Consider the following 56235-nt stretch of genomic DNA (forward strand, 5'->3'; position numbering starts at 1 on the left):
CGCTGGACGGCGGCTTGGGTACAGATACACTGAACATCGGTGCTATCGGTGCTAACTTGAATATCTCTGCTCTGGTAACTGGCGTTGAAACAGTGAACGTAACTGGCTCTGCTGCAACTGGCTGGACATTCACTAACGAAAACGGTGCTGGTGTAACTTTGAACTATGCTAAAGGCGCAACAGGCGACGTAGTTGTTCTGGGTACAGGCGGCCAAACAGTTAATCTGTTGGGTACAGCAGCGACAGCAGTAACAGTAACCGGCGGTACAGGTGCTGATACGATCAACCTGTCTACAACTGCAACTGGTGCTGAAACTATCACTGCTGGTTCTGTCATCGCTAATATCGATACAGTAGCAAACTTCAAAGTTGCTGGCGCTGACGTGTTCAAAACTGGCACAGCAGCAACAACATTGAACCTGTTGTCTATCGCTACTGCTGACGTATCTACTCTGGCAGCAGCAATCGCTACAGCAGCAACTGCAGCTGGCGCGGCTCTGGCAGCGAATACTCAGGCTTACGTGATCACTGTAGCCGCAGGTACAGCAGCTGGTACTTATGCTTTCCAAAACATCGGTGGCACTGTAGGTACTGTTGATGCAACTGACTTTATCGTTAAAATCACTGGCGCAGGTTCCATCGTCGCTGGCGACTTTATCGCTTAATTCAGTAAGCAATGCAGGAAAATGGGTAGCTTGCTACCCATGCAGCAGGGAGAGAATATCCTCCCTGCTGTCAAAAAATAAAAACCCACCTCTGTAAAGCGGTGGGTTTTTTTATCGCTCTCATCCGTTCATATTGGATGAATGTCTAGGCGCAAAGATTTGCTGCTAAAGTCCGCAATTCGCTGCAAGTATCTACAATTGATGGCAACTTATTGTTAACATGTGCACCAATTGATTTTGATCCTCTTTGCAGACCAGCTAGCCTGATGACAATGAAAAAATTGAGCCGTAATGATCCCTGTTCATGTGGCAGTGGGAAAAAATACAAACAATGCTGTATGGCTGCGGATGAGGCAATGCATGCGCAAGCAAACCAGCAAATATTGCAAACGCAACAAATACAAGAGCAGCTCAAGGTCATGCTGGATCAGGGCATGGCCGCACACCGCAGCGGTCAAATTGACGCTGCCAGGAAAATCTATCAGCACATTCTGGAGCTTAAACCTGACCATGCCGATACATTGCATTTATACGGAGTGACTGCTCACCAGCTGGGAGATTATGCGCAGTCGGCGCAACTTATCCGGTAATCGTTGCAGATCAATCCTCAAAATTTCTATGCACTGAATAACTTAGGGTTAGCATTGCGCGAATCTGCTCAGCCAGATCAGGCCCTCGCATGCTTTCAGCAAGCCTGCAAGCTCAAGCCCGATTATGCCGAGGCGCACAGCAATATAGGCAATGTGTATAAAGATATCGGTCAGCAGGATGACGCTATCCTGGCGTACAGACAAGCAATCCGTTTGAATGCGGCATTGGCAGAGCCCTGGAATAATCTGGCACTGATTTACCAAAAACGTAAAGAGCTGGAGCTCGCCATACAATGTGCAGAGCGCGCTGTTACCCTGCAGCCAAACCTGGCTGAGATTCACAATACCCTGGGCAATATTTACAAGGATGCTGGCCAGCCTGCCCAGGCCATCAACAGCTATCAACGTGCCGTCGCCTTGGACCCTGAGCACGGCAATGCCCTGCATTTCATTCACGTACTCAGTGGCCAGGCCAGCACCCAGGCGCCAGTAAGTTATGTCAGCAAGGTATTTGATGATTACGCCGAACGCTTCGATCAGCATCTGCAAGAAGTGCTGGCATACCAGATTCCAGTTGTCATTGGCAAAGAACTGAGACAATTGCGCATCGCTGACGCCAATGCAGATGCAAAGGCATGGCGCATACTGGATTTGGGGTGCGGCACTGGCCTGGTAGCAAAGGAACTCGCCTCTATGGCAGCGCAATTGGTCGGCGTTGATCTGTCTGAAAAAATGCTGTTAAAAGCGCAGGCCAGGCAGATTTATCACAGATTGATCCAAGCTGATTTACTGACGATGACCCGGCAAGAGACCGCTGCAAGCTACGAGGTGGTCACCGCTGCTGACGTATTTGTGTATCTGGGGCAGCTTGACCATATCGTTGCTGACATCAGCCGCTTGCTGGTCGCGGATGGCATCTTTGCATTTTCTGTCGAAGCCGCAGACGAAAGGTTGACGCAAGAAAATGATGTCGCGGGGTATACGCTACGTAGCAGCGGCCGCTATGCGCATCAATTAAGCTATTTGGGCAAACTGGCATCTGCATATGAATTTACGCTTTTGCAATGCCTGCCACAGACCATCAGGATGGAAAATCTGCAAGCGATTCCCGGTTATCTGCTGATCTGGCGTAAAGAAAACCCGGTCGTAATATGAGTCAAGTGCTGAAAAAAGCGCCATCGCTTTATCCTGCTGATACAATACTGCACTTGATTTTGGCCAAAACGTCTTCATTTCACGATAAGTAATCGTGTTTTGCGTGTTGTGCGTGTTGTGATCAAAATAAACATTGATTTGCGATTTAATGCCATCTAAGCCTTGCGCTTAACCCATGCCATCAATGGAAATGGGCTTTTTATAGTTATTGGAGTTTTATTATGTTTCAAAATGCTCAAACCCTGGACAAGAACCTGCATAGCTCTTTGCGCTTTCAACCAGCTGCAGACTTTGCGTTTGCCCGTGGCCTGACTACTGCCCCCCTGGCACCAACAGAAATTCCTGAGGCAGCACAGTTCTATCCTGTTTTGTTCTCACAATCCGGCTTGCTCAATCCGATTGCCGTATTGGGATTGAGAGAGCGAAACGTATTCTTGAATGAAAAAAATCAATGGACTGAAGCCTATGTGCCCGTCCATGTACGCCGTTACCCATTCATCCTTGGCCGTATTGGCGACACAGATGACTACGTGCTGGCTGCTGATATGGATGCGCCACAATTCAATACAACAGAAGGCGAACTGGTCTTTACTGAGAAAGCAGAATTCAATCCTAGCTTTGGTAAAGTATTGGAGTTGCTGAACAGCTACGAAAAAAATCTGCGTGAAGGCCGCGTGGTTCTGAATGAATTGGAAACCACGGGCGTACTGGTTGCTAAAGACCTCAACTTCCACGAAGGCAATGAAATACATCTGATCGGTGGTTTCCGCATTGTTGACCGCGAAAAAGTCCTGGCACTGGACGATGCCACACTGGCACGCTGGGTCCGCAGTGGCCTGATGTCGCTGCTGGAATTGCATTGGGCATCTTTCCATCATCTGCCTAAAGTTGCACTGGCATCTTCACGTCCAGATCAGGTTCAATAATCTGTATTTGACTTGATATAGAATGTGAATGGAAAATGGGGCCTGTGCCCCATTTTCTTTGGGATCAAACGACAAGGTGAATGCTTTGAAATTATTACACGTAGGCTGCGGCCCTCAAAACAAGTCAGGCACCACGCCTTTTTTTCAGTCAGATGATTGGCAGGAAATACGCTTTGATATTGACCCTACCGTCAATCCTGACATACAAGGCACGTTGACGGATATGAGTGCCGTTGAAACAGCCTCTATCGATGCGGTATATTCTTCACATAATATTGAACATTTGTATCCGCATGAAGTACCACTGGCTCTCAAGGAGATCTTGCGTGTCTTGAAAGACGATGGGATATTTGTGGTGACCTGCCCCGACTTGATTTCTGTCTGTAAGTTGGTCGTCGAAGATAAATTGATTGAACCAGCCTATGTATCACCAGCAGGTCCGATTTCTCCTCTGGATATCTTGTATGGTCATCGTGCTTCCATGGAAAGAGGCAATCTGTTTATGGCGCACCGATGTGGCTTTACCCAAAAAGTACTGATGAATACGCTGGCAGGGTCCGGTTTCAAGACGGTTGTAGCAGCAGCCAGGCCATCTGCTTTTGATTTATGGGCGGTGGGGACAAAAAATGCCAGAACTGAGGAAGAAGTCAGGGGTCTGGTAATGGCGCAGCTGAAATAATACTTGCTGTACTAAATGTATAAAAAGAAAACGCCAGGTAATTCACGACAGGTGAAATCTGTGGCAGGAAGTACTGCGGCAGAAGCCGAAGCGGCACAATTAATGCAAAAGGCCTTGGTGCTGCATCAGACTGGAAAACTCGCTGATGCTGCGGTCTTATATCAACAGATACTTCAGATTAACGCCAGGCATTTCGACGCTTTGCAATTTCTGGGCATGATCAAACGCAGCACAGGTGAGTTACTGCAAGCGCTTGATCTGCTCTCTCTGGCTGTATCCATCAATCCGGCGCATACCATCATTCATGCCTCGCTCGGCAATGTCTTGCTGGATCTGGAGCGCCATGCAGATGCCATCGCCAGCTATGACCGTTTCTTATTAGCAAAACCTGACTTTGCCGAAGTCCTGAACAACAAGGCAAATGCACTCAGCGCTCTGGGACGCGAAGCAGAAGCGATGGTTTGTTATGCGCAGGCGCTAAGTCAACAGCCAGATTTTCCTGATGCTTATTTTAACCGCGGCAATCTTTACATGGACATGCGTCAGTATGCGCTGGCGCTGAACGACTATGAGAAAGTGCTGCGCGTGAATGCGACGCATTTTCAATCCTGGAACAATCGCGGCAATGCGCTTTTGAAGCTGGAAAGATTACCGGAGGCCAGCCAAAGTTACCAGCAAGGGTTAAATATTGCCCCAGACAATCCAGAGCTACATGGCTGCCTGGCAAATGTCTATAAAATCACGGGTCAGTTAAATGAGGCCGTTGAGCACTATGCCAAAGTACTGCAACTGACGACTACTGGCTTCCCCAGGCAAAATGCCGCGCTACAACTGGCAATTTTGCACTATGTCTTTGGCAATCCAGCCAATGTTGACGCTTTGTTACAGGTGGCGAAAGACATGCTCGGCAATGCATTGATCAAAGACAAGGGTTCTTTGATCTACTGTGTCTTTATGCTAAAGATACAGGCGTGGTGGCAATCTTTCAGGCAACAGGCATCATTGCCACAAGCGCAAGGCATCTTGTACGTCATTGGTGAAAGTCACATGTTGTCAACGCATAATCTGATCCTTGGTTATCGCGGCCAGCATCTGCAATGCAAGGGACTTTGGATAGAGGGATGTACGCAATGGCAAATCGGTCAATCTGAAACCAATCATTACCAGCAATTGATGACGCAATATCTGCAGGCGATACCTGTCGCCTCCTGCGTTTTAATCACAATAGGCGAAATTGATTGCCGCATTGATAGCGGCATCTTGAAAGCCAGCAAGAAATCCATTGAATCTACCGAAGCTGCTACAGTTAGCCTGTCACAGCGCGTGCACGATACGGTAGTCGCATTTCTGGACTTTATTGAGATTCAGGCGCAGCAGCGCCAATTCAAGCTCATCATCAGTGGTGTACCCGCCTATCATATGAATGAAACTGGCCACACTGATGGCGAGTTGCAGGAGTTTGGCCAATTTCTCGTCTTGTTCAATGCCAGCCTGAGACAGCAAGTGATAGCGAGAGGTATGGATTTCCTGGATGTGTTTGCCTTGACCGATAGCGGCACGGGCAAAGCCAGCCAGCAATGGCATATTGATGACCATCATCTGCGTCCCGATGGCATTCTTGAGGCATTTTCCCGCCATTTAATTGCATCATGAGAGGTGCTGAGGATTTTGCCAGCAGCAAGGGTATTTGCATGTCTCGCCAGAGGCGAATAGCGTTTATACTGTAGCAATTTCCAAAGTTCGTATTCCTACTCAATTTGTGCTATGAAAATCCTGTTTGTTCACCAAAATTTTCCAGGTCAGTTTGTGCATCTCGCGCCCGTGCTGGCAGCAGATCCGGCGAATGAAGTCGTTGCACTGACCATGCAAAAGGCAGCACCCGCGTTGTGGAATGGGGTAAAGGTATTTTCATATCAGGTCACCCGCGGTACCAGTGCTGAAACCCATCCCTGGCTGGCGGACAGTGAACCCAAGGTCATCCGCGGTGAAGCTGCCATGCGTGCCGCCCTGCAATTGCGGGGGCAGGGCTTTGTCCCGGACGTCATCATTGCCCACCCTGGATGGGGAGAAAGTCTGTTCTTGAAAAAAGTCTGGCCCACAGCCAAGCTTGGCATCTATGCTGAATTCTTTTATCACGCGCAAGGTGCTGATGTTGGCTTTGACCCTGAGTTTTCTTCCAATGACATAGAACAAGCCTGCAAGATACAACTCAAGAACATCAATAATCTATTGCATATAGAAATAGCCGATGCGGCCATTTCCCCTACGCATTGGCAGGCCAGTACTTTCCCTAATGCCTTCCGTGAGCGCATCAGCGTTATTCACGACGGTATCAACACCGACATGATCGCCCCCAATCCCGACGTCGCCTTGACCCTGGGTGGCGGGCTGAAGCTGACGCGGGATGATGAAGTCATTACCTTTGTGAACCGCAATCTGGAGCCATACCGCGGCTACCACATTTTCATGCGTGCCTTGCCGCAAATACTGGCACAGCGCCCCAATGCCCACGTTTTGATGGTGGGTGGTGATGATGTCAGTTATGGTGCCAAGTCTGACAGTGGAAAATCGTGGAAAGAGATTTTCCTCAACGAAGTGAGTCCTCAATTACCGGAGAGTGCACGCCAGCGTATCCATTTCCTGGGTAATATTCCTTATCAGCACTTCATCCCCTTGCTGCAATTGTCACGCGTACATGTGTACCTGACTTACCCCTTCGTATTGTCATGGAGCTTGCTCGAAGCCATGAGCGCAGGTTGTGCCATCGTCGCCTCGAATACCCAGCCATTGCGTGAAGCAATACGCCACAACGAAACCGGCAGGCTGGTAGATTTCTTTGATGTAGAGGCTTTAAGCCAAGAGGTCTGCACCTTGCTGGATCAGCCGGAAGAACGACAACGTTTAGGTGAAAACGCCCGCCGTTTTGCCTGTGAATTTTATGACTTGCAAAGAGTGTGTTTGCCTGCTCAGCTTGAATGGATATACACATTGGGAAATGAAACAAAAGTTAACATTGAAAATGATATATCTGCACAGCCGCTTGTAAACACAGTCGTAATTGAGTTAAAATAAAGCGGTAGCCAGCAAGACCATTAAGAACTCGGCGCCCCGCAACGGATATTGCGGGGCGTTTTTTTTGCTTCAGTTCTTTTTCATTCCTTATCTTTTAGCCTCGTTGTGCCCTTGGCGCCCTTTTTTACGCAATATCTCACTCGTCACAAAGCCACTAATGTCGCCCAGCATATTCCCCGGGCAAATCACCTGACCTATGCATGGTTTATGTGACGGATATCACTTTGCTTCACAACGACGATGCTTTTTAATATTGAAATGGCATGTCAAATTAATAAAGTCAGAATTTTTCAAAAATTCTTGCTTCGCATTGATATGGGGAGTATGCAGAAAATACCAATAGCTTCAGGGCTGAGATAGCGTGATTTTCTTTATACAGGGGGGGGTATGTGAAATATGCATGCTTCGATACACGAAACACGTTTTAAAAGCGTAAAACTTGTGTTACGCTTTCGAAAAATGTGATGTACGTCACATTTAATTGGGTTGTGAACAGGGATAATGCCGCCTTGCCTTAAACATGTAGATGACATGTGGATGAATTTGTTCTAGTCAAACTTTATTCACCAAGCGGCCACCTTTTATATTGCGATGTTTTTAGCACTTCAGTGTGCAAAGAATACAAATGATCTCGAAATTAAAACTTCCACAAACTGAAATTGCACAGGTCCTGATGACCTTTAAAAGTGCTTTCAGAACCGTTGGCATTTTCAGTGCCATCATCAATCTGTTGATGTTAGCACCTTCCCTGTACATGTTGCAGGTTTACGATCGTGTTTTGCAAAGCCGCAACGAAATCACCTTGTTGATGTTGACATTGCTGATGTTGGGTGCCTACGCCTTGATGAGTGCGCTTGAATATATCCGTAGCTTCGTATTGATACGCCTCGGTGCCAAGCTCGACATGCAAATGAACAAACGCATCTACACGGCTGCGTTTGAACAAAACCTGAAGCGTGGCGGCGGTAATGCCGGCCAGGCTTTGCAGGATCTGACGCAGATTCGCCAGTTCCTCACGGGTGCTGGCTTGTTTGCTTTCTTTGACGCGCCATGGTTCCCGTTCTATCTGGCCGTGATCTTCATGTTCGACACTTACCTCGGCTTGTTTGCGCTGGCTGCGGTGATCGTCATGGTGATCCTGGCGTATGCCAATGAAGTGGTATCCAAAAAGCCTTTGACCGAAGCCAATACCATGGCCATTGTCTCCAGTAATCTGGCGACAAATAACCTGCGTAATGCCGAAGTCATTGAAGCCATGGGCATGTTGCCGAACCTGATGTCACGCTGGTTCAAGTTGCATGGCCGTTTCCTGCAATTGCAGGCAGAAGCCAGCGAGAAGTCCGGCATTATCACGGCCTTGAGTAAATTTGTCCGAGTTTCGGTTCAATCCCTGGTACTGGGTTTTGGTGCTTTGCTGGTGATTGAAGGCAAGATGTCGCCAGGCATGATGATTGCCGGCTCCATCCTGTTGGGTAAAGCGACTGGCCCTATCGATCAATTGATCGGTGTATGGAAACAATGGAGCACAGTCAAAGGTGCCTACGGCCGTTTGAATGAATTGCTGGCATCCAATCCACCGCGCCAGGCTGGTATGGACCTGCCTAAACCACTGGGTGCATTGTCTGTTGAAGGCGTGACTGCAGCGCCTCCAGGTTCTACCGTTGTTGTTGTCAAAGGCTTGTCCATGGCCTTGCAACCAGGTGACGTGCTTGGCGTGATCGGCCCATCAGGTTCCGGTAAATCCACGCTCGCACGTTTGCTGGTAGGCGTCTGGCCAGCTGCGGTTGGTAAGGTGCGTCTCGATGGTGCTGATATCTACCAATGGAATAAAGATCAACTCGGACCAAATATTGGTTACCTGCCACAAGACATAGAATTGTTCGGCGGCACAGTAGCAGAAAACATCGCACGCTTTGGTGAAGTTGATTCTGAAAAAGTCATTATGGCTGCCAAGCGCGCCGGTGTGCATGAAATGATTTTGCATTTCCCGCAAGGTTACGATACACGTTTGGGTGATGGCGGTGCCGGTTTGTCTGGTGGCCAAAAGCAGCGTATTGGTCTGGCGCGTGCCATGTATGACGATCCATCCCTGCTGGTACTTGATGAACCAAATTCAAATCTGGATGATATTGGCGAACAGGCTCTGGTTGTTGCTGTGAATGATTTGCGTCAACGCGGCAAAACGATTGTGTTGATCACGCACCGTACGACGATTCTGGGTGCTACTACCAAGCTCTTGTTGTTACGTGATGGTGTGGCCCAGGCCTTTGGACCGCGTGACCAGGTACTGGCCGCGCTGAATCAGGCAAATCAACAACAGGCACAACAGGCCCAGCAAGCCCAGCAAGCTGCTGCGGCACAACAGGCTGCCCAGCAAGCTCAGGCTCAGGGCGCTCTGCAATCAGCAGCTACAGAGCCACCAGCAGATACGCAGGCAAGAATTAATGCCACAGCTGCAGAAGAGGAATAATCATGAAAAATGCATTAGTCAAAAAAGGTGATGTCACGGACGTGACAACTCACAACGTAGAAATACTTGAAGTTAATACAGATGCACGCGGCTATTCCCGCCTGGGCTGGATCATCATCCTGATCGGCGTAGTTGGTTTCTTGCTGTGGGCATTCACGGCAAAGCTCGATAAGGGTGTACCGATGAGCGGTAACGTTGCTGTCGCGTCCAGTCGTAAAGTCATACAGCATCAGACTGGCGGTACTGTTGACGAAATTCTGGTCAAGGATGGTGATGTCGTTAAAGCAGGTCAAACCTTGTTGAAGATGAATTCTGTCAGTGCGAAGTCAAATGCAGAAATCACCAGGGTGCAATTGTTTACAGCCCAGGCCGTAGAAGCAAGATTGCTGGCTGAACGCGTGGGTGCAAAGTCCATCAGTTTCCCCAAGGAACTGGATGAGGCAAAAAATGATCCCCGCGTTGCTAACGTCATTTCGCTGCAACAGCAACTATTCACTACGCGCCAGATTTCCATACAAAGTGAGCTGGGTGCTCTAGATGAAAACATCGCTGGCTTGAAATCGCAACACAAAGGCTTGGAGGAATCCATGGTCAGCAAGAAGCAACAGCAGCAATTCCTCAAGGAACAGCTCGATGGTATGCGCGACCTGGCCAAGGAAGGCTATATCGCCCGCAATCGTCTGCTGGATCTGGAACGTACTTATGCGCAGGTCAATGGCAGTATCTCTGAAGACCTGGGTAATATGGGCCGTGTCTCACGCCAGATCATGGAAATGGGCTTGCGTAAATCTCAGCGTCAGCAAGACTATCAAAAAGAAATCCGCACACAATTGTCCGATATCCAGAAAGAAGCAGAAGCCTTGCAAAACCGCCTGACTGCACTGGATTTTGATCTGAACAATGTCGCAGTGAAAGCACCAGTATCAGGCACCGTTGTAGGCCTGAATGTCTTCACCAAAGGTGCTGTTGTGCCTAGCGGTTTCAAATTGATGGAACTGGTTCCACAGGATGATGCGCTGATCGTGGAAGCCAGTTTGCCAGTCAACCTGGTAGACAAGGTGCATGCCGGTCTGAAAACAGAGTTGATTTTCTCTGCCTTCAATACTAATACGACGCCACATATTCCGGGCATCATTACCCAGGTATCGGCTGACCGTACTGTCGATGAAAGAACAGGTCAGGCCTTCTATAAAGTCCGTGCAGAAGTAGCACCTGAAGGCAAGAAAATGATTGCCAACCTGAACATCCGTCCTGGTATGCCTGTTGAGATGTTTGTCAGCACCGGTGGCCGCACCATGATGAACTACTTGCTCAAACCAGTGATCGACCGTGCCCATTCTGCAATGACTGAGGATTAATGATGAAAAAATCATGGAAGCGCCTTAATCTGATCGCAGCTGCCTGCGGCATCCTGGTGATGTCGGCAGGCCAGGCTCAGGCCATGGGCCTGGTGCAGGCCTATGAAGCTGCGTTGGTCAATGATCCGACTTACCGTGCTGCCGTTTCTGAAAACGTTGCTGGTAAGGAGTACCGTAATATCGGCCGCGCCGGTTTGCTGCCGACGATACAGTACGCTTACGGAACAAGTAAAAACCGTGCAGAAATCACTTCGCCTTCAGTGAACTTTCTGGGCCAGCCAACCGGTGGCGTGACTGTCAGTAATTACGATTACACCAGTATCACCAATTCTGTTTCGCTGCGTCAGATATTGTTCAGCCTGGATACGGCTGCGCGTTACAAGCAAGGTATAGCGCAGACCAACTATAGCGATGCCATATTTTCTGCGCGTAGCAAGGACTTGATCATCCGTCTGACGACTGCTTATGCAGACGTCAAATTCGCGGAAGATCAGCAAGACTTGTTCCGCGCCCAACGAGATGCCTACGCTGAACAAAAACGCATCAATGAACGCATGTTTGAAAAAGGTGAAGGCACCAAGACCGACATGCTGGAGACCCAGGCAAAGCTTGATGTTGCCGAGGCTCAGGTGATTGAAGCGCAAGACAGTTTGCTGAATGCAAGAAATGCTTTTTCTGCCATCGTTGGTAGTGAAGTAGTTCAACTTGATGGCTTGCGTCCAGAGTTCACTGTGATGCCCGTTGCCATGTCCAGTTTTGAAGAGTGGATGGCGATTGCAACAGAAAACAATCCTGAAATTGCGGCTGCTAAATATTCAGTAGAAGCAGCCGAGCTGGAAATCAGCAAAAGCAAAGCCGGGCATACACCAAGGCTGGAACTCAACGCCGGTTATAATCGCGGTTTGTCTGACAGCATCACAACACGTACGCAAGATCAGACAATCAAAAGCGTTGGCGTGCAATTAGTCATCCCGATTTATTCTGGTGGTTATGTGACGGCGATCAGTAACCAGGCCATCGCCAATCGCGACAAAGCCAAGGCTGATCTGGATTCAACCAAGAATAGAATCTCGATAGAATTGCGCAAGCAATTTAATGCGATACAAACCAGCTTGACGAAAATCAATGCTTTGCAAAAGTCGGTCAACTCATCGACTTTGCTGGTTGAAGCAACCAAGCAAAGTGTCAAGGGCGGTGTCCGTATCAATCTTGACGTGCTCGGTTCCGAGCAACAACTGGTCGCTGCCAAACGTGACTTGGCTCAGGCCAAATACAATTACCTGATCAGCTACCTCAAGCTGCGCGTGACCGCTGGCAATATCACTGCGGATGACGTGCAGACTGTTGCGGCTTACTTCACGCCCAACTGATATTGACTAAGACTGTTGCAAGGGCTTAAATCTGGAACTCAGTCAGGACTATATGAGAAGGCAAAAAAACGGCACATCCGCAAAGAGGTGCCGTTTTTTATTTGCTGGCAGAAATCAGCCAGCCAGTTTCTTCTTCAGCAATTCATTGACCTGTGCAGGGTTACCCTTGCCCCTGGTCGCTTTCATTGCCTGACCCACCAGGGAGTTGAAAGCCTTTTCTTTGCCAGCGCGGTATTCATCGACAGATTGCTGATTCGCGGCCATGACTTCGTCGATAATTTTTTCGAGCGCACCAACGTCAGAAATTTGTTTCAGACCTTTGGCATCAATCACCTGATCTGCCAGATTCACATCCGCAGATGGTGCCTGCCACATTGCTGCAAATACTTCCTTGGCAATCTTGTTGGAGATCGTGCCATCAGCAATACGTTGCAACAACACTGCCAATTGTGCAGACGTTACCGGAATAGCGCTGATATCCAGGCCTTCACGGTTCAAGGTTGCTGACACGTCACCCATCATCCAGTTGGCCGCAGGCTTGGCTTGTGCTGCACCAGCAGCAGTCACCACCGCTTCAAAATAAGTAGCCATGCCTTTGGATTGCGTCAGGATAGTCGCATCATATTCAGTCAAGCCCAATTGCTCGATGAAACGCTGGCGCATCGCAGATGGCAACTCAGGCATGGTGGCGCGTATTTGCTCTACCCATTCACGGCTGATTTTCAGAGGTGGCAAATCGGGGTCGGGGAAGTAACGATAATCCATCGAATCTTCTTTGCTACGCATCGAGCGGGTTTCTTTTTTGTCCGGATCATACAGGCGGGTTTCCTGGATGACTTTACCGCCATCTTCGATCAATTCGATTTGACGACGTACTTCAATATTGATTGCTTCTTCCAGGAAACGGAAAGAGTTCAAGTTCTTGATTTCGCAACGTGTGCCAAATTCTTTTTGTCCTACCGGACGCACAGAAACGTTGGCGTCGCAACGGAAAGAACCTTCCTGCATATTGCCATCACAGATGTCCAGCCAGGTTACCAGTGAATGCAGGGCTTTTGCATAACCTACCGCTTCAGCAGCACTGCGCATCACAGGTTCCGTCACGATTTCTAGCAAGGGTGTACCCGCACGGTTCAGGTCTATACCTGTCATACGGTCAGCAGCACCATGCATGGATTTGCCGGCATCTTCTTCCAGATGGGCGCGTGTCAGTTGTATATTCCTGAATTCGGTCTTGCCATCTTTTTCAAACACGCAGGGCACGAAACCACCCTGTACTACCGGGATTTCAAACTGGCTGATCTGATAGCCTTTAGGCAGGTCAGGGTAGAAATAATTTTTGCGGGCGAAGATGGATTCAGGCGCGACCAGCGCACCTACTGCCAGGCCAAACTGTATGGCCTTTTCTACTGCACCTTTATTCATGACCGGCAACACGCCAGGCAGGGCCAGATCGACCGGGCTGGCCTGGGTATTTGGTTCAGCACCAAATTGTATTGAAGAGCCGCTGAAAATTTTTGAGTTGGTCTTGAGTTGCGCATGCGTCTCAAAACCGATAACGACTTCCCATTGCATAATATTCCTCGTTATATCTTTGTTTATTGCCTCTGCCTCTTTACATAAAGCAGCACATCAATTCCATGTCCATGATCTCTCATTCCCTGTCAGAGGGAAGAGGCTCATGCCGGTGTGCGTGTATGCCAGTCTGTCGCTTGCTGGAACTGGTGAGCCACATTCAGCAATTTCGCTTCATCATAATAATTGCCGATGATTTGCAAACCTACCGGGCGCTTCGCATTTTTATCACCCTGACCAAAACCACAAGGGATAGACATGCCAGGCAAGCCGGCCAGACTGGTAGAGAGGGTGAAAATATCAGCCAGATAGTTGGCTACCGGATCATCTGCCTTAGAACCAAGGTCCCAAGCCACGGTCGGTGCCACCGGCCCCATGATGACATCGCATTTCTCGAACGCTGCAGCGAAATCTTGCGCGATCAGGCGGCGTATTTTCTGTGCCTGCAAATAATAGGCGTCATAGTAACCGTGCGACAGTACGTAGGCACCGACCAGGATGCGGCGCTTGACTTCAGCACCAAAACCTTCAGCACGCGACTTCTTGTACATGTCTTCAAGGTCAGTATAATCTGCTGCGCGATGACCATAACGTACACCGTCAAAACGGCTCAGATTCGAAGAAGCCTCTGCTGGCGCAATCACATAATAGACAGGGATGGACAACTCGGTTTTTGGCAAGGAAATATCTACCAGTGTCGCGCCCAGCTTTTCATATTCCGCCAGCGCAGCACGAACAGCCTGTTCCACATCTGCAGCCAAGCCATCAGAGAAAAATTCTTTCGGTACACCGACGCGCAAACCTTGCAGTGATTTGTTCAGGTCACGGTTGAAATCTTCTTTTTTGCGTTCGAGAGAAGTGGAATCTTTCTCATCAAAACCTGTCATCGCATTCAGCAAAATGCCGCAATCTTCAGCAGTCTGGGCAATAGGACCACCCTGGTCCAGTGAAGAGGCAAAAGCGATCATGCCGTAGCGCGATACACTGCCGTAAGTTGGCTTGATACCAGTGACGCCGCAAAACGATGCTGGTTGACGGATAGAGCCACCAGTGTCAGTAGCTGTTACAGCCGGTGCCAGACGCGCGGCAATCGCCGCAGCTGAACCGCCAGAAGAGCCGCCAGGTACGGCAGTCTTGTCCCAAGGGTTTTTCACCGCACCAAAATAAGAATTTTCATTCGATGAACCCATGGCGAATTCATCGCAATTCAATTTGCCCAGTGTGACGGTGCCAGCTTTATTGAACAGTTTAACCACGGTTGCATCGAAGGGACTGACATAATTTTCCAGCATGTGTGAGCCGGCAGTCGAACGCCAGTCGCGTGTCACGAAAATATCTTTATGGGCGATAGGCACGCCCGTCAATACACCTGCATCACCACTGGCCAGACGTGCATCTGCTGCTGCAGCCTGTTGCAAGGTCCATTCAGGATTCACATGCAAAAAAGCATTCAGGTCACTGGCAGCGATCCGGTTCAGATAATGCTGGGCAAGTTCGGTGGCAGATACCTGTTTGCTTTGTAGCAGGGCGGATAATTGCGAAATTGTTTTGGTATGCATGAGGACTCTATTGCTTAATCAATAACCTGAGGCACGAGATACAAGCCATCCTGGGTCGCTGGCGCTGGCTTTTGATAATCTTCGCGATGATTGCTTTCAGTAACCACGTCTTCTCGCAGGCGCAAAGCCATTTCCGGCAGCAAAGCGGCGATAGGGTGGCTCAGAGGTGCTACACCCGTGGTATCGACAGCTTTTAACTGCTCGACCAGCGAGAAAATACCGTTCAGTTTCTCCAGTGTGGAAATTTCTTCTTCGGTCGAGGTTTTTAATTTTGCCAAATTGGCAATTCTTTTCACATCTTCAAGTGTCAGGGACATAGTTCAGTAGCGCATTTTTACGCGAAAAAGAGTGTCAAAAAATACATGATCCGATGTGCCACCAAAAGCGTAATTTAGGTGTTGGTATCGAATAAATTTAAACAGATTATAAGGTAGAATGGCGGGTTAATGCCCTAAATGGCTTGCTAAATCCCCTAACATGCTTGGATTGCGAGATGGCTGCTCAGTTTTTACTGGAATCAGTCAGGGTTAAAAATTCGGTAGCGCAGCCCGGCAGAGCGGGTTGAGCCCACAATCAGTTAAATACAGGACAATATACATGTTTGGTTTTTTACGTAGTTATTTTTCAAATGATCTGGCGATCGATCTGGGAACAGCCAATACGCTGATTTATGTTCGTGGACAGGGTATCGTGCTTGATGAACCATCCGTAGTCGCGATCCGTCAAGAAGGCGGCCCCAACGGTAAGAAAACAATTCAGGCAGTAGGTAAAGAAGCCAAGCAAATGCTGGGCAAGGTACCAGGTAATATTGAGGCTATTCGCCCGATGAAAGATGGTGTGATTGCTGATTTTACCGTCACCGAGCAAATGCTCAAGCAATTCATCCGCATGGTGCATGACACCAAGTTCTTCAAACCATCCCCACGTATCATCATTTGTGTCCCTTGTGGCTCTACCCAGGTAGAACGCCGTGCGATCCGTGAATCTGCTTTGGGCGCCGGCGCTTCTCAAGTGTATTTGATTGAAGAACCGATGGCTGCTGCGATAGGTGCTGGCTTGCCAGTCTCTGAAGCAACCGGCTCCATGGTGGTTGATATCGGCGGTGGTACGACGGAAGTCGGTATCATTTCCCTCGGTGGCATGGTCTATAAGGGTTCTGTCCGCGTAGGTGGTGACAAGTTTGACGAAGCGATTGTCAACTACATCCGCCGCAACTACGGCATGCTGATCGGTGAGCAAACTGCTGAAGCCATCAAAAAAGCCATCGGTTCTGCTTTTCCGGGTTCTGAAGTCAAGGAAATGGAAGTCAAGGGCCGTAACCTGTCCGAAGGCATTCCACGCTCCTTCACGATTTCCAGCAATGAAATCCTGGAAGCGCTGACAGATCCGCTGAACAACATCGTTTCTGCCGTTAAGAACGCGCTGGAACAAACGCCGCCAGAACTGGGTGCCGACATTGCTGAAAAAGGCATGATGCTGACCGGTGGTGGCGCACTCCTGCGTGACCTTGACCGTTTGCTGATGGAAGAAACCGGTTTGCCAGTCATCGTTGCAGAAGACCCGCTGACTTGCGTAGTCCGTGGCTCTGGCATGGCGCTGGAGCGCATGGATAAGCTGGGCTCGATTTTCTCTTACGAATAATAAGAGTACACCGGACCATCGTGGGAAGACAGCCAGCACCGATGTTGGCTGTTCATCCCGTATTTGATGAGGCATGCATCAGTGCTTACTACTGACGCAAAGCTGATTTGATTGCACATTAAAATGCTTGTTGCGCTGTTCATTGAGAAACACCGGTAAAGTATGGATTACAGCCCACCACCACTCTTCAAGCAAGGCGCATCTGCGCGTGTGAGGGTGGTTTTCTTTGCCGTCCTGGCGATCTTTCTGTTAGTTGTTGATTCCCGTCTGAAGTCCCTGACCCTGGTCAGGCAAATCCTTGGCAGTGTGCTGTATCCGGTGCAAATGGTCGCCGTGATGCCACGCGACACCATCAAGCGTGCCTCTGATTATTTTGTCTCGGTGACTGCGCTGGAAAAAGAAAACACGCAATTAAAAATTCAGCAAACCCAGAATGCCAATACCCTGCAACAGACAGGGCAATTGTCGGCAGAAAATGCCCATTTGCGCAAATTGCTGGATGCGCGTGAGCGTTTGCAAGTCAAGTCCGTCATGGCAGAAATCATTTACGATGCGCGTGACCCGGCCAGCCGCAAGGTCATCATAGACCGTGGCATCAAGCATGGCATTGCAATTTCCCAGCCTGTGATTGACGATCTTGGTGTAGTCGGCCAGGTGACCCGGGTATTCCCATTGACTGCCGAAGTGACCTTGCTAACCGATAAAAACCAGGCTATTCCTGTACAAATCCTGCGTAATGGTTTGCGCAGCGTGGCGTATGGACGCGGCCAGTCCAGCTATCTGGACATGCGCCTGACCACCAATGCCGACATCCAGAATGGTGACCAACTGGTGACCTCGGGCATAGACGGTATCTATCCCCCCGGCCTGGCAGTTGCCAAGGTAGTGCAGGTAGAAAACAAGGCCAACACCACCTTTGAAAGCATCTTGTGCGTACCAGCCGCAGGTATCGACCGCAACAAGCAGTTGCTGGTCTTGCTGGTGTCTGCGGATAATTTGTCACGTCCGGATACCGAGGACGTGCGTGCCAAGAAAGAAAAAATCAATCGCAAGGTGACCCGTGATGCAGCGGCGCCGGCATCCGACACCAGGCCAGTGGACCAGCCCATGAAAGATTTGCCGGTTAAAGAGGGCGCAGCGAAAGAAACTCCGCCCAAAGATGCACCAGCGAAAGATGCAGCGGCCAAGGATGCGCCTGCAAATGCCAGGGAGCCCAAGACATGAATAGTCCGCACTACATTTTGCTGCCAGTCAACCCGCTATTTATCGCTATCAGCTTTGCGGTCGCTTTTTTCCTGAATTTCTTGCCTTGGGGGGGCTGGATAGGTGTACCTGATTTTGTTGCCCTGGTATTGGTATTCTGGACCATACACCAGCCGCGCAAGGTAGGCATAGGTGTGGCATTTGCCATGGGCCTGCTGATGGATGTGCATGATTCTATCTACATGGGTGAAAACGCCTTGGCTTATACCCTGTTATCGTATTTTGCCATCATGATACACAGGCGTGTGCTGTGGTTTCATCCACTGACACAAACCTTGCATGTATTCCCTTTATTCCTGTTTGCCCAACTGGTGCAGCTTGCCGTACGCATGCTGGTGGCACCAGATGCGCATTTCCCGGGTTGGACCTATTTTACTGTCAGTCTGGTGACGACCGTATTGTGGCCGATTGCAACCTTGCTCCTGCTGGCACCACAAAGACGGGCTAAAGATAAAGACCACACACGTCCTATCTGAGTCTGCAGTATTTCTGATTGCTGTCTGTAGTTTGACCTGCTTTATCTGCTTCACCTGCTTCATCTGCTTCACTTTTTTCACTATGACAGAACTTAAAAACACGGAACGCGAACTGCATTATTTCCGCATGCGCCTGATTTTCATCGGCGTATTCGTATTCCTGTGTTTTGCCGCACTCGTTACGCGCTTCGTCTGGCTGCAAATCATCAAGCATAATGATTATGCCTTGCTGGCAGATGAAAACCGCATTGACATCGTCCCCGTCGTTCCCAACCGTGGGCTGATCACGGACAGGAATGGCGTCATCCTGGCGCGTAATTACTCCGCCTATACGCTGGAAATCACACCCTCAAAAATCAACAAGGACATGGATGTCCTGATTGATGAACTGGCGATACTGGTGGACATACAGCCCAAGCACCGCAAGCGTTTTCGCAAGTTGCTGGAAGACTCCAAAAGTTTTGAAAGCCTGCCGATACGTACGCGACTCACAGATGATGAGGTTGCCAGATTCACAGCCCAGCGCTTTCGCTTTCCCGGTGTCGATATCCAGGCCCGCCTGTTCCGTCAATATCCACAAGGCGATTCGGCTTCTCATGTGATTGGCTACATAGGGCGTATCAGCCCCAAGGATGCCGAGATCATTGATGAAATGGACGATGCCGCCAACTACAACGGCACCGACTACATAGGCAAGGAAGGTCTGGAAAAAAGCTACGAAAAGATCTTGCACGGCAGTACTGGCTTTGAGGAGGTGGAAGTAGCAGCAGGTGGCAGGGCTGTGCGTGTGCTGTCCCGCACGCCGCCGACTTCAGGCAAGAACCTGATTTTGTCGGTCGATATAGAGCTGCAAAAAGTCATAGAAGAAGCCTTTGGCGACAGGCGTGGTGCGTTGGTTGCCATCGAACCTGAGACCGGTGACGTGCTGGCCTTTGTCTCCAAGCCTACGTATGATCCTAACCTGTTTGTTGAGGGCATAGACCAGCAAAGCTGGAACGAGCTCAATACGTCTGAAGACAAGCCCTTGCTGAACCGTCCATTGACAGGTGCCTATCCACCAGGCTCCACTTACAAGCCTTTCATGGCATTGGCCGCACTGGAGCTGGGCAAGCGCACCACCTCGCAGGCAATTGCCGACCCTGGCTACTTTACTTTTGGCAACCATACCTTCAAGGACGATAAAGCGGGCGGGCATGGCATGGTCGACATGTACCGCTCCATCGTGCAATCCTGCGATACCTATTACTACATGCTGGCCAATGACCTGACCGTAGATGTCATGCATGATTTCATGAAACCCTTTGGTTTTGGCCAAATTACCGGCATTGACCTGGAGCATGAACGGTCTGGCTTGTTACCCTCGACTGCCTGGAAGCGGGAAGCCTTCAAGAAAAAACCGGCACAACAGCGCTGGGTACTGGGTGACACGATTTCTCTGGGGATTGGTCAGGGACAAAATACTTTCACCCCTTTGCAAATGGCACACGCCATGGCGACACTGGCAAATAACGGCATCATCATGAAACCGCATCTGGTCAAGATGACAGAAGATCCGCAAACCAGACAAAGAGTGCTGACCGTTCCCAAAGAGACTGCCCGCATTCCTCTTAAACAGGAAAATATAGATTTCATCAAAAATGCCATGGTTGGTGTGACCAAAGAAGGTACATCGGCCAGAGTGTTTCAGGGAACTGAATATGTTTCCGGTGGCAAGACAGGTACAGCACAGGTGGTGGGCATCAAAAAGGGCGAGAAATATAATGCCAAGAGCATGGCTGCACGCCATCTCGATCACTCCCTTTATACCGCCTTCGCACCTGCGGACCATCCAAAAATTGCCATTGCCATTATTGTAGAAAATGGTGGCTTTGGTGCCGAGGCCGCTGCCCCTATCGTGCGTAAGGCGCTCGATTATTACTTGCTGGGCAAACGTCCAAAGGACAAGGATAGCAAGGACGTCCCGCCACAGCCCAAGCCACAAAGCGATATGACCTTGTACCGTTCTGATGCTGAAGTCAAGACACCGGCTGAGCCTGATCCGGCTCCCAAGGCTGGCGGTGAAACCTTAGGCAATAAGGATTGAAAATGCAAAAAAATAGTATTAACTGGCATTTCATCCGTTCGCATATTTTTGTATTTGACGCGACTTTGGCGATACTGGTGTTCCTGATCATGTCGATAGGCATCATGACCCTGTATTCTGCGGGCATGGATTTTCCTGGACGGGTTGAAGGCCAGATCAGGAATATCATGGTGTCTCTTTTCATCATGTGGGTGATGGCGAATATCCCGCCCCAGACACTGATGCGCTTTGCCATACCTATTTACACCTTCGGGGTGGCCTTGCTGATTGCCGTGGCCGTCTTTGGCCTGGTCAAAAAAGGTTCACGGCGCTGGTTGCATGTCGGCATAGACATGCAACCATCAGAGATGATGAAGATTGCCACGCCGCTCATGCTGGCCTGGTATTTCCAGAAGCGTGAAGGAGCCTTGCGCTGGCGCGATTTTGTGATAGGTGCCGTGATTCTCGGCATACCTGCGGCACTGATCGTCAAACAGCCTGACCTGGGCACGGCCATGCTGGTCACCGCAGCTGGTTTTACCGTCGTTTTCCTGGCTGGTTTGTCCTGGAAATTTCTGATTTCATTGATCACAGCGGCGGCTATTATTATTCCCACCGTAGTCTGGCCGTACATGCTGCATGACTACCAGCGTGACAGGGTATTGACCATGCTGGACCCTAACCGCGATCCTCTGGGCAAGGGTTTCCATATCATACAGTCGACCATTGCTGTTGGTTCTGGTGGTCTGCATGGAAAGGGTTATATGAAAGGGACGCAAGCCCATCTGGAATTCATTCCTGAACATACTACGGATTTTATCTTTGCCGTATTCTCTGAAGAATTTGGTTTTGTCGGCAATGTTGTCCTGGTCACCCTGTACTTTTTATTGATCCTGCGCTGTCTGGTGATTGCTGCCAACGCGCCTACACTATTTTCCCGTTTGATGGCCGGTGCTGTGACTATGATATTCTTTACCTATGCCTTTGTGAACATGGGCATGGTCATAGGCATCGTCCCCGTGGTGGGGGTTCCTTTGCCTTTCATGAGTTATGGCGGCACTGCTCTGGTGACGCTGGGTATGGGATTAGGGATAATGATGAGCGTACAACGTAACCGTAAACTGGTGCAGACATGAGATTGCGCATGTCTGCCATGCGTGTTCCTGACTGCCGCTTACCCCTGCTGGCAGCCAGCGCAGTATTACTGGTGGCATGTGGCAGTGCTCCTAAGAATAACGTTATTACTCCCGATAGCCCGCGCCCTGCAAGCGGCACAAAATCCAGCCCTTCTCAGACCGCAGCATTGCCCAAGGCAAATTCTGGCAAAGGTGCTTATTACAAGGATGACGGCCCCGGTGACAACATGCCCGAAGGCCTGGAAAATACAGTAGATCCCATTCCCACGCTGGAGAATTATTCACGCTCAGGTAACAAGCCTTATGTGGTGTTTGGTAAAACCTATACGCCTATCGCTGACAGCACTACCCCTTTCGTGCAACGTGGCGTCGGCAGTTGGTATGGCAAAAAATTCCATGGGCAAAAGACTTCATCCGGTGAACTGTATGACATGTACAAAGTCACCGCAGCCCATCCTACCTTGCCGATACCATCGTATGCAAGGGTGACAAATCTGACGAATGGCAAGCAAATCATCGTGCGTATCAATGACCGTGGGCCTTTCCATGCCAGCCGTATCATCGATTTGTCTTATACCGCAGCGCTGAAGCTCGATGTCATAGGCAAGGGTAGCAGCCAGATTGAAGTAGAACGCTTATTACCTGCTGATATAGAAAGAATGGCAGAGAACCGCAAAAACCAGCCGGCACAGCCTATGCAGACTGTGCGCCAGGAAACGGCGGCCGCGATCACGACCCCGGTACCTGCCAGAGAAATGCCAGTTGTACGCAGTAATCCCGTTGCGACCATGAGCATGGAAGAATTGTTGGCAGCCCAGGAAAACAAGCCGGTAGAAAAATTTACCCAGCCAGTTACCAGCGTAGCAAATTCGGTAACAAGCACGGCTGGAACCAACACAACTTCGTCAGCCATCCCAGGCTACTACATACAATTCGGTGCCTACGCGATACGGGCAAATGCTGAAGCCATCATGAATCATCTCAAGGGCAGGGCAAGCAGCAAGCTGCCTGGCTTTGATATCGTGCAGCAAGGCAGCCTGTATCGCCTCGTCAGTGGGCCATTTGCCAACCGGAATGAAGCAACAGCAGCAATTGTCCAGGCCAGTGATCTTGGTGTGGGTAAACCCCTGGTCGTGCAGCGTTAGGCTTTATTTCTCGCGAGGCTTATTGTTCATCATCCTGTTTCATTTCCAGCGCCATCTGATACAGGGCATTTTTCTTTTGCCCTGTCAGTTGCGCTGCCAGCCCTGCTGCCTGCTTGACTGAACATTCTCCCAGCAAAATCTGCAAGACTCTGCGGGCTTCGAGCTCTTGTTCATCTGCAGCAGCAGGTGCAGCTTCGATGAGTATCACATATTCGCCTTTTTCCCTGTGACTGTCGGCTGCCAGCCAGCTTTCTGCTTCTGCCAGGCTACAGCGGTGGATTTCTTCAAACAGTTTGCTGACTTCGCGCGCCAGTACGATACGGCGTGTGTCGCCAAAGATAGCGCGCATGGCGGCCACAGCTTCGATGATGCGGTGCGGCGCTTCGTAAAAAATCAGGCTGGCGGGTATGGCCTGCACTTCCCGTAAGATACTGTCGCGCTGTCCGGCCTTGGCTGGCAAGAAGCCAACAAAATAAAAACGGTCATGGATCAGGCCACTGGCTGACAAGGCACTAATGGCGGCAGATGCGCCCGGCAAGGGTGTGACTGGCAAGCCCGCCAGTTTGACCGCATCCACGATCTTGGCACCGGGGTCGGATACGCCGGGCGTACCAGCGTCAGACACCAGCGCAATACGCTCACCAGCCTGCAGGCGAGTCACTATTTTTTCTGCCACTTCACGCTCATTATGCTGATGGGCAGCGATCAGGGGTTTGCTGATACCATAGCGTGATAGCAATTGGGCAGTATTGCGGGTATCTTCGCAAGCAATGGCATCTGCCAGTGACAGCAGGTGCAAGGCGCGCAGGGAAATATCGGCAACATTACCAATCGGCGTAGCGACTACATATAATGTCGCTGCCGGATAATTTTGTCGTGTGACTGCCTCAATCACCGTGGCACTCGTGAACAGTACGTTGTCGGTGGTGCTCATGCCTGTTCCTTTATTTAGTAAGCAAATTAAGCAAATGAATTAGCCGAGATTGTACGCCAATGAGACTCGCAAAGACTTCAGAAACGCCAGATAGCAAATCAGGAGCCGATCAGCGCACCAGCCGTCGCCGTACCGGGGACGAAGCAGAAAGCCTGGCGCTGGTGTATTTGCAAACAGCAGGCTTAAAACTGATACAACATAATTTTTTATGCAAAGGTGGCGAAATCGACCTCATCATGCAAGATGGGGCCGTGCTGGTCTTCGTGGAAGTCAGAAAGCGTAGCTCCATGCAGTTTGGTGGAGCCATAGCCAGCGTCACTCCTGCCAAGCAAAGGCGCATGGTGCACGCTGCACAAGTCTATCTATTAGCAAAAAAGACCCAGCCAGCCTGTCGTTTTGACCTGGTCGCCATAGATGGTGAAGAGATCAACTGGCTAAAGAATATTATCGTCGCTTGAGGAAATGTCAGGATAGGGGGACTGGAATAGTGAAAGCTGAAGTGAAAGACGCCTGCCAGGGTGGGCAGGGGGCCAAGGCAAGACAAGGACAGAAGCATGCGCAGCGATAGTGGGACTATCGCGAGCATTTGCAACGCAGCCATGGTAGGCGCGCACATGTCAGGCACTCTGCTTTCACTGTTACAGTCCACTAATGCCGTGCCTGCCGTATAATCTGACGCAATCAGACTAAGTAAGCATTATGACAAATCAACGCATATTGGCGCACTTCCAGGAAAGTGCAGAATTAAAGATGCTGGCTGGCGCAGAGCTGGCCCAGCCTATTTCAGACGCTGTGGAACTCATGTTCTCGGCGCTGTCTAACGGTAACAAGATACTCGCCTGCGGGAATGGCGGTTCTGCAGCCGATTGCCAGCATTTCGCGGCCGAGCTGGTAGGACGCTTCGAGCGTGAACGCCTGCCTTTGCCGGCAATGGCGCTGACGACAGATACCTCGATTCTGACTGCAATAGCAAATGACTACAGTTTTAACGAAGTGTTTTCCAAGCAGGTACAGGCGTTTGGGCAATCTGGCGATATCTTGCTGGCTTTGTCCACGTCCGGCAATTCGCTGAGTGTGGTGAATGCCATCAATGCTGCACTTGAGCGGGATATGCGTGTCGTGGCGCTGACTGGCAAGGGCGGCGGAGAAATTACGACGATCCTGACTGAAGCCGACGTCCATATCTGCGTACCGCATGACAGGACCGCACGCATACAGGAAGTTCATTTATTGACCATACATTGTATATGTGACGGCATTGATGCCGCTCTATTCGGAGGTGATGCTGATGATTAAAAAATCCTGGAGCAAGCTGGGCAAGTCTGTTGCCGTAATAAGTTTGAGCTGTGCTGCTGCCCTGAGCCTGCAAGGTTGTGTGGAGATGGTGGTCGGTAGTGCAGTCATCGGTACATTTGCAGCAACTGATCGCCGTACTTTTGGGGCCCAAACGGACGATAAGGGTATTGTCATCAAGGGTGAATCGCGCCTGTCTGGCATCATGGGCAAGTATTCCCATGTAGATGTCAATTCCTTTAACCGCCGCGTCTTGCTGACTGGTGAAGTCGCAGATGACAATGCCAAGGCTGCTGCGGAGCGCGAAATGCGCGCGATTGACGGCGTGGTCTCGGTCGCCAATGAACTGATCATTGGCCCTGTTTCCAATTACACTTCGCGTTCCAACGATGCCCTTATCACTACCAAGGTCAAGGCAACCTTTGTCGATGCCAAAGATGTTTCTGCGACTGCTTTTAAAGTGGTGACTGAAGCGGGTGTTGTCTACTTGATGGGCCGAGTAACGCAAGGCGAAGGTGCCCGTGCCGCCGACCTGGCTGCCAGCATCAACGGTGTGCGCAAAGTCGTCAAAGTATTCGAGTACATCAGCGAAGAAGAATTAAAGACTTTCCAGACTACGCCAAACAAAAATCCTCCCAGCGACAATTAAACCAGCATGACTGGCACTAGTGTGCCGGTCATGTTTTTTCTGGAGACATCATGATTGCAATGATCGTGTTGGCGGTCATCTTCGCAATACTGGCATTCTGGGTGCTGGGCATACAAAAACGCCTGCTCAATTCACGCAGGCGCATCAAATATGCATTTTCGCAAATGGATATACAGTTCAAACGCCGCTATGAACTAATACCCAACCTTGTGGAGATTGCAAAAGGTTATATGAAGCACGAGCGCGAAGCGCTGGAGGCTATTATCACCGCGCTCAATGATGCTGTCTCTGCCAATGCTATGGCTTGTATCCATCCCCTGCTTGGTATTGCAATCCTGCATCTGGCTGCAGCCGAAGACAGACTCACCGTGACTTTAGGCAGGATGTTCGCGATTGCCGAAGCCTGCCCCGATTTGCAAGCCAATGAAAATATGCAAAGGCTGACAGGGGAATTGAATGATGCTGAAAACAAGCTTATTTTCGCCCGTCAAGCCTACAACGATTGCGTGATGCAATATAACCAGAGCATGGAGCATTTCCCCGGCCCTGCGATTGCCAATATCTTCGGTTTCCATGCAGCAGAATTCATGCAGGAGGCTCAATCCGATGGTCGTCTTGTAGCGCAGCTTGCGGTTGCATAAGTGTAGTGACAAAAGAGATTTGCTAATATGGATAGTATTCTGGTTTCACTCTTCAGCTACAAGGCTTGGGCCAACGCGGAAATGCATGCCGCTCTTGCCAAATTTGATGCCCAGCGATACCCCGATAAATTCCAGGCGATGCTGCACGCGCTTGATCACGTCAACGTGGTGGACAGGATCTTCAAGGGCCATTTGAGCGGAACTGGGGCAACTGGTTTTACAGCAACAAATTCCGAAAAAGTACCGGATTTATCTGCATTGCGCGAGATTGTCACCGCGACCGATAACTGGTATTTCAATTTTGTATCAGGACTCAGTACTGAGCGCCTCAAGCAACGCGTGGAGTTGACCTTCACTGATGGAGACAGGGGCGCGATGTCATGCGAAGAGATGTTGCTGCATGTGATTACCCATGGTGGCTACCACCGTGGTTGCGTGGGTCAGATTCTGGAAGACATGAGCATCAGTTCTCCGCCTGATTCCCTGACCAAGTTTTTGCACAGGCACGAACCTGAACGACGCCTTCACCTGGAATAAACAGGGGCAGGGGAAAATATCTGTCTCAGGTTCGCCCAACGATAGACGCAGTCGCCATCAGTTCATCAATCAAGGCTAGCAATATCTTGCCTGACATGCGGTGCGGGTCAAGTACCGGCAAGGGCGAATACTTCAGCAAAATCGAAGGATTGATCTTGCCCATGTTTGCCTGTCCCATGGTCCACCCTGCATAGCGGCGTTCCTGGATTTCTTCATAATCGAGCAGGATCACGTCGGTGTGGCGGGCGTCGCGCAAGATGTGGCTGTACAGGGTATTGACCGCTTCGCGGCCACCCTCCAGCACTTGCATGAATACCTGATCACTATGGCAAAGTACACCCGTGATGCCGTGTTGCGGATTATGCTGACGTGACTGGCTGACGATGGATTGCACGATATCGCACATTTTTTCATCCACGACGCGGCTGGCGTAAAGTAAGCGTACAAGCATGGCAAGTCCTGGTTAGCGTTTGATCAGGGATAAAAATTCACGGCGCAGATTCGCATCCTTCAGGAAGGAACCGTGCATCACACTATTAATCATGGCGGTCTCCATGTCTTTCACACCACGCCAATGCATGCAAAAGTGGTCGGCTTCCATGACCACGGCCAAGCCATCTGGTTGCATTTTTTCTTGCAGGGTATCGGCCAGTTGTACCACCGCTTCTTCCTGTATCTGCGGGCGGCTCATGACCCATTCAGCGATACGCGCATATTTAGACAGGCCGATCAGGTTGGAATGCTCATTCGGCATGACACCGATCCACACCTTGCCAATAATCGGGCACAGATGATGTGAACAGGCACTGCGTACGGTGATCGGGCCGATGATCATCAATTCATTCAAATGCGACGCATTCGGAAATTCAGTGACCGGCGGCATGGGCACATAACGGCCCTTGAAGACTTCCTGTATGAACATCTTGGCGACGCGGCGGCCAGTGTCCTGAGTGTTATGGTCACTCTCGGTATCTATTACCAGGCTTTCCAGTACGGCGCGCAGCTTTTCTTCGACTTCCGCCTGCAATTCATCCATCTCACCTGCTTCGATGAAACGGGCGATATTGTCATTGGCGTGAAAACGAGTCTTGCTGGCCGTGATGCGTTCACGTATGCGCTGCGAGACGGGGATATTGACAGCTTTATAAGCAAGGGGCGTATCGTTGGACATGCTGAAAACCGGGATGTAAAAAGCTTATGGTAACTGAATTGTCAAATTGGCGTTGTGGGCTTGCTCGCTACGTGCAGATTATGTATCACGTAGCTTATTGTTAAGCTGGTATTCGGCTTCACGCTCCGCCTTCCACTGTGGTAGGCAATGCGGGCAAAAGCAACTGGCATCCAACTTCAATTCACCATCGGGTAATTTTTTAAATGCAATCGGGGGCAAGGCGATGCACCAGCACGCCAGCCCGCTATTGTCTGCCATCGCGCAGCTAAACACAGTCTGGCAGCGTGGGCAAACGCTCATGTCGCACTGCCTTTGCCACCCGTATTATCGGTTTCTGAGGGCAAGCCTTCGCTGGCGGTCTTTTTCATTGCCTTGCGCAAGAATGACATTTGCCCATTAAAGCCGGTACAGGCACGGCAAATTGCCAGGTGCATTTTTAACTGGCTGCGCTCAGACAGACTGAGTGGGCGGTCCAAGCCCTCAGAAATGAGCTGATGTGCTTGTTTGCAAACGATAAAGACACTCATATTTTTTCTCCTGATGACACCCTGCCAAACCAGTTCAGGTCCAGGCATTCACGCAGGCGTAATCGCGCACGATAGAGCACCACCCATAGATTAGACGTACTCAACTCCAATTCCTTACAAATTTCTTCTGTTTCCAGTTCCAGCCATTCCCGCATCATGAATACCCTGGCAGTTTTGGCGGGCAGATTTTCCAGGCAGACTTCCAGTACGCGAAAAAAATCTTTTTGTTGCAATGTTGCTTCGGGTGCCCCCCAGGCGGTGGGCATGCCTATCACATGGCCGTTGGCATTAAATAAACTGTCTATCAAATCATCTTCAGATTCATCATCTTTGATTTCCAGCGGTTTTTCTTTTTTGAGTGAGCGCAGGTGGTCGATGATCTTGAACTTCAGTATGCCGGTCACATAGGTACGCAGCGAGGAATTGCCAGCAAAGCTGTCCGGCTTTTCCAGCACCGCCAGCAAGGTTTCCTGCACGGCGTCTTCCGCTGCACACTCATTACGCAGTTGTAATTGTGCAAACCGATACAGCCCCGGGCGCAGGTTTTCGAGTTGTTTGTGTAAATCTGTAATCGATGTCATATATCCAGTGACTGAATTGGAAAAGCTTTGGTCTCAAATCCTGTAAAATTCGGATAAGTTGAAATAACCCCCTATGATACCTTCAGGATACCCCGTCATTATGAGCGATTTGAACGCAAACACGACAGAAGAACTTGCACCGGAAGACCGGTTGGCCGGTGTGGAACCAGCCATCAAGGCTGAAATTCTGGCGGAAGCCTTGCCTTATATCCGTAAATTCCACGGCAAAACCATTGTCGTCAAATACGGCGGCAATGCCATGACGGAAGAACGCCTGAAGCACGGCTTTGCCCGTGATGTCATTTTGCTCAAACTGGTCGGCATGAACCCGGTAGTGGTGCATGGCGGCGGCCCGCAAATTGATAATGCGCTCAAGAAAATGGGCAAGCAGGGTACCTTCATCCAGGGTATGCGTATCACCGATGAAGAAACCATGGAAGTGGTTGAATGGGTACTCGGTGGTGAGGTGCAGCAGGATATCGTCATGCTCATCAACCACTACGGTGGTCAGGCCGTGGGCCTGACCGGGAAAGATGGCGGCCTGATCCGCGCCCGCAAGATGATGATGCCAGACCGTGAAAACCCGGGTGCCATGCTCGACATCGGTTTTGTCGGCGAGATTGATGCCATCAACCCTGCGGTTGTCAAAGCGCTGCAAGATGATGCCTTCATCCCCATCATTTCTCCTATCGGCTTTGGTGCAGATGGCCAGGCTTACAACATCAATGCCGATCTGGTCGCAGGCAAGATTGCCGAAATCCTGAAAGCTGAAAAGCTTATCATGATGACGAATATCCCAGGCGTGCTCGACAAGCAAGGCAATCTGGTGACCGATTTGTCGGCCCGTGAAATTGATGAAATGTTTGCAGACGGGACTATCTCTGGCGGCATGTTGCCAAAAATTTCATCGGCACTCGATGCTGCCAAATCAGGCGTGAATACCGTGCATATTATTGATGGCCGTATCGAACATTCCTTGTTGCTGGAAGTCTTGACCGAACAAGCCTTCGGTACCATGATACGCAGTCATTGATGAACCAATATAAGCAGCTATTGGAGTGCCTGTCTCATGCATAGGCGCTCAGAGCCCTTGTGGCTGTTTGACCTGGACAATACGCTGCACAATGCCTCACATGCGATTTTCCCTGTCATCAGCCAGAACATGAATGCCTTCCTGGCGCGTGTGCTGGGTGAAGATGGCAAGCCGGCAGATGCCGAGCGGGTAAATGCCATCCGTCAGCAATACTATGCCCGCTATGGCGTCACCATGCTGGGTATGGTCAGGCACCATGGCGTCAGGGCAGATGAGTTTTTGCAAGAGGTTCATCATTTTGATGACCTCAGCGCGATGATCAGGTACGAGCGTGGCTTGAAGAAATTGCTACGTCGCTTGCCTGGTAAAAAGATTTTGCTGACGAATGCGCCGCGCGTGTATTCAGGCCGGGTACTCAGGCACATGGGTTTGCACAAGCATTTTGATGCGCATATCCCGGTCGAGGCCATGCGCGTACACGGGCAAATGCAGCCCAAGCCTTCGCGCCCTTATCTGCGCAAGTTGCTGGCGACTTATGGCAAACAGGCGAGGGACTGCATTCTTGTCGAAGATAGTGTGGAAAATTTGCTTGCTGCGAAGCAAGAAGGTCTGCGCACAGCTTGGGTCACAGGGTATACTCCTGCCCATCAGCGTAAAAGAGCTGCTGCCTGTGCCGACGTCAAAGTAAAATCCGTCATACAACTCGCCCGTCACATCCATCGTCTGCGCGCCTGATTTGAGATATAGATAATCGGGCACAGACAAAATGTGCCTGGGGATTGCGTACTTGCTGGCTGGTCTTTAGAATCACGCCCCGGATGTGGCTGTATTGCTGCGTCCCCCTTTTTTGACTCCACTATTTGACACCTATGGCCAGCACCAAACCCGGCGAACGTAAATTACAGATACTCCAGACGCTGGCGGCGATGCTTGAACATCCCAAAGGTGAAAAGGTCACGACCGCTGCGCTGGCGGCTAAAGTAGCCGTGTCTGAGGCAGCGCTGTACCGTCATTTCGCCAGCAAGGCGCAAATGTTTGAGGGCCTGATCGAATTCATCGAGTCATCCATTTTTGGCCTCATCAACCAGATCAATGAAAACCAGGAAGATGGCATGGTGCAAGCCCAGTCCATCATCCTGATGTTGCTCAATTTTGCAGAAACCAATCCCGGCATGACTCGCGTGTTGATCGGCGATGCCCTGGTGAATGAAGATGAACGCCTGCAACTGCGCATGAATCAGTTGGCTGAAAGACTGGAAATGGCTTTCCGCCAGTCCTTGCGTCTGGCCGCCAGCCAAGGGCATTTTGCCGAAGAAGAAGCACAGGCCCGCGCCAGTCTCTTGTGCAGTTTTGTCATGGGTCGCTGGTTGCGCTTTGCCAAGACCGGCTTCAAATTGCTGCCGACTGAACAGGCGAACATGCATATTGCTTTGCTGTTACGCTAATCATCAAGCTTGATTGCACTTCATCGCTAGCTGACGCATCATAGCCCTTGTTTGATTTATACAAGATGCCGATTGCCCTTGATGAAGCCGCCCCAGCAACCCGGACGTTTATTTCTATGGCGCGGAGCCGCCCTGGTGGTTTCGCCAGGCATAGATTCGTCCCTGCATACCCATTTTGCACTGCAACTGACTTATGGCCTGGAGCGGTCGTTCCGTGTTCGCCTGCAGGCAGACCATGAGTGGACAGAAACCCGCAGTGCCAACTTTGCCCCGCATGATGCCCATCAGATAGAGAGTGATGGCGGCATGCTGGCGCATCTGTTCCTGGAGATGCCAGAGGCAGTGAAATGGGGTGGGACAGATTTGCAGGCGGCATTCGGGGCTCTGCCAGAATTTCAGGCGCTAGCCGCCGGTCTGGCCGACGACCACCATCAATCACTGGACATGGTAACAGCGCTGCATATACGTCAAGTCTGGCAAGCCTGTGCCTTGCCGCGCAGCCAGAACAATAGCTCGCTCGATAGCCGCATCCTCAGCGCACTCGATGCGATCGCCGCCAGCCATGGCGCAGATTGCAATGGCGAGAGCCTGGCCAGACTCGTGCATTTATCCGAAAGCCGCTTCACCCATTTATTTCGCCAGCAAACCGGTATGTCCCTGTCACGTTATCTGCTATGGTCACGGATGGTGGATGCGGTGGCGGCAGTTGCGCAAGGCAATAATATGACAGCGGCTGCGCATGCATCTGGCTTTGCCGACCTGGCGCACATGAGTCGCACCTTCCGCAGCATGATGGGGGTAGCACCCTCAGAATTGCACAGGATGGCGATTGCGTTCAAGCAGGATGCTCATTGATGGATTACTCTGGGTATATAACAATACTTTGGAGACCCTCATGCAACAAGCCAATTCCAGACAGATAGAGCAATTGCTGGCCAAATACAGCGAAAGCCATCTGAACCCTACTAATGAACTGATCCACTTTGTCTGTGTACCCGTGATCGTGCTGTCCTTCCTTGGCCTGATCTGGGCTGTACACCCTATGGCGGCACTTGCTGTTACTGTTATTTCGCTGATTTATTACACGACACTCTCGGTGCCGTTTGCCGTAGGCATGCTGGGAATGTCGGGCACGATGTTGTGGATACTCTCGCAACTGCCACAACACCTGATGTGGCAAATTTCACTGGGAATTTTTGTGGTCGCCTGGATAGGCCAGTTCATCGGCCACAAGATAGAAGGCAAGAAACCTTCTTTCTTTGATGACTTGCGCTATTTGCTGATCGGCCCTTTGTTTGTACTGAGCTTTTTATATCGTCGTCTGCATATTGCGTATTGAGCATCAGATCAGCATCAGATGCTGAGTTGCACTGCCTGAGAAGTCTTGGGCAAGTCTTTGCTATACAGGCGCCATGTATTGCGGCCAGCGGCCTTGGCGGCTTTCAGTGCAATATCAGCATGATGCAAAAATAGCCGCTGCTCTTTGGCATGCAGGGGGCAGCAGGCTATGCCTACACTGGCACTCAACAAGATTTGCTGGCCGCGCAAGGTCATGGGCTGGTTGATGGCCTTGACCAGCCGGTCTGCCAGTTGCTCTACCACTTCCAGGCTGCCCACATTGGGCATGATGGCGGCAAATTCATCGCCATCGACACGGCATAGCGTATCAGTACTGCGCAATACACCGCACAGGCGGTTGGCCATGGTCGCCAGGATCAGGTCACCGGCGTCATAGCCAAAGCTTTCACTAAGCCCCTTGAAATGGTCCAGATCAATGAACATCAGGGCGGCGATTTCATTATTGGTGACGGCATCTTCAAGGCAATTGCTGAGCAATCTGTGGAAGTAGTGGCGGTTAGGCAGCTTGGTCAGGCTGTCATGATTATTTAAAATGGCCAGGCGGCTGTCGGCTTCGCGCCTTTCCCTGGCTTCGCTTTGCATGTCGTTTTCCCAGGCCTCCATCCTTGCCAGCATGAGATTGAAATGCATGTTCAGGCTGCCAAGTTCGTGTTCCGGGTCTTGTGGTGCGCGCAAGCTGTAATCGCCCAGTGTTGCCACTTTTTCAGCAATGACGCTTAATTCCATGATCGGTTGCATGGAACGTAACTGCTTGTTCGTCAGCCAGTAAGCTGCCAGCACAGTAATAAACACAGACAGGAAAGCGGCAATCAAAAAGAACAACAGAATATGCTGGTACAGCGGCCAGGTACTTATTTGCAACTGAACCTGACCTATCACTGTAGTGCCGTTCAGCACCGGGCTAATCGCGCTGAAACTGCCGGGGTAATAATCCACCGCATGGCGCCTCAGCAAAGTCGTGGCCTCTACACCACTTGTCTTGATCAACTGGCCCTGGGAATTCCAGGCCAATATGGGCTGGCCATGCCTGTCATAGACATAGGCAGTCTGCATGTCTGGTGTATTGGTAGCATTCAACAGCAGGCTTTGTAATTGCCGCATATCATTGGCTATCATCGCGTCTGCCATATTGCTGGCGAGGATGTCAGATTTATACAGGGCCTCTGAACGCAGGTTTCTTTGCAAAAGATAAGCAGACAGTACCAGTCCCAAGATCAAGGCAGCCAACATCGCCAGCGCGATTGCCTGCAAATTCTTGCGAAAAATGCGTTTTGCCATTGGTAACCTGAAGTAAGTGTTTTGCATGAGAGATATTGCGAATTGCCCTGTGGGAAGTGCTGTTTGTCTTGAATAACAGCGACTATACCTATGTGCCAGAATCATGTCATAAAAAAGTGCCATGGCACTAGAACGCATCTCATCCTTATTGATGAAATGAGTTCTATACTTCTGTCTTGATTGGCGTTTTTGTGCATCGCTTTATGCAGAAGCAGGCATCTGCGGGTACACTGCGGCACATCTTTATGTTAGCTTGAATCCGCGTGTCAGATTTTTCCAACAATCCTGTCCTGCCATTTCCTCTCCCTCAGCCTGGGGAATGCTTTGCCCTGCTTGATGATGCTCACGCAGAGCGGGCACAATCGCGCTACTACTGCGATTTGCTCGGCGTGCTGACTTGCAGTACAGCGCAGCAATGGCCGGCCTTGTGGCGTGATGCAGAGCAGGCATTGCAAAGGGGCAGATTTGCGCTGGCATTGCTGTCATATGAAAGCGGCGCACAATTGCAAGGTATTGCTGAGCATGACGGACACGCAGCAGCCGCTGTATCACGCATACTCCTGTTCCGGCAATGTCATATTTTGGATAGCCAGCAAGTCACTGCTTTTTTGCAGGCGCAAGAAGCACCGCACACCATTGCCGGAATCGCAGACATACAGCCCAGTGTCGATGCCAGCCAGTTCGAGGCAGGCATCGCCAGGGTCAGGGAATACATCGCTGCCGGTGACACTTACCAGGTCAATTACACTTACCGCCTGCGTTTTGACAGCTATGGCCCGCCCGCCGCACTCTACAGCCGCTTGCGCCAGCGCCAGCCCGTGCCTTACGGTGCGCTGATCTGCCTGCCTGATGGCGAGGCAGTCGTTTCGCTGTCACCAGAATTATTCGTGCGCCAGCAGCAGGGTAAATTGCTGGCTCGCCCCATGAAGGGCACGGCAGCGGCAACTGGCGATGCAGAGCAAGACCAGCGCCTGGCGACAGAACTTGCTGCCGACAGCAAGAACCGCGCAGAAAATCTCATGATCGTTGATTTGCTGCGTAACGACCTCGGGCGCATCGCCAACACCGGCACGGTCAGGGTACCCAAATTATTTGAGGTCAAGCGCTTTTCCAGTGTGCTGCAAATGACTTCAACTGTAGAAGCCGATTTGCAGCAAGGCCTGGATCTGGAAAAGATACTGACAGCCCTGTTTCCCTGTGGCTCGATTACCGGAGCACCCAAGCACCGCACCATGCAGATCATCCGTGAGCTTGAGACCGAGCCGCGTGGTTTGTATACCGGTGCCATAGGCTGGTTCGATCCGCCAGCACAGCCAGGCGCATTGGGCGATTTTTGCCTGTCTGTACCTATACGCACTCTGCAACTACAAGTCCCCGTTAATAGTGCAGAGCCAGTCTTGCGCCGCGGTGTGCTCGGGGTAGGTGCTGGCATCGTGTATGACAGTGTGGCACAGGACGAATATGCAGAATGCCATTTAAAGGCACGCTTCCTGACCGGACTGCCACCTCAGTTTGAACTGTTTGAAACCATGTACGCAACGCAGGAAGAAGGCTGCCGTCACCAATCACGGCATCTGCAACGCCTGCAGACATCTGCACAGTATTTTGGTTTTGCCTGGAACCAGCAGCAGATGAGATCAGTATTGCAACAAACATGCGATGCCCTGCCTGCCAACCTGCCACACAGGTTGCGCCTCGCACTGAAGCCGGATGGCGAACTTGAAGTGCGAACTGCGCTACTGACCAGCATGCCAGAGCAGCCCAAGGTCATGCTGGCGACAACTGCCAGTGATAGCCATAATCTGTTCCTGCGCCATAAGAGCAGCTTGCGCCAGCAATATGACCAGGCCTGGCAGGCTGCAGAGCAACACGGTGCATTTGACATGTTGTTTTTTAACGAAAAAGGGCATTTGACCGAAGGTGGCCGCAGTACAGTCTTGCTGAAGCTCAATGGCAAATGGCTGACACCGCCACTTGAAGATGGTGTCTTACCCGGTATCATGCGGGCGATTTTGCTAGAAGACAGGCGTTACCAACTGACTGAGCAAGTCCTGACGCTGCCAGACTTGCAGGCGGCAGAGCAAATCATGCTGTGCAATTCCCTGCGTGGTGCTTTTGTTGTTGATTTGATTGAAATAGATTAACTAAGTGTATTCAAGACTTGTTTTGCTGGCAAGAAAGCTGACATGACTTGCCTATCTGAAGTATAAAGATAAATTACGCTCACAACTTTGATCTGGAAAATTGATCCAGCTTAAATATTGTGCCTGCACGAAGGAAAGGTTACACTGGAAAAAAATTAACCGACCAAGCGGTCGGCAAATTGCATTCTTATTCATATTGTTTGGTAATGATTAATAGTGCAGATAATCGCAAAACAGGAGACTACCCATGAAGAAACGGTTTTTACTGGCGGCATTGCCTGCCATGTTATCGCTGGTACTGGCAACAAATGCTTATGCGCAGATCAAGGTTGGCGTCAATGTGTCGGCCACTGGCCCCGCAGCTTCTCTGGGTATCCCTGAAAAGAATACCTTCGCCCTGCTGCCCAAGGAAATCGCCGGCAAGAAGGTGGAATACATCGTACTTGATGATGCATCTGATACCACGACCGCTGTCAAGAATGCCCGCAAGCTGATAGCTGAAGACAAGGTTGATATCTTGCTCGGCTCCACTATCACGCCGAATTCCCTGGCCATGGTTGATGTGGCAGCAGAAAATGAAACGCCGATGATCTCGATGGCGGCTTCTTCGGCGATTATTTCGCCTGTTGATTCCAAGCGTTACTGGGTATTCAAAACGCCGCAGAATGATTCACATATGTCCACCGCGATCACCGGGCACATGAACGATGCTGGCGTCAAGACTGTTGCATTTATTGGTTTTGCCGATGCCTATGGTGAAGGCTGGTACAAAGAATTTTCCAAGATTGCTGAATTGCGCAAGCTCAAAGTGGTTGCCAATGAGCGCTTTGCCCGCAGCGATACATCAGTCACCGGTCAGATACTCAAAATCCTGGCGACCAATCCTGATGCAGTCTTGATTGCCGGTGCCGGTACGCCAGCAGCGCTGCCACAAAAGACCTTGAAAGAACGCGGCTACAAGGGCAAGATTTACCAGACTCACGGTGTCGCCAATAACGACTTCCTGCGTGTCTGTGGCAAGGATTGTGAAGGCACCTGGTTGCCAGCAGGCCCATTGCTGGTGGCTGAGCAATTGTCCAATGATAATCCCGTCAAGAAATCTGCCATGCGCTATGTCAAGGCGTATGAAAAAGAATATGGCGCAGGTTCTGTTTCCACCTTTGGCGGTCATGCCTGGGATGCCAGCCTGTTGCTGGAATCTGCAGCGACTGTGGCGTTGAAAAAGGCACAGCCAGGTACTAAAGAATTCCGCGCTGCCTTGCGCACAGCTTTGGAAAATACGGTCAACCTGCCAGTCTCGCATGGCATCGTCAATATGACGGACACTGACCATCTGGGTTTCGACCAGCGTTCCCGCGTCATGGTACAAATCGTCAATGGCAAATGGAAATTGATCGGTCAGGCCAACTGATTTATCGATGATTTATCAAGGGAGCCGCGGCTCCCTTTTTGTTCGGCCCAAAGTCTGGGCAAACTGCTAGTACAGTCAATGTACGCAAGATCAGTCAGGCAAGATCAAGCACGTAAGAAAGTCAGGTTGACATGGATTTTTCAATTGCCGCCATCCTCGCTCAGGATGGTATTACCAGTGGTGCCATCTATGCCTTGCTGGCTTTGGCGCTGGTGCTGGTGTTTTCCGTTACACGGATTATTTTCATACCCCAAGGTGAATTTGTCGCCTTTGGTGCACTCAGCCTGGCTGCGATACAGTCGGGCAAGTTCCCGCATTCTGCCAGCCTGTTGCTGGCCTTTGGCTTGCTCTGCCTGGGCAAGGAAATTTATGCACAGTTGCGCGCCAAGCAGCCAGTCAATGCCAAGGTGCTCGCCTTGTCCGCAGGCAAGCTGCTGTTGTTTCCACTGGCTGTCTGGCTACTCGCACGCAATGTCAACGCGCAGGAATGGCCGTTGTTTGCCCAGGTATTGTTGGCACTGGCGATAGTCGTACCCATGGGGCCCATGATCTACCGCCTGGCTTATCAACCACTTGCAGAAGCCAGCACCCTGGTCTTGCTGATTGTTTCTGTCGGCGTGCATTTTGCCCTGACCGGTATGGGCCTGGTGATGTTCGGTGCCGAAGGTTCACGCACTACCGCTTTCAGCGATGCCCGTTTTGAACTCGGTGCCATGCAGATATCTGGCCAGAGCCTGGTAGTGATTGCGGTCTCAGCCTTGTTGATAGGGGCATTGTATTTCTATTTTGAACGCAGTCTGTCTGGCAAGGCTTTGCGGGCTACCGCCGTCAACCGCCTGGGCGCACAATTGGTGGGCATAGGTACTACCCAGGCTGGTCGTCTGGCGTTTACCCTGGCCGCAGCCATGGGAGCATTGTGCGGCGTACTGATCGCCCCGATGACCACGGTGTACTACGATGGCGGATTTTTGATTGGCCTTAAAGGCTTTGTCGGTGCCATCGTCGGTGGCCTGGTGTCTTATCCGGTCGCCGCCGCGGGTGCCTTGTTGGTGGGTTTGCTGGAATCATATTCGTCTTACTGGGCCAGTGCCTATAAGGAGGTGATTGTATTTACTCTGATTATCCCGGTATTGCTGTGGCGTTCGCTCTCCAGCAAACATACTGATGAGGATGAAGAATAATGAAACAACTCATCAAACACGGTAAATGGATATTGCTGGCGCTGGTGTTGCTGTTCCCCTTGGTGCCGGTACCCGAATTCTGGATCACCCTGGCCAATTACATCGGTCTGTATGCCATCGTTGCGCTTGGCCTGGTCTTGCTGACCGGGGTAGGGGGTATGACCTCTTTTGGGCAGGCGGCTTTTGTTGGACTGGGTGCTTACTCTACAGCCTATCTGAGCACGGCCCTCGGTTATTCACCCTGGCTGGGTTTGCTGGCTGGCCTGGTGCTGACGATGGTGGCAGCGCTTGCAATCGGCTTGATTACCATGCGCCTGTCTGGCCATTACCTGCCACTGGGGACGATTGCCTGGGGCCTGTCGCTGTTCTTCCTCTTCGGTAATCTGGAATTTCTTGGCAAATATGATGGTCTCAATGGCATACCTGCGATAGAAATCGCTGGCTTCAAGCTCGACAGCGGCCGCAGCATGTTCGGCCTGATCTGGGTGATTTTGCTGCTGGCGATCGTCGCGGTACAAAACCTGCTGCAATCCCGTCCTGGCCGTGCCATACGCGCACTCAAAGGTGGTGGCGTCATGGCAGAAGCCATGGGTGTCAATACCGCACGCATGAAGGTCATCATCTTCGTCATCGCTGCCATGCTGGCGAGCGTCTCTGGCTGGCTGTATGCGCATTTGCAGCGCTCGGTCAATCCCACGCCATTTGGTTTGAATGCCGGCATTGAATACCTGTTCATGGCCGTGGTTGGTGGTGCTGGCCATGTCTGGGGCGCACTGTTAGGCTCAGCCCTGCTGACCCTGCTGAAAGACAAATTGCAAAGCATCTTGCCTGCACTGTTGGGCGCGAATGGCAATTTTGAAGTCATCGTGTTTGGCGTCTTGCTGGTCTTATTGCTGCAACGCGCCCGTGATGGTGTCTGGCCTTATTTAGCGAGCTGGAGCAAGTGTCTGTTTGCCAAATGGATGCCAGAAGATCAGGGTATACAGGTAGCCGCAGGTGCGGCGCTATTGCCAGTACGTGCCAAACCGCCAGTCGATACCGTTATCCTCGAAATCGACAAGGCGCGCAAGCAATTTGGTGGCCTGGTTGCTGTCAATGATATGCAGTTCACTGTCAGCGCTGGCCAGATTGTTGGCCTGATAGGCCCTAATGGTGCAGGCAAATCGACCATGTTCAACCTGGTCACCGGCGTCTTGCCTTTGACCAGCGGTGCCGTGCGTTTTTACCGTGATGGCACATTGCAGGATATCGCCAACCTGCCTTCGCGTGAAATCGTCAAGCTGGGCATAGGCCGCAGCTTCCAGCATGTGCGTTTGCTGGCCAGCATGACGGTACTCGAAAACGTTGCGATCGGTGCCCATCTGCGGGCCAAGGGCGGCGATGTCATGGAAGTCATCGCCAGCATCTTGCGGCGTGATAGCAAGGTAGAAAATTCCTTGCTGGCTGAGGCAAAAAAACAGCTTGAACGTGTAGGCCTTGCCCATCTGATCAATGAAGAAGCAGGCAGCCTGGCATTGGGCCAGCAACGCATACTGGAAATCGCCAGAGCCTTGTGTTGCGACCCCAGTCTGCTGTTGCTGGATGAACCAGCCGCCGGCTTACGCTATAAAGAAAAACAGGAATTGGCCGAACTCTTGCGCAAACTGCGTGCTGAAGGCATGAGTATCCTGCTGGTTGAGCATGACATGGATTTCGTCATGAACCTGACGGATCAACTGGTGGTCATGGAATTCGGTACCAAGATTGCCGAAGGCTTGCCACAAGAAGTACAACAGAATCCAGCTGTGCTGGAAGCATATCTGGGTGGGATAGACTGATGACGACAAATTCTACAGAAACGGAAGCACAATCAGACGCAGGGGCGCCAGTCATTCTGGCGACGACTTCATTGTCGGAACCTGCCTTATTACAAACCAAGGACCTGCAAGTGTTTTATGGCAAGGTCGAGGCGTTGCAGCCCGCCAATATACGTGTCGGCGCCGGACAAATCGTTACCGTCATCGGTCCAAACGGTGCTGGCAAATCCACCATGCTCAATGCCATCGCCGGTGCCCTGCCCGCGACGGGCAGTGTGCGCGGTCAGATATTATTGGCTGACAAAAACCTGGCCAGCGTCAGCATAGAAAACCGCGTTGCACAAGGCATGTCACTGGTGCCAGAAAAACGCGAGTTGTTCGCCAGCATGAAAGTGGAAGACAATCTCTTGCTCGGTAGTTACCGCCGCTACCAGGCAGGTGAAAAAAACTATGCCGACCAGCTCGATGTCGTGTTCGATCTCTTCCCGCGCCTGAAAGAAAGACGGACGCAAGAAGCAGGGACATTGTCAGGCGGTGAACGCCAGATGCTGGCGGTAGGCCGCGCCCTCATGGCCAAGCCGCAATTGCTGATGCTGGATGAGCCCAGCCTCGGTCTGGCACCGTTGATTGTCAAGGAAATTTTCCACATCATCCAGCGTCTCAAGCAAACCGGCGTTGCCATTTTGCTGGTGGAACAAAATGCCCGCGCTGCCTTGCAGGTGGCCGACTATGCCTATGTGCTGGAAACCGGACAAATAGCGCTTGAAGGCGATGCCGCAGAACTGACCAATGACCAGCGTGTCATAGATACCTACCTGGGCTTGGCCAAGAAAAATCACTAGTGAGAGTATTGATCACAGGTGCCACCAATTGGGACAGCCAGGTCGCAATCCGACGCGAACTGGCCCAACTGCCACCAGATACCATCATCGTGACCGGCGATACGCCCGGTATAGATGCCCACGCCAAAGCAGTCGCAGCGGAATTGGGCTTTACTGTTGAGGCCATGAAAAAAACCAATGCCGACTACCGCGCATTTCCTGGTGAAGGATGGAAGGGCTTGAATGTCAGAATGCTGACAACGGGCATAGACCTGGTTTTGGCGTTCCATACCGATTACGGCAAACCTGGTTGCGCCCGCGGCACGCAACATGCTGTCGAACTTGCTGAGCAGGCAAAGATACCAGTCAAGATATTTACTCAGTAAGAATGTCGCCTAGTCCGGCTTCAGATGCCACGGCGGTAAAGGTGTTTCGTTCGGGATGAGTGCATGCAGGCGTTTGTACAGCAGACGCGTTTCCAGCAAATTCGAGATTCTCAACAGGGATTCGATAAAGTCGAAAGGCTTGGTCAAAAAATCCTTTGCGCCCAATGCCAGCGCCCGGTGCTTGGCTTCCGGCATGACATCAGCTGTTAAGACCATGACAGGCCGGAAATCATTTTTCGGCGTGCACCTGGCTAATTGCTCCAGTACAGCATAACCATCGAACTCTGGCATCATCAAATCCAGCAAGACCAAGTCAGGGTCGAATGCGATAACCAGATCGAGCGTGCGGGTCGGGTCTGTCGTGCTGACGATGTTGCTGAAGCCTTCACGCGTCAATATTTTTTCGAGTAACTGCACATTATCGATCTCGTCATCGACAATCAGAATTCGCATGGCAAGTATGTCTGAGGCATTCATGGCAAAAGACGATTCAAAGTAGAAAAGAACAGAGCAACATCCAGCGGTTTGGTCAGGTAGTCATTGGCACCGCCAGCCTTCAGTCTATGTATGGTAGTCGCCAGCGCATCCGCACTGAGTATAACCACAGGTATGTCTTTCAAGCTGGCTGACGCGCGTACCTCTTGCAAGACTTCTTCCCCCGACATATCAGGTAATTGCAGGTCCAGCAATATCAGGTCTGGCCTTAGCTGTTGCGCCATGTGCAGACCCTCTACCCCATTTTTTGCGCTGAAAAGTTGTACATGCTTGCTGCGCGCCAGCAGTATTTCTATCAATACCAGGTTGGATGAATGATCTTCGATATACAGTATGCTGCAAGGGCGATGCAAAGTCGCCAGTTCTGTGATCACTTGCCTGCATCCTTCTTCTGGCAGCGCTGCCTGTGCGATTGGCAAGTTGACCCAGAATTGACTGCCTTGTCCTTCTAGGCTGGACATGCCGATCCCGCCCCCCATTGCCTGCGCCAATTGCATGGATACTACCAGGCCCAGACCATTGCCTTCTACCGGTTTGTGTTCTGCGCCCAAGCGGTCAAACGGAGTGAATAAGCGCTTTTGCATATCTGTGGCGATGCCTATGCCACTATCCACCACCAGCAACTGCACTTGCGTTGCTGTAGCATGCACGCTCAGCGTGACTGTGCCGTTTTCCTTATTGTATTTGACAGCGTTGGACAGGAGATTGAGTATTACTTGCAGCAGGCGCTTGCGGTCTGCAAGCAAATAGATATCACTGGTTTTTTCTGAACCTGTCAAGACGATATTCCTGACATGGGCCAGTGGCGCAATCAGCAACAATGCTTCGCGCAAGAGCCCGTTTGCTTCGACTGGTTCGAGTGATAATTGCAGATGACCGGTTTCTATGCGGGCGATATCAAGTACTTCATCAATCAGGGCCAGCAAGTGGTGGCCACCTTTCAGAATATGGTCCAGGCTTTGCTGGGCATCTTTGGCATGGATATCCAGTTGCAGCAATTGCGCAAAACCGAGTATGGCATTTAGCGGTGTGCGTAATTCGTGGCTGGTGCGGGACAGGAATTCAGTCTTGGATTGATTGGCGCGCTCGGCTTCTTGCCGCGCTTTTTGCACTTCTTCTGTACGGGCAGCCAGCAAATGGCTGGTACGCACCATACGGTGAGAGAGTTGCCCCAGTTCGTCATTTGCTGCTGCGAGCGGTGTCAGTGTCTTGCCGTGTTCGAGGCGGCCCGCATTGTCCGTCAATTGATGTACCCGCCGCACGATACCGGTAGAAAATAACAGGCTGGTCAACAGTGCACCCAGTACACCAGCAATGGCTGCTGAGGCTGTCACGATCATGGTGAGATCATATACTTTATTTGCCTGGCGAACGCTTTGCTGCCGCAACTGCTCTTCCCTTACCAGCATGGTATCGATATGGACACGCAAATCATCCAGCACTTTTTTATTCATAACCAGCGCCTGTGTTAATTTTTCAGGCGGGGATGCAGATCCTATATTGATCAGTTCCACCAGACCATCACGTTTTTTGACGGCCAGAGCCGACAGTGCATTCAAAAGTTCTGTTTGCTGTCTGTCGCGAATTTGCTCCCTTAGGCGTTGCAAGGTTTTTGGTAGTTCAGTCTCACTGATTTGGTAGGGCCTCAAAAAATTCTCATACCCCGTCAGCAAATAGCCGCGCACCCCGGTTGCTGCTTCTGCCAGCAGTGTATGCACTTCCTGGATATCGCGCTGTATCTGTATCGTGCGTTGCACGTTTTCTTGTGCGCGCTTGGCTTGTACGCCCATCAGGTAACCGGATACCAGGGTGCCTAGCAAGACCATGATAGGTACGGCGATCACGATCAGTCCCTTGATCCGCAAGGGACGGTCTGCCCACCAGTGCATAGCAAGCTTGAATATTTTTGTCATGATGGTCTGGCTGGGGAGATGTCAGACGTGCCGGATGTACCGAGGCCAAGTTCAACCGCCAGGGCGGCAACCTGCGTTCTGTCCTGCAGCGCTAGCTTATGTATGATGCGTTCTACATGGATTTTCACCGTGCCTCTGGCGATGCCTAACCTGTCGCCTATATCCGCATTGGTCAGGCCATGCGGTAGCCAAGACAGTACTTCCCGCTCGCGTGCTGTGAGCAGGCCAGAAATTTGCTTGATGCGGTCATTCAGCTGCGGGTTGGCTGTGGCGGGTGATTCATGCAAGGACAGCGCCAGTATGTTGGCCAGTGTGCCTAGCGTCAGCATGTCGGCAGGCGCAGGTTTTGCCAACTGCTTGCGGTTGATCAGCACCAATATCCCGTGGGCGCGACCCTGCCTGATCAATGGGAACAATAATTCCAGTCCTGCCACGCCGCCCGCCGGCAACAATAAGCGGCTGACGCTGTTTTGCCTGATCATCACTTTTGCATCCGGTTTCAGCATGGCTGACAAGATACCCTGCACAGGGAAGCGCGTGCCATGCGGCAAGACGGGCCCTTTTGACACATGCACGCGCAAGGCCCCGGCGTCTTCCATCAGCACGGCACAAGCTTCAAAAGCCGAAAACTCCAGCGTATAGGCAAGCACGGCTGAGATGGCTGATTCTTGCCCTTCGGCCAATACCCGGCCAGCATCGTGCAACAGGCGCAGGCGCGCGAGATTGGCCTGGTTGTCGCGATATTGTTGGCGTAAAGAATGGGTAGTGTCCGAGGGCATGGTATTCATATTGATTAGTATATGCCATCTGGCATATAGAGTGCTAGGCCACCTGGCTGATGGCAGGACTTGCGCCCTGACTCATGATGAGCCCAACCTCGCAGAAAGAGGTGGACATGTATTCTAACCAAAGGAAATATGAAATGAAAAACCTGTTCTTTGTGATGGCCTTGCTCGCCAGTGGCACAGCTTTCGCAGAAGCACCTCCCAAGAAATATGACCAGCTAGCTACCGCACCTGCCAGTGCAGCAGAAATGGAAATTGCTGGCTTGTTTGATCGCTGGAATGCCGCACTTGCAACTGGTAAGCCAGCAGAAGTCGTGAAACTGTATGCATCGAACGGCATCTTGCAACCCACAGTGTCGAATAAAATTCGTGCGACGCCGGAAGAAATTGAAGAATACTTTGAGCATTTCCTGTTGCTCAAACCTAAGGGCACCATCAATTACCGTCAAATCCGGTTGTTCGGTGCAAACACGGCGCTGGATAGCGGTGCCTATACCTTTGATATAGTCAAGGAAGGCAAGCCGGCAAAGGTGCGGGCGCGCTATACCTATGTCTATGAGAAGATCAAAGGCGACTGGAAAATCGTCAATCATCATTCCTCAGCCATGCCGGAGTTTGTTGAAGAAAAATAAATCCAGGTTTGGCTTTACCTATCTGTAGTCTGAAACTTGGCGCTAACCACGTAAAAAACTGCCCATGTGTTTTGTATAACACATGGGCAGTTTTTTTTAGGTGATTGAGATACAATTTAAAGCTGTGAATATTCTTGTTTTGACATCATCAGCCAAGGAAGCACTTATGATCTCCCATGTATCGATAGGCATACACGATTTCGACAAGTCTTATGCGTTTTATTCTGCATTGATGGCAGAGCTGGGTCTGGTGTTGAAATTCAAGGACGCCGCTGAACCCTGGGCAGGCTGGATGGCTGCCGACCAGCCACGCCCGTTGTTTGTCATTGGCAAGCCCTTCAACGGCGAACCAGCCAGGTACGGTAATGGGCAGATGGTGGCATTGCTGGCGGCATCACGCGCAACGGTGAGACGTGCCTATGAAGCCGCGCTGGCGCAGGGAGGCACCTGCGAGGGGCCACCAGGGCTGCGTCTGCACTATCATCCCAATTATTATGGCGCATATTTCCGCGATCCTGATGGCAACAAACTTTGTGTTTGCTGCCATCATCCAGAATAACCAGGCATCTATTCCAGGATAACAATACAAAGGAGTTGAGTTAGATGTATGTATTGGCATCTCCTTCTTAATAGCTATTTTTGACAATTACTCCTATGCGCGCTTGGCTCATTTGTTCTCTCTTACTGTTGTGCACAGCCTGTGCATCAAATTCTGGTGTGCAGTCAATTGGGAGGGACACCTATATGGTGTCGCGCCAGGCTGCGACGGGGTTTTCTGGTTCTGGCACATTGAAGGCCGAGGTTTTTCAGGAGGCAAGCCAGTATTGTGAGAAATTGGGTAAGCCTTTACACGTTGTGGGTTTGCAAGAAGCTCGCCCACCCTATGTTTATGGCAATTTCCCCAAAGCAGAAATACAGTTTATGTGCTCGAATGAGGGCGGTGCTGAGTCCAATCACCCCAAGATCAAGAAAACAGCGGACACTGTGGTTGAATTCAGGATTGATAGCAACGCAAGAGTTGATGTGCCGAATTCTAAAGACATCTATTCAGAATTGCTCAAGCTGGAAAATTTGCGAAAGCAAGGGATACTTACTGATGCAGAATTCCAGGCGCAAAAAAGCAAGTTACTGAATGGGAGTTGATGTAGTTCATCTGTCAGTATTCACTGCGATCAGGTCAATGTATTCCATTTTTTGTACAAGAAATGGCCTCTATTTACCAATCCCTGGAAAAACCATCGCTGTCCATTACGTCGTCTTTGGCCGCCTTTAGTCAACGCCGGATGACGCCAATTAACGTCGTTCCACAATTGTGCAAGATCGCGCAAGCATATCTCTTGCTCAGCAAGAGTTTGCGCGTGAGAGGGCAAGCAAAAAAAATGTAGTGCGCACGCAAAGATAGCGAAAAAGCGTGCAAGACCCTTTGCCGTAAAAGTTAAACACATAACGATAGGGTGTTGAAAACGACGGGGAAATGAGATGAAAAATGTCAATACATCCGCCCATAAATGCCAACAGAATTATTTCACATCAGGCATGCTCAATCATCCATTCTTTTAAACCATTCACCCATTTCGCTGCGGGTAATTTATAGGCCAGGCGTATCGCGGTTGCGCGCTCATACAGGTCTTCAAAATCTACTGCGGGAGCTTGTTTGAAGGCGATGACAACCGTGTTAGCGTCATGTACCAGTGGCAGCCAGACCACGGCATCAAAAGCCTCTTGCAGTGCGGCGATATTGGCATTGCAGTTGGCGCGGTAATTTTGTGGATTGCCAAACAGGTTGACGGTCAACATGCCATCTTCATTCAAGGTATCAGCACAGGCCTGGTAAAACGCAGCACTGCCTAGTGCTGGCGCTTCGGCAGCTGCATCATACAAATCAATTTGCAAGACATCGGCCTGGCCGTGGTTGGTGTTGTCGTTGACATAGTCCAGCGCATTCATGCACAGGACTTGCAGGCGTTCATTATTGACTGGCAACTTGAAATGCTGGTGACAGGCAGTGATCACTTTATGGTTGAGTTCCACTGCCGTGACTTTCGCTTCTGCAAAATTGCGGTAGCAAAACTTGGTCAGTGACCCTGCTCCCAGGCCCAGTTGCACGATGTGTTGCGGCTTGCGTGAATTTTCATGCTTGAACAACATCCACATCATCATCTGCTGTACATATTCCAGCTCTATCTGGTCAGGCATGGCCATGCGCATGGCACCCTGGATGGCATCAGAGGAAAGATGCAGGGTTCGCACACCCTGGTATTCAGCGATGGTGATTTCAGGCAGCCCTGTGCTGACTAGCTGATTTGCCTTGTACAAATTCAAGCCCATTTTTTGCATTAATTTTTTCAGCATGAATTTTTAAATATGCATTTCCAGGCATTCATTGCAGTTATCAAGCCTGGGTTCTAGGCCAGGGTTCCAGTCCTTCGATTTTCACCATCTCTTGCCAGCTCGGGCGGGCAATAATCAGTTGCGCGAGTTTGTTCAGTGCCGGCCATTGCGTTGCCGGGCGTGGCATATTGCGTGACCAGCGCATCAGCATGGTCAATTGCAGGTCAGCGCCGGAAAAAGTTTCGCCCAGCAGGTAAGGGCCATTCTTGCTCAGATGCAGGTCAAGCTGATCCCAGATGGCGGTGATACGTTTTTGCAAGGCCGCTTTACTGGCTTCACTATGCTCGGCAAAACCTAGTTCGGCGGGATAGAACCAGGCACGGAAAGCAGATTGCAGACTGCCGCTGAGGAAGACTATCCATTGCCGCCACAGATCGCGTTCAACGGTGCCAGCGGCAGGTGCAAGGCCAGCTTGGGGGTGGCGTTCTGCCAGCAGCATCAGCAAGGCGGCGGATTCCAGATAAGGACGGTTATCGATGACCAGGGTAGGCACGACACCATTCGGGTTCAGGCGCAGGTAATCGGGATCTTTTTGCTGGTTCTTTTCTACATCGACCAGTTTCAATTCATTGGCAGCACCAATTTCCAGTAAGGCCAGATGAACGACCATGCTGGCGGTACCGGGGCAATAGTAAAGAGAATACATACAGTCCTTGATGAGGTTTTGAAGTGTAGTTGTAAAGTACGGGTTCAGTCTGGATTGGTTTGTCCGCAAACAGTACATTGCGTATTCTTGCTGATGCCTATGCTGTTCCATTCCATGCGCAGGGCATCCAGCAACAGCAGGCGGCCCGATAGTGCCTGGCCTATGCCCATGATGACTTTCAGGGCTTCGGCGGCCTGCATGCTGCCTATGATGCCCACCAGCGGTGAAAATACGCCCATGCTGGAACACAATACTTCTTCAAATGGCTGATCAGGCGGGAACAGGCAGGCATAACAGGGCGAAGCCTCGTCACGGCTGTCAAACACGCTGATCTGGCCATCGAAGCTGATGGCAGCGCCCGATACCAGCGGCACGCCAAATTTGACACAGGCGGCATTCACGGCATGGCGGGTAGCGAAATTGTCGCAACAGTCGAGCACGATGCTAGCCTGGCTGACCAGTTCTTCCAGCCGCGCATCGGCAGCCCGCTCCTGCAAGGCAATGATATTTATTTCAGGGTTGATAGATTCCAGCGTGTGTTTGCCTGAGCCAACCTTGGCCATGCCCACGGCTGCCGTGGTGTGCATGATCTGGCGTTGCAGATTAGTCAGATCGACATTGTCATTATCAACCAGGGTGATCGTGCCGACACCGGCACTGGCCAGGTACATGGCAGCAGGTGAACCCAGACCACCGGCACCGATGATGAGTGCATGTGCTTCCGTGATTTTTTGCTGACCTTCTATACCTATCTGGTCCAGCAAGATGTGACGGGAATAGCGTAAGAGTTGCTGATCGTTCATCGTCGTAAAAAAGGCCGCTGTTGGAGTAAGCGGCCTTTCTTATTTAAAGTTAATTTCAGGGTTTATTTTTTCTTGCTATCGGTCTTGTGCTCGGTCTTGTGATCGGCTTTCTCGGTTTTGACTGGCTTGTCAGCTTCTTTGCTGCTGTCTTTGCCATCCTTGCCTTCTTTATCAATAACCTTGGCTTCAGTGATCTTGACTGGCAAGCCTTTCAGGTGGTTCAGAGCCTGGGCCAGCTGGAAGTCTTCTGCACCACCGTATTCCAGAGGCTTGCTCTTTTTCGCCAGTGCAAGCAGGCGTTGCTCTTCTTCAGCTTCATCGACTTTTGGACGGGCGACTTCTTTTTCCTTGTCATTCGTCAAATGTTTTTGCAAGTCAGCTTCACGCGCACGCAAACCATTGAAACCATCACCATCTGCGGTTTCTTCGACGTTCAGATCAGGGACGATGCCTTTGGCCTGGATGGAACGGCCATTTGGCGTGTAGTAACGTGCTGTGGTCAATTTAACGGCAAAGTCTGGATTGCTGCTATTGAACGGGAAGCGGATGATGGATTGCACCGATCCCTTGCCAAAGCTTTGCGTGCCCAGGATGGTCGCACGTTTATAGTCTTGCAGGGCACCCGCCACGATTTCCGAGGCAGATGCAGAGCCGGTGTTGATCAGCACGACCATGGGTACTTTTTTGACCGCTTCTGGCAATTTGCTCAGCGGGTCGCTCAGCGTCGCCCTGTCGTAGTCCTGGCGGCGGGCAAAATAAGTTACTTTTTGATCTGCCATCTGACCATTGGTGGACACAACCGGCACTTCCTTGGGCAGGAAGGCGGCAGACACGCCAATGGCACTATCGAGCACACCACCCGGGTCATTGCGCAAATCGAGTACCAGTCCCTTCAAATTCGGGTCTTGTGCATACAGGCCCTGGATTTTCTTGGACATGTCGTCGGTGGTTGGTACCTGGAACTGGGAAACCCTGATCCATGCATAGCCAGGCTCGACGATTTTTGCCTTGACGCTTTGCTGCTTGATCAGTTCACGGGTAATCGTGACGACGATGGGTTTTTCTTCACTCTTGCGGTAAATCGTCAGCGTGATCTTGGTATGCGGTTCACCACGCATTCTCTTGACGGCTTCATCCAGCGTTAGGCCTTTAACCGGCTCAGAATCAAGCTTGGTAATCAAGTCGCCGGATTTCAGATTCGCGCGATAGGCAGGAGAATCTTCAATAGGGGAAATGATTTTCACATAGCCGTCTTCCATACCGACTTCTATGCCCAGGCCAACAAACTTGCCTTGTGTGCTTTCATTCAGTTCCTTGTAGGCTTTCTTGTCAAGATACACTGAATGCGGGTCGAGAGAACCGACCATGCCAGAGATGGCATCCTTGATCAGTTTTTTGTCTTCGACTGGCTCGACATAGGCAGATTTGATCAATCCGAATACGTTAGTCAGGTCTTTTAGCTCCTCGAAAGGAAGTGTCTCCGCAGTACCCTTTTGTGCCACTGCAGAAAATTGCATGGAAACTGCCACACCCGCAATCATGCCGAGTCCAATTAAACCGAAATTCTTGAATTTGCTGCCCATGATTCACCTAATGCCTATTTAGAGATCCAGTTGAGAGGATCAAATACACGTCCTTGATGACGTACTTCAAAGTATAAACCTGATTCTTCATTACCGCCGCTGTTTCCGGCACTGGCAATGACATCACCGGTTTTTACCACATCGCCGACATGCTTCAATACTGCCTGATTATTGCCATACAGGCTCCAGTAACTGCCGCCATGATCAACAATCACCATATTTCCATACCCCTTCCACCAGTCAGCAAAAATCACTTTGCCCGGGGCGATGGTCTTGATTTCTGTACCTTCATTCGCCTTGATGAACATGCCTTTCCAGCTGGGGCCATCAGCGCGTTTGCTACCAAACCGGGCAAGAATTTCGCCTTTTACTGGCAAGCGTAATTGCCCTTTCAGCTTGTCAAATTCACCTGCAGGTGGGGTGACCACCTTGGCCTGTTTGGGCGGTTCGTCATCATCAATCGCATTAGGATTGGTGATTTTTGCTGGTTTCTTGCCCTGTGCGGCCTGTCTTGCTCTTTCTTTCTGTGCTGCTGCAATTCTGTCCTGCCGTTGTTTTTCTTCCAATGCCGCCCTGGCTGCATCTGCCTTGGCTTGTTCTTCAATCAGTTTATTTAATTGTGAGACCAGATTGGAGAGCCTTTGTTCATCTTTTTCCAGACTATCAGCCTGTTTTTTTTGTATATATAATTTTTCTGCCAACTGACTTACCAATGCGGCATGTCGTTTTTTCTCTTTTTCCAGCGCCAGCTTATGACTTTTTTCTTCATCAGCTATTTCATCGAGTTCTGCCTTGGCTTCTTTCGCATCTTCGGCATTTTTTTCCACAGCTTGAAGACTGATGCGCAAACCATCTATCAGTTTGGCCTGGGTTTGCGATACATAGCTCATGTATTGCAGTTCACGATTGATGCGGTTGGGGTTATCGCCGGAGAGTAGCAATTTAATACGGTCACTGTCGCCGCGCATGTACTGGCGGCGTAAAAAATTTGAGAGTTGTGTTTTTTGCTTTTCAACTTTATCAGCCAAGGCTTGCTGCTGCTCTGTCAGTTGTTTGACTTTTGCTTCAGTCTGCGCCTGTTCGGCCTGTAAATCTCGCAAAGAACGGTTGGCTTCAGAGATGGATTTTTCTGATTCGGCCATGGCATCGCTGGCATTGTCCTTGGCTGTTTCAGTTTTATTGATATCGTTTTTCAAGGACTTCAGGTGGTTTTGCAACTCAGCCCGGTCTGCTTCTGCCTTGTTTTTTTGCTGGGCGCGGGCATTGCTGGCGGCCATGGCAGACGTTGCTGTGCCTGCCAGAGTCAGGCACAGCAAACTGGCAATTAAAAACGGTGAAGACTTGGTCTTAAATAGCATTCAATACTTATTATTTGGACTTGCCCTGGCTGGCAACAGCATGTAAAGCTGCTGCGATAGCGTCCTGGTCACCCAGATAATAATGGTTAATTGGCTTCAAGTCGGCATCAAGTTCATAGACCAGTGGCTGGCCGTTCGGGATGTTCAGGTTGACGATGTCATTATCACTGATACCGTCAAGCATCTTGATCAGGGCGCGCAAGCTGTTGCCATGGGCAGAGATCAGGATGCGTTTGCCAGCGCGTATGGCTGGTGCAATGCTGTCATCCCAGGCTGGCATGACGCGGGCCACCGTGTCTTTCAGGCATTCTGTTAGCGGTATCTGGCTGCGGTCCAGGCCTGCATAGCGCGGGTCGTTGAAGGAGGTGCGGTCATCGTCTTCTGCCAGCGGCATAGGTGGCGTATCGTAGCTGCGGCGCCACACCAGTACTTGCTCATCGCCATATTTTGCCGCTGTCTCTGCCTTATTCAAACCTTGCAGGGCACCGTAATGACGCTCGTTCAGACGCCAGTCATGAATCACTGGCAACCACATCAAATCCATTTCATCGAGCGTGCCCCACAGTGTACGGACCGCGCGCTTGAGTACCGAGGTGTAGGCCAGGTCAAAAGTCAGGCCGGCTTCTTTCAATAGCTTGCCAGCCTGGGTAGCTTCAGCCACACCTTTTGCTGTCAGGTCAACATCAGTCCAACCGGTAAAGCGGTTGTCCAGATTCCAGGTAGATTCGCCGTGGCGCATTAAAACGATTTTGTACATAGTGTGCGGGAAGATGAAATAAGTGAATTAGTATGCGATTGCGGCATCTATTTTATAATGACGCGCTTCTGATAACCATTTTTACTACTGGAATCCTGTGAATTTCATTCTTACCAACTACAATTATGTGTGGTTAGCCCTTGCCCTGATCAGCGGTGGCGCATTGTTAATACCTGCTTTACAAAGACGTGGTGCCAAGGTATCGCATTTTCAAGCCACACAATACATCAATCAACCTAAAACCCTGGTGCTGGATGTGCGTAGTGCAGAAGAATTTGCTGCCGGTCATTTACAAAATGCCAAACATATACCCCTGGCAGAGTTGAACAACCGCCTGAAAGAAATAGAAAAGTCAAAAAGCAATGTGGTGATCACGGTGTGTGCCTCCGGCGTGCGTTCTTCCAGCGCTGCAGGTTTACTCAGCAAAGCCGGTTTTACCCAGGTGTTCAGCCTGGAAGGTGGTATAGATTCCTGGAAGTCGCAAGGCTTGCCAACAGTAAAGTAAAGCAGGAGAACATCATGAAAGCCCATGTAGTCATGTATACCACAGCCGTTTGCCCGTATTGCACGATGGCCGAACGTCTGTTGAAATCCAAAGGTGTGGACGATATAGAAAAAATCCGTGTCGATCTGGAGCCCGGCGTACGCGAAGCGATGATGAAAAAGACCGGTCGCCGCACCGTGCCACAAATCTATATAGATGACACCCATGTGGGCGGTTTTGATGACCTGTCTGCCCTCGACAGGGCGGGTAAACTCGACCCTTTGCTGAATCCGGTTGATTAAAAGCAGGTTTTTGCCGGATTTTCTACGGGTTTTACAGCAAAATTGCTGTTTTTGCAGACTACTTGCTACAATAGCGCGCTGTGATCTTGAAATGGCTGGAAACGGCCCTATCTGCCAGTCTCGCTGTTCATTATTAATCTTTTAGAATTTTAGAAAGTTTCACATGTCTGACGAAAATCTGCAGCCCGTATTCCAAATTCAACGCGTTTATCTGAAAGATTTGTCGCTTGAACAGCCAAATTCCCCAGCTATATTCCTGGAACAAGAAGCTCCTGGTATCGAAGTTTCTGTTGATGTTGGCTCAGAAAAGCTGGCGGATGGCATCTACGAATCCACAGTAACGGTAACAGTGACTGCAAAAATCGGCGAGAAAGTTGCTTTCCTGGTTGAAGGCAAACAAGCTGGTATTTTCGAAGCGCGCAATATCCCTGAAGATCAACTCGATCCTCTGCTGGGTATCGGTTGCCCGAACATCGTTTATCCATACCTGCGTTCCAACGTAGCTGATGCGATCACTCGCGCTGGTTTCCCTCCTATCCATCTGTCAGAAATCAATTTCGAAGCTTTTTACGCGCAACGTCTGACACTGGCTGCTGAACAGGCAAATGCCACTACTGAAGCGCCAACGACTATTCAGTAATCTGCTTCATTATTACGGGTACGATCTGGTCTTAGCCAGGTCGGCCTGATGAAAGATATCCATGCGACGCCTGTTGACGCCCTTGCCTTTGCTACTATTGACACTGCTTGCGAGTAGTGCAGCGCAGGCGTTGGAATTCCGTTCCGTGGGCGCTTCTCCGGTCATCCTGTACGATGCCCCGTCTGCCAAAGGTGCGAAACTGGCAGTGGCCCCGCGTGGCATGCCGTTGGAAGTAGTGTTTACTTCCGGTGCATGGAGTAAAGTACGTGACGTCAGTGGTGAAATGAGCTGGGTTGAATCCAAGGATTTGATTACCCGCCGCAGCCTGGTAGTGCGGGTCGCCAATGCCAAGATCAGGGCAACGGCAGATGAGGCTGCACCATTGGTATTCAGTGCCGACAAGCATGTCTTGCTGGAAATGGCCGAGCCCGCTGCTGGTGGCTGGGTCAAAGTGAAGCACCGTGACGGCCAGCTAGGCTTTGTCAAGGTAAATGAAGTCTGGGGCTTGTAGTGGCTGGACTGAGAATTTAGGCAGATGAGAGTGTGCAAAAAAGGACAGCCTGCTGTCCTTTTTTTACATCTCCCCCGGTGATTAAAATAAGCAGGAGTCAGGGACAAGCATGAATATCAGCATATTGGGCGCAGGTGCCTGGGGCACGGCCATGGCAATCGCCTTTGCGACAAAAAACAATGTTTTACTGTGGGGCCGTAATCAGGCTGCGATGGCTGCCATGCAGGCAAGCAGGCAAAATAATGATTATTTAAGCGGCTTCGCTTTTCCTGACAACTTGCAGGTCACGGCTGATTTTGCCGCTGCCATGGCCCATGCTGCCGGCGTTGATGGCTTGCTGGTGATTGCCACCTCAGTCTCTGGCTTGCGCCCCACACTGGAAGCCTGTAGCGCTTATCAGCCAAAAAACATTATCTGGCTATGCAAGGGTTTTGAAGAATCCACGCAGCTTTTGCCGCACCAGGTGGCAGAGCAGGTGCTGGGACAGAGTGCGGCCTTCGGTGCCTTGTCTGGCCCCTCGTTTGCACAGGAAGTAGCCAAAGGCTTACCTTGCGCATTGACGATTGCCTCAAAGTCCAATGAACTCAGTAGCCTGGTGGTGCAGGC

At 50.8% G+C, this 56235-nt stretch carries 58 protein-coding genes and 2 pseudogenes (1 of these 60 only partly in view); 41 read left to right on the forward strand and 19 right to left on the reverse strand.

The features are described from left to right. The 11 genes and pseudogenes from ACO0LG_RS13915 to ACO0LG_RS13965 form a co-directional block, all read left to right on the forward strand. Positions 1 to 665 (forward strand): annotated as a pseudogene (locus tag ACO0LG_RS13915) (hypothetical protein); the annotation flags it as partial. Positions 666 to 937: 272 nt separating this feature from the next. Beyond that, positions 938 to 1006: pseudogene (locus ACO0LG_RS13920) on the forward strand (SEC-C metal-binding domain-containing protein); the annotation flags it as partial. Between the two features lie 15 nt (positions 1007 to 1021). Next, positions 1022 to 1255 carry a tetratricopeptide repeat protein gene (locus ACO0LG_RS13925; RefSeq protein WP_423027985.1) on the forward strand — a complete coding sequence of 78 codons (234 nt, stop codon included), beginning with the start codon at positions 1022 to 1024 and terminating at the stop codon, positions 1253 to 1255. Positions 1256 to 1258: 3 nt separating this feature from the next. Then, positions 1259 to 2410 (forward strand): tetratricopeptide repeat protein, encoded by a 1152-nt coding sequence (locus tag ACO0LG_RS13930; protein ID WP_423027275.1) that lies wholly within the window; start codon positions 1259 to 1261, stop codon positions 2408 to 2410. A gap of 221 nt (positions 2411 to 2631) precedes the next feature. Next, on the forward strand, positions 2632 to 3336 hold the full coding sequence (locus tag ACO0LG_RS13935; RefSeq protein WP_423027277.1) for a SapC family protein: 705 nt from the start codon (positions 2632 to 2634) through the stop codon (positions 3334 to 3336). A gap of 85 nt (positions 3337 to 3421) precedes the next feature. After that, positions 3422 to 4015, forward strand: a complete 594-nt coding sequence (locus tag ACO0LG_RS13940; RefSeq protein WP_423027279.1) for a class I SAM-dependent methyltransferase — start codon at positions 3422 to 3424, stop codon at positions 4013 to 4015. Positions 4016 to 4075: 60 nt separating this feature from the next. Next, the gene (locus ACO0LG_RS13945; RefSeq protein WP_423027281.1) at positions 4076 to 5668 is read left to right on the forward strand and encodes a tetratricopeptide repeat protein; all 1593 of its coding nucleotides are present in this window, start codon (positions 4076 to 4078) and stop codon (positions 5666 to 5668) included. 153 nt (positions 5669 to 5821) lie between these two features. Next, on the forward strand, positions 5822 to 7087 hold the full coding sequence (locus ACO0LG_RS13950) for a glycosyltransferase (protein ID WP_423027283.1): 1266 nt from the start codon (positions 5822 to 5824) through the stop codon (positions 7085 to 7087). Between the two features lie 625 nt (positions 7088 to 7712). Beyond that, positions 7713 to 9557 (forward strand): type I secretion system permease/ATPase, encoded by a 1845-nt coding sequence (locus ACO0LG_RS13955; protein ID WP_423027285.1) that lies wholly within the window; start codon positions 7713 to 7715, stop codon positions 9555 to 9557. Between the two features lie 2 nt (positions 9558 to 9559). Then, positions 9560 to 10915: an HlyD family type I secretion periplasmic adaptor subunit gene (locus ACO0LG_RS13960; RefSeq protein ID WP_423027287.1), complete on the forward strand. Its 1356-nt coding sequence runs from the start codon at positions 9560 to 9562 to the stop codon at positions 10913 to 10915. Between the two features lie 2 nt (positions 10916 to 10917). Next, positions 10918 to 12285: a TolC family outer membrane protein gene (locus ACO0LG_RS13965; protein WP_423027289.1), complete on the forward strand. Its 1368-nt coding sequence runs from the start codon at positions 10918 to 10920 to the stop codon at positions 12283 to 12285. Positions 12286 to 12399: 114 nt separating this feature from the next. On the opposite strand, the gene gatB is transcribed toward ACO0LG_RS13965, so the two are convergent. The 3 genes from gatB to gatC form a co-directional block, all read right to left on the reverse strand. After that, positions 12400 to 13875 (reverse strand): Asp-tRNA(Asn)/Glu-tRNA(Gln) amidotransferase subunit GatB, encoded by a 1476-nt coding sequence (gatB, locus tag ACO0LG_RS13970; protein ID WP_423027987.1) that lies wholly within the window; start codon positions 13873 to 13875, stop codon positions 12400 to 12402. Between the two features lie 89 nt (positions 13876 to 13964). Next, positions 13965 to 15419, reverse strand: coding sequence for an Asp-tRNA(Asn)/Glu-tRNA(Gln) amidotransferase subunit GatA (gene gatA, locus ACO0LG_RS13975; RefSeq protein ID WP_423027291.1), 1455 nt, complete (start codon positions 15417 to 15419; stop codon positions 13965 to 13967). Positions 15420 to 15433: 14 nt separating this feature from the next. Then, on the reverse strand, positions 15434 to 15736 hold the full coding sequence (gene gatC / locus ACO0LG_RS13980; protein ID WP_423027293.1) for an Asp-tRNA(Asn)/Glu-tRNA(Gln) amidotransferase subunit GatC: 303 nt from the start codon (positions 15734 to 15736) through the stop codon (positions 15434 to 15436). Positions 15737 to 16016: 280 nt separating this feature from the next. Between gatC and ACO0LG_RS13985 the strand changes: the two genes are divergently transcribed. From ACO0LG_RS13985 to ACO0LG_RS14010, 6 genes are all read left to right on the forward strand, one after another. Next, the gene (locus ACO0LG_RS13985) at positions 16017 to 17060 is read left to right on the forward strand and encodes a rod shape-determining protein (RefSeq protein ID WP_162061166.1); all 1044 of its coding nucleotides are present in this window, start codon (positions 16017 to 16019) and stop codon (positions 17058 to 17060) included. Positions 17061 to 17222: 162 nt separating this feature from the next. After that, the gene (mreC, locus tag ACO0LG_RS13990) at positions 17223 to 18284 is read left to right on the forward strand and encodes a rod shape-determining protein MreC (protein WP_423027295.1); all 1062 of its coding nucleotides are present in this window, start codon (positions 17223 to 17225) and stop codon (positions 18282 to 18284) included. Beyond that, a complete protein-coding gene (gene mreD / locus ACO0LG_RS13995) occupies positions 18281 to 18799 on the forward strand; it encodes a rod shape-determining protein MreD (RefSeq protein WP_423027297.1) in 519 nt (172 codons plus the stop codon). Before mreC ends, mreD begins: the two co-directional genes overlap by 4 nt. Before the next feature lie 82 nt (positions 18800 to 18881). Continuing rightward, complete coding sequence (mrdA, locus tag ACO0LG_RS14000) at positions 18882 to 20882, forward strand: penicillin-binding protein 2 (protein ID WP_423027299.1); 2001 nt, start codon at positions 18882 to 18884, stop codon at positions 20880 to 20882. Continuing rightward, entirely contained in the window at positions 20879 to 21997 is a 1119-nt protein-coding gene (rodA, locus tag ACO0LG_RS14005; protein ID WP_423027301.1) for a rod shape-determining protein RodA, read from the forward strand. Before mrdA ends, rodA begins: the two co-directional genes overlap by 4 nt. Next, complete coding sequence (locus ACO0LG_RS14010; protein ID WP_423027303.1) at positions 21994 to 23142, forward strand: septal ring lytic transglycosylase RlpA family protein; 1149 nt, start codon at positions 21994 to 21996, stop codon at positions 23140 to 23142. Before rodA ends, ACO0LG_RS14010 begins: the two co-directional genes overlap by 4 nt. A 19-nt stretch (positions 23143 to 23161) precedes the next feature. Here ACO0LG_RS14010 and rsmI read toward each other — a convergent pair whose 3' ends face one another. Further along, positions 23162 to 24076, reverse strand: coding sequence for a 16S rRNA (cytidine(1402)-2'-O)-methyltransferase (rsmI, locus tag ACO0LG_RS14015; RefSeq protein WP_423027305.1), 915 nt, complete (start codon positions 24074 to 24076; stop codon positions 23162 to 23164). 59 nt (positions 24077 to 24135) lie between these two features. Here rsmI and ACO0LG_RS14020 point away from each other — a divergent pair, with 59 nt between their 5' ends. The 5 genes from ACO0LG_RS14020 (at position 24136) to ACO0LG_RS14040 (ending at position 27196) form a co-directional block, all read left to right on the forward strand. After that, on the forward strand, positions 24136 to 24534 hold the full coding sequence (locus ACO0LG_RS14020) for a YraN family protein (RefSeq protein WP_423027307.1): 399 nt from the start codon (positions 24136 to 24138) through the stop codon (positions 24532 to 24534). Positions 24535 to 24775: 241 nt separating this feature from the next. Next, a complete protein-coding gene (locus tag ACO0LG_RS14025; protein ID WP_423027309.1) occupies positions 24776 to 25372 on the forward strand; it encodes a phosphoheptose isomerase in 597 nt (198 codons plus the stop codon). After that, a complete protein-coding gene (locus ACO0LG_RS14030; protein WP_423027311.1) occupies positions 25365 to 26018 on the forward strand; it encodes a BON domain-containing protein in 654 nt (217 codons plus the stop codon). Before ACO0LG_RS14025 ends, ACO0LG_RS14030 begins: the two co-directional genes overlap by 8 nt. Before the next feature lie 50 nt (positions 26019 to 26068). Beyond that, on the forward strand, positions 26069 to 26659 hold the full coding sequence (locus tag ACO0LG_RS14035; RefSeq protein WP_423027313.1) for a LemA family protein: 591 nt from the start codon (positions 26069 to 26071) through the stop codon (positions 26657 to 26659). 27 nt (positions 26660 to 26686) lie between these two features. Continuing rightward, positions 26687 to 27196, forward strand: a complete 510-nt coding sequence (locus ACO0LG_RS14040) for a DinB family protein (RefSeq protein ID WP_423027315.1) — start codon at positions 26687 to 26689, stop codon at positions 27194 to 27196. Between the two features lie 25 nt (positions 27197 to 27221). On the opposite strand, the gene ACO0LG_RS14045 is transcribed toward ACO0LG_RS14040, so the two are convergent. From ACO0LG_RS14045 to ACO0LG_RS14065, 5 genes are all read right to left on the reverse strand, one after another. After that, positions 27222 to 27647, reverse strand: a complete 426-nt coding sequence (locus ACO0LG_RS14045; protein ID WP_423027317.1) for a BLUF domain-containing protein — start codon at positions 27645 to 27647, stop codon at positions 27222 to 27224. Positions 27648 to 27659: 12 nt separating this feature from the next. Continuing rightward, complete coding sequence (folE, locus tag ACO0LG_RS14050) at positions 27660 to 28367, reverse strand: GTP cyclohydrolase I (protein WP_186955062.1); 708 nt, start codon at positions 28365 to 28367, stop codon at positions 27660 to 27662. A gap of 78 nt (positions 28368 to 28445) precedes the next feature. After that, a complete protein-coding gene (locus ACO0LG_RS14055) occupies positions 28446 to 28667 on the reverse strand; it encodes a cysteine-rich CWC family protein (protein ID WP_423027319.1) in 222 nt (73 codons plus the stop codon). Continuing rightward, positions 28664 to 28894, reverse strand: a complete 231-nt coding sequence (locus ACO0LG_RS14060) for a zf-HC2 domain-containing protein (RefSeq protein WP_423027321.1) — start codon at positions 28892 to 28894, stop codon at positions 28664 to 28666. The genes ACO0LG_RS14055 and ACO0LG_RS14060 overlap by 4 nt, the downstream gene beginning before the upstream one ends. After that, on the reverse strand, positions 28891 to 29475 hold the full coding sequence (locus ACO0LG_RS14065) for a sigma-70 family RNA polymerase sigma factor (protein ID WP_423027323.1): 585 nt from the start codon (positions 29473 to 29475) through the stop codon (positions 28891 to 28893). The genes ACO0LG_RS14060 and ACO0LG_RS14065 overlap by 4 nt, the downstream gene beginning before the upstream one ends. 100 nt (positions 29476 to 29575) lie before the next feature. Here ACO0LG_RS14065 and argB point away from each other — a divergent pair, with 100 nt between their 5' ends. The 5 genes from argB to ACO0LG_RS14090 all read left to right on the forward strand — a co-directional run bounded on the left by argB (position 29576) and on the right by ACO0LG_RS14090 (position 33292). Continuing rightward, on the forward strand, positions 29576 to 30508 hold the full coding sequence (gene argB / locus ACO0LG_RS14070) for an acetylglutamate kinase (protein ID WP_423005826.1): 933 nt from the start codon (positions 29576 to 29578) through the stop codon (positions 30506 to 30508). Between the two features lie 36 nt (positions 30509 to 30544). Next, on the forward strand, positions 30545 to 31243 hold the full coding sequence (locus ACO0LG_RS14075) for a pyrimidine 5'-nucleotidase (RefSeq protein WP_423027325.1): 699 nt from the start codon (positions 30545 to 30547) through the stop codon (positions 31241 to 31243). 134 nt (positions 31244 to 31377) lie between these two features. Beyond that, on the forward strand, positions 31378 to 31953 hold the full coding sequence (gene slmA, locus ACO0LG_RS14080) for a nucleoid occlusion factor SlmA (protein WP_423027327.1): 576 nt from the start codon (positions 31378 to 31380) through the stop codon (positions 31951 to 31953). Positions 31954 to 32034: 81 nt separating this feature from the next. Then, positions 32035 to 32808 carry a helix-turn-helix transcriptional regulator gene (locus ACO0LG_RS14085; protein ID WP_423027989.1) on the forward strand — a complete coding sequence of 258 codons (774 nt, stop codon included), beginning with the start codon at positions 32035 to 32037 and terminating at the stop codon, positions 32806 to 32808. A 40-nt stretch (positions 32809 to 32848) separates the two neighbouring features. Then, positions 32849 to 33292 carry a DUF962 domain-containing protein gene (locus ACO0LG_RS14090; protein WP_162043759.1) on the forward strand — a complete coding sequence of 148 codons (444 nt, stop codon included), beginning with the start codon at positions 32849 to 32851 and terminating at the stop codon, positions 33290 to 33292. A 14-nt stretch (positions 33293 to 33306) separates the two neighbouring features. On the opposite strand, the gene ACO0LG_RS14095 is transcribed toward ACO0LG_RS14090, so the two are convergent. Then, complete coding sequence (locus ACO0LG_RS14095) at positions 33307 to 34590, reverse strand: diguanylate cyclase domain-containing protein (RefSeq protein WP_423027329.1); 1284 nt, start codon at positions 34588 to 34590, stop codon at positions 33307 to 33309. 263 nt (positions 34591 to 34853) lie between these two features. Between ACO0LG_RS14095 and pabB the strand changes: the two genes are divergently transcribed. The 6 genes from pabB (at position 34854) to ACO0LG_RS14125 (ending at position 42329) form a co-directional block, all read left to right on the forward strand. Beyond that, complete coding sequence (gene pabB / locus ACO0LG_RS14100) at positions 34854 to 36734, forward strand: aminodeoxychorismate synthase component I (RefSeq protein ID WP_423027331.1); 1881 nt, start codon at positions 34854 to 34856, stop codon at positions 36732 to 36734. A 247-nt stretch (positions 36735 to 36981) separates the two neighbouring features. After that, entirely contained in the window at positions 36982 to 38145 is a 1164-nt protein-coding gene (locus tag ACO0LG_RS14105) for an ABC transporter substrate-binding protein (protein WP_423027333.1), read from the forward strand. Positions 38146 to 38276: 131 nt separating this feature from the next. Next, on the forward strand, positions 38277 to 39326 hold the full coding sequence (locus ACO0LG_RS14110) for a branched-chain amino acid ABC transporter permease (protein WP_423027335.1): 1050 nt from the start codon (positions 38277 to 38279) through the stop codon (positions 39324 to 39326). Beyond that, the gene (locus tag ACO0LG_RS14115) at positions 39326 to 41143 is read left to right on the forward strand and encodes an ABC transporter permease subunit (protein WP_423027337.1); all 1818 of its coding nucleotides are present in this window, start codon (positions 39326 to 39328) and stop codon (positions 41141 to 41143) included. Before ACO0LG_RS14110 ends, ACO0LG_RS14115 begins: the two co-directional genes overlap by 1 nt. Then, the gene (locus ACO0LG_RS14120; protein WP_423027339.1) at positions 41143 to 41964 is read left to right on the forward strand and encodes an ABC transporter ATP-binding protein; all 822 of its coding nucleotides are present in this window, start codon (positions 41143 to 41145) and stop codon (positions 41962 to 41964) included. Before ACO0LG_RS14115 ends, ACO0LG_RS14120 begins: the two co-directional genes overlap by 1 nt. Next, positions 41964 to 42329: an SLOG family protein gene (locus tag ACO0LG_RS14125; protein ID WP_423027341.1), complete on the forward strand. Its 366-nt coding sequence runs from the start codon at positions 41964 to 41966 to the stop codon at positions 42327 to 42329. The genes ACO0LG_RS14120 and ACO0LG_RS14125 overlap by 1 nt, the downstream gene beginning before the upstream one ends. Positions 42330 to 42338: 9 nt before the next feature. On the opposite strand, the gene ACO0LG_RS14130 is transcribed toward ACO0LG_RS14125, so the two are convergent. From ACO0LG_RS14130 to ACO0LG_RS14140, 3 genes are read right to left on the reverse strand one after another with little or no spacing between them, the layout of a single operon-like run. Continuing rightward, positions 42339 to 42782: a response regulator gene (locus ACO0LG_RS14130; RefSeq protein ID WP_423027343.1), complete on the reverse strand. Its 444-nt coding sequence runs from the start codon at positions 42780 to 42782 to the stop codon at positions 42339 to 42341. Between the two features lie 20 nt (positions 42783 to 42802). Continuing rightward, a complete protein-coding gene (locus ACO0LG_RS14135) occupies positions 42803 to 44737 on the reverse strand; it encodes an ATP-binding protein (RefSeq protein WP_423027345.1) in 1935 nt (644 codons plus the stop codon). Continuing rightward, positions 44734 to 45516, reverse strand: coding sequence for a response regulator transcription factor (locus ACO0LG_RS14140; RefSeq protein ID WP_423027347.1), 783 nt, complete (start codon positions 45514 to 45516; stop codon positions 44734 to 44736). Before ACO0LG_RS14140 ends, ACO0LG_RS14135 begins: the two co-directional genes overlap by 4 nt. A 143-nt stretch (positions 45517 to 45659) precedes the next feature. On the opposite strand from ACO0LG_RS14140, the gene ACO0LG_RS14145 reads away from it, so the two are divergent. From ACO0LG_RS14145 to ACO0LG_RS14155, 3 genes are all read left to right on the forward strand, one after another. Then, positions 45660 to 46154 carry an SgcJ/EcaC family oxidoreductase gene (locus ACO0LG_RS14145; protein WP_423027349.1) on the forward strand — a complete coding sequence of 165 codons (495 nt, stop codon included), beginning with the start codon at positions 45660 to 45662 and terminating at the stop codon, positions 46152 to 46154. Between the two features lie 166 nt (positions 46155 to 46320). Then, on the forward strand, positions 46321 to 46713 hold the full coding sequence (locus ACO0LG_RS14150) for a VOC family protein (protein ID WP_423027351.1): 393 nt from the start codon (positions 46321 to 46323) through the stop codon (positions 46711 to 46713). A gap of 185 nt (positions 46714 to 46898) precedes the next feature. Next, a complete protein-coding gene (locus ACO0LG_RS14155) occupies positions 46899 to 47297 on the forward strand; it encodes an SHOCT domain-containing protein (protein ID WP_423027353.1) in 399 nt (132 codons plus the stop codon). A gap of 387 nt (positions 47298 to 47684) precedes the next feature. Here ACO0LG_RS14155 and ACO0LG_RS14160 read toward each other — a convergent pair whose 3' ends face one another. From ACO0LG_RS14160 to gpmA, 6 genes are all read right to left on the reverse strand, one after another. Continuing rightward, on the reverse strand, positions 47685 to 48506 hold the full coding sequence (locus ACO0LG_RS14160; RefSeq protein ID WP_423027355.1) for a spermidine synthase: 822 nt from the start codon (positions 48504 to 48506) through the stop codon (positions 47685 to 47687). Positions 48507 to 48546: 40 nt separating this feature from the next. Continuing rightward, positions 48547 to 49191, reverse strand: a complete 645-nt coding sequence (locus tag ACO0LG_RS14165) for a glutathione S-transferase family protein (RefSeq protein ID WP_423027357.1) — start codon at positions 49189 to 49191, stop codon at positions 48547 to 48549. A 44-nt stretch (positions 49192 to 49235) separates the two neighbouring features. Next, entirely contained in the window at positions 49236 to 49994 is a 759-nt protein-coding gene (locus tag ACO0LG_RS14170; protein ID WP_423027359.1) for a HesA/MoeB/ThiF family protein, read from the reverse strand. A 62-nt stretch (positions 49995 to 50056) separates the two neighbouring features. Next, a complete protein-coding gene (locus ACO0LG_RS14175; RefSeq protein WP_423027361.1) occupies positions 50057 to 51577 on the reverse strand; it encodes a S41 family peptidase in 1521 nt (506 codons plus the stop codon). Between the two features lie 14 nt (positions 51578 to 51591). Beyond that, positions 51592 to 52935: a murein hydrolase activator EnvC family protein gene (locus ACO0LG_RS14180; RefSeq protein ID WP_423027363.1), complete on the reverse strand. Its 1344-nt coding sequence runs from the start codon at positions 52933 to 52935 to the stop codon at positions 51592 to 51594. A gap of 10 nt (positions 52936 to 52945) precedes the next feature. After that, on the reverse strand, positions 52946 to 53692 hold the full coding sequence (gene gpmA, locus ACO0LG_RS14185; RefSeq protein ID WP_423027365.1) for a 2,3-diphosphoglycerate-dependent phosphoglycerate mutase: 747 nt from the start codon (positions 53690 to 53692) through the stop codon (positions 52946 to 52948). Between the two features lie 97 nt (positions 53693 to 53789). Here gpmA and ACO0LG_RS14190 point away from each other — a divergent pair, with 97 nt between their 5' ends. The 5 genes from ACO0LG_RS14190 to ACO0LG_RS14210 all read left to right on the forward strand — a co-directional run. Beyond that, positions 53790 to 54197, forward strand: a complete 408-nt coding sequence (locus ACO0LG_RS14190) for a rhodanese-like domain-containing protein (RefSeq protein ID WP_423027367.1) — start codon at positions 53790 to 53792, stop codon at positions 54195 to 54197. Between the two features lie 14 nt (positions 54198 to 54211). After that, positions 54212 to 54478, forward strand: a complete 267-nt coding sequence (gene grxC, locus ACO0LG_RS14195) for a glutaredoxin 3 (protein ID WP_423027369.1) — start codon at positions 54212 to 54214, stop codon at positions 54476 to 54478. 163 nt (positions 54479 to 54641) lie between these two features. Continuing rightward, positions 54642 to 55118 (forward strand): protein-export chaperone SecB, encoded by a 477-nt coding sequence (secB, locus tag ACO0LG_RS14200; RefSeq protein WP_423027371.1) that lies wholly within the window; start codon positions 54642 to 54644, stop codon positions 55116 to 55118. Between the two features lie 61 nt (positions 55119 to 55179). After that, the gene (locus ACO0LG_RS14205; RefSeq protein ID WP_423027373.1) at positions 55180 to 55629 is read left to right on the forward strand and encodes an SH3 domain-containing protein; all 450 of its coding nucleotides are present in this window, start codon (positions 55180 to 55182) and stop codon (positions 55627 to 55629) included. Between the two features lie 109 nt (positions 55630 to 55738). Then, positions 55739 to 56235: the beginning of an NAD(P)H-dependent glycerol-3-phosphate dehydrogenase gene (locus ACO0LG_RS14210; RefSeq protein ID WP_423027375.1), read on the forward strand. The gene runs 502 nt beyond the window's last position; 497 of the gene's 999 nt are visible here — the first part of the coding sequence; it begins with the start codon at positions 55739 to 55741; its stop codon lies beyond the right edge, outside the window.

The sequence above is a fragment of the Undibacterium sp. Ji42W genome, assembly GCF_049340405.1.
GTDB lineage: Bacteria > Pseudomonadota > Gammaproteobacteria > Burkholderiales > Burkholderiaceae_D > Undibacterium.

What these genes read in the sequence shown, in the direction of transcription:
- ACO0LG_RS13925 (WP_423027985.1), top strand. Translation starts at nt 1,022, where the DNA reads ATGCATGCGCAAGCAAACCAGCAAATATTGCAAACGCAACAAATACAA.
- ACO0LG_RS13935 (WP_423027277.1), top strand. Translation starts at nt 2,632, where the DNA reads ATGTTTCAAAATGCTCAAACCCTGGACAAGAACCTGCATAGCTCTTTG.
- ACO0LG_RS13955 (WP_423027285.1), top strand. Translation starts at nt 7,713, where the DNA reads ATGATCTCGAAATTAAAACTTCCACAAACTGAAATTGCACAGGTCCTG.
- ACO0LG_RS13960 (WP_423027287.1), top strand. Translation starts at nt 9,560, where the DNA reads ATGAAAAATGCATTAGTCAAAAAAGGTGATGTCACGGACGTGACAACT.
- ACO0LG_RS13965 (WP_423027289.1), top strand. Translation starts at nt 10,918, where the DNA reads ATGAAAAAATCATGGAAGCGCCTTAATCTGATCGCAGCTGCCTGCGGC.
- gatA (WP_423027291.1), bottom strand. Translation starts at nt 15,419, where the DNA reads ATGCATACCAAAACAATTTCGCAATTATCCGCCCTGCTACAAAGCAAA.
- gatC (WP_423027293.1), bottom strand. Translation starts at nt 15,736, where the DNA reads ATGTCCCTGACACTTGAAGATGTGAAAAGAATTGCCAATTTGGCAAAA.
- ACO0LG_RS13985 (WP_162061166.1), top strand. Translation starts at nt 16,017, where the DNA reads ATGTTTGGTTTTTTACGTAGTTATTTTTCAAATGATCTGGCGATCGAT.
- mreC (WP_423027295.1), top strand. Translation starts at nt 17,223, where the DNA reads ATGGATTACAGCCCACCACCACTCTTCAAGCAAGGCGCATCTGCGCGT.
- mreD (WP_423027297.1), top strand. Translation starts at nt 18,281, where the DNA reads ATGAATAGTCCGCACTACATTTTGCTGCCAGTCAACCCGCTATTTATC.
- mrdA (WP_423027299.1), top strand. Translation starts at nt 18,882, where the DNA reads ATGACAGAACTTAAAAACACGGAACGCGAACTGCATTATTTCCGCATG.
- ACO0LG_RS14010 (WP_423027303.1), top strand. Translation starts at nt 21,994, where the DNA reads ATGAGATTGCGCATGTCTGCCATGCGTGTTCCTGACTGCCGCTTACCC.
- rsmI (WP_423027305.1), bottom strand. Translation starts at nt 24,076, where the DNA reads ATGAGCACCACCGACAACGTACTGTTCACGAGTGCCACGGTGATTGAG.
- ACO0LG_RS14020 (WP_423027307.1), top strand. Translation starts at nt 24,136, where the DNA reads ATGAGACTCGCAAAGACTTCAGAAACGCCAGATAGCAAATCAGGAGCC.
- ACO0LG_RS14025 (WP_423027309.1), top strand. Translation starts at nt 24,776, where the DNA reads ATGACAAATCAACGCATATTGGCGCACTTCCAGGAAAGTGCAGAATTA.
- ACO0LG_RS14030 (WP_423027311.1), top strand. Translation starts at nt 25,365, where the DNA reads ATGATTAAAAAATCCTGGAGCAAGCTGGGCAAGTCTGTTGCCGTAATA.
- ACO0LG_RS14035 (WP_423027313.1), top strand. Translation starts at nt 26,069, where the DNA reads ATGATTGCAATGATCGTGTTGGCGGTCATCTTCGCAATACTGGCATTC.
- ACO0LG_RS14040 (WP_423027315.1), top strand. Translation starts at nt 26,687, where the DNA reads ATGGATAGTATTCTGGTTTCACTCTTCAGCTACAAGGCTTGGGCCAAC.
- ACO0LG_RS14045 (WP_423027317.1), bottom strand. Translation starts at nt 27,647, where the DNA reads ATGCTTGTACGCTTACTTTACGCCAGCCGCGTCGTGGATGAAAAAATG.
- folE (WP_186955062.1), bottom strand. Translation starts at nt 28,367, where the DNA reads ATGTCCAACGATACGCCCCTTGCTTATAAAGCTGTCAATATCCCCGTC.
- ACO0LG_RS14055 (WP_423027319.1), bottom strand. Translation starts at nt 28,667, where the DNA reads ATGAGCGTTTGCCCACGCTGCCAGACTGTGTTTAGCTGCGCGATGGCA.
- ACO0LG_RS14060 (WP_423027321.1), bottom strand. Translation starts at nt 28,894, where the DNA reads ATGAGTGTCTTTATCGTTTGCAAACAAGCACATCAGCTCATTTCTGAG.
- ACO0LG_RS14065 (WP_423027323.1), bottom strand. Translation starts at nt 29,475, where the DNA reads ATGACATCGATTACAGATTTACACAAACAACTCGAAAACCTGCGCCCG.
- argB (WP_423005826.1), top strand. Translation starts at nt 29,576, where the DNA reads ATGAGCGATTTGAACGCAAACACGACAGAAGAACTTGCACCGGAAGAC.
- ACO0LG_RS14075 (WP_423027325.1), top strand. Translation starts at nt 30,545, where the DNA reads ATGCATAGGCGCTCAGAGCCCTTGTGGCTGTTTGACCTGGACAATACG.
- slmA (WP_423027327.1), top strand. Translation starts at nt 31,378, where the DNA reads ATGGCCAGCACCAAACCCGGCGAACGTAAATTACAGATACTCCAGACG.
- ACO0LG_RS14085 (WP_423027989.1), top strand. Translation starts at nt 32,035, where the DNA reads ATGAAGCCGCCCCAGCAACCCGGACGTTTATTTCTATGGCGCGGAGCC.
- ACO0LG_RS14090 (WP_162043759.1), top strand. Translation starts at nt 32,849, where the DNA reads ATGCAACAAGCCAATTCCAGACAGATAGAGCAATTGCTGGCCAAATAC.
- ACO0LG_RS14095 (WP_423027329.1), bottom strand. Translation starts at nt 34,590, where the DNA reads ATGGCAAAACGCATTTTTCGCAAGAATTTGCAGGCAATCGCGCTGGCG.
- ACO0LG_RS14105 (WP_423027333.1), top strand. Translation starts at nt 36,982, where the DNA reads ATGAAGAAACGGTTTTTACTGGCGGCATTGCCTGCCATGTTATCGCTG.
- ACO0LG_RS14110 (WP_423027335.1), top strand. Translation starts at nt 38,277, where the DNA reads ATGGATTTTTCAATTGCCGCCATCCTCGCTCAGGATGGTATTACCAGT.
- ACO0LG_RS14115 (WP_423027337.1), top strand. Translation starts at nt 39,326, where the DNA reads ATGAAACAACTCATCAAACACGGTAAATGGATATTGCTGGCGCTGGTG.
- ACO0LG_RS14120 (WP_423027339.1), top strand. Translation starts at nt 41,143, where the DNA reads ATGACGACAAATTCTACAGAAACGGAAGCACAATCAGACGCAGGGGCG.
- ACO0LG_RS14130 (WP_423027343.1), bottom strand. Translation starts at nt 42,782, where the DNA reads ATGCGAATTCTGATTGTCGATGACGAGATCGATAATGTGCAGTTACTC.
- ACO0LG_RS14135 (WP_423027345.1), bottom strand. Translation starts at nt 44,737, where the DNA reads ATGACAAAAATATTCAAGCTTGCTATGCACTGGTGGGCAGACCGTCCC.
- ACO0LG_RS14140 (WP_423027347.1), bottom strand. Translation starts at nt 45,516, where the DNA reads ATGCCCTCGGACACTACCCATTCTTTACGCCAACAATATCGCGACAAC.
- ACO0LG_RS14145 (WP_423027349.1), top strand. Translation starts at nt 45,660, where the DNA reads ATGAAAAACCTGTTCTTTGTGATGGCCTTGCTCGCCAGTGGCACAGCT.
- ACO0LG_RS14150 (WP_423027351.1), top strand. Translation starts at nt 46,321, where the DNA reads ATGATCTCCCATGTATCGATAGGCATACACGATTTCGACAAGTCTTAT.
- ACO0LG_RS14155 (WP_423027353.1), top strand. Translation starts at nt 46,899, where the DNA reads ATGGTGTCGCGCCAGGCTGCGACGGGGTTTTCTGGTTCTGGCACATTG.
- ACO0LG_RS14160 (WP_423027355.1), bottom strand. Translation starts at nt 48,506, where the DNA reads ATGCTGAAAAAATTAATGCAAAAAATGGGCTTGAATTTGTACAAGGCA.
- ACO0LG_RS14165 (WP_423027357.1), bottom strand. Translation starts at nt 49,191, where the DNA reads ATGTATTCTCTTTACTATTGCCCCGGTACCGCCAGCATGGTCGTTCAT.
- ACO0LG_RS14170 (WP_423027359.1), bottom strand. Translation starts at nt 49,994, where the DNA reads ATGAACGATCAGCAACTCTTACGCTATTCCCGTCACATCTTGCTGGAC.
- ACO0LG_RS14175 (WP_423027361.1), bottom strand. Translation starts at nt 51,577, where the DNA reads ATGGGCAGCAAATTCAAGAATTTCGGTTTAATTGGACTCGGCATGATT.
- ACO0LG_RS14180 (WP_423027363.1), bottom strand. Translation starts at nt 52,935, where the DNA reads ATGCTATTTAAGACCAAGTCTTCACCGTTTTTAATTGCCAGTTTGCTG.
- gpmA (WP_423027365.1), bottom strand. Translation starts at nt 53,692, where the DNA reads ATGTACAAAATCGTTTTAATGCGCCACGGCGAATCTACCTGGAATCTG.
- grxC (WP_423027369.1), top strand. Translation starts at nt 54,212, where the DNA reads ATGAAAGCCCATGTAGTCATGTATACCACAGCCGTTTGCCCGTATTGC.
- secB (WP_423027371.1), top strand. Translation starts at nt 54,642, where the DNA reads ATGTCTGACGAAAATCTGCAGCCCGTATTCCAAATTCAACGCGTTTAT.
- ACO0LG_RS14205 (WP_423027373.1), top strand. Translation starts at nt 55,180, where the DNA reads ATGCGACGCCTGTTGACGCCCTTGCCTTTGCTACTATTGACACTGCTT.